Origin of the sequence: Thalassobellus citreus, from assembly GCF_044385915.1 — a bacterium.
Taxonomy (GTDB): Bacteria; Bacteroidota; Bacteroidia; order Flavobacteriales; family Flavobacteriaceae; genus Thalassobellus; species Thalassobellus citreus.
On sequence record NZ_JBISCC010000130.1, the window covers coordinates 230687 to 288357 of the forward strand.

Sequence of the window (57671 nt, forward strand, 5' to 3'; positions counted from 1 at the left end):
AATTGGGAAATTAAAATATCAAGTAAAACCATAGAAGAATTAGAAAAGTTTGCCTTAAAGAATATGATTGAAAACTTTAAATCATATCTATAAATATTATGTAAAATAGGATTTTAAAAAAGTTTAATTGGAATTCTAAATAGAACAAGTGTATAGAAATTTTAAAGCAAGGATTTGAGCAAAGGAAAATTTTATACTCTTGTGACAACTTTACGAGAATGTCGTAGAAAAAAATATAGAGCACAATTATTCAATTACGCTAAAATTTCAATAACATCTAAAAACTAGCTTTTTTTTGGCGTTGGCAAGCGGCGGTAAATTGTGTTTAAAAATAAATGTTATTGAAACATTTAAATTTTTAAAAAGCAATCGAGCGATTGGCAGCGGCAATTTTACATAACGGCAAATTATAGTACAGAAATAGAATTATTATGCTTCTTGAGAATCGCTTATTTAAAAATTGATTAAGGATTGTACAGAATATTAAAATTATACGAGAAGCAAAACGATAAAGTTTAATGACCCAAATATTAGTATTCTATTAAAATTAAAACTTTCTGGGATATTTTACATAATAGAGAATTATAGCTACACATCTAAATTGTTCAAACGAAGCCACAATTAGCTTAACATAATTACTATCGATATAAGTCTGGCAGCCATTATATCTGTAATTATGTCAAATATCGCCCAAAAGCGCTATTTCGCTAATTGTTGTGAAATGTACTATAATTTATATTATGTAAAATAGAATATTTTAAATCATTGAATCACAAGTACTTAGTTGTCAATGACTCATATAAAAAAACAACAAAATCATACGTTATCAAATTTGATAACAAATGAAATTCCAATTAACAAAGCGCTTACCGATTCATTAAGTTTAAAAATACCATTATCAGAGTGTCATGTTGTTGATAGTCGTCTTACTTCTTACACCTGCATTTACTATGCCAGTTTGGATCAAGTTGATTCGGAATTGCACCCACCTAAACCAATAATTATATCAAAATATGGAATTACGGTTCGTTTTTCTTTGGTTGAAATTCCTATTTTCGATGAAATAACAGAAAAAAAGATACCTACAAAATTTATCAATCTTACTGTTTCTTCAAAACTCCTCAAGCATAATTACTTTCAAGGCATCAATAAACAAACCGTTTTAACACTCTATAACGAATTCATGAATTTTGGTGTGTTTAGATGCTCTTACGAGACGTTTTTAAATGGTTATTGTTCAGATGTAGATATTTGTATTAATCACTACGTAGACAGCCCTCAAATCTTCCATGAGGTGCTAAAATATCTAATTGCAATGTCCGGTAATAAATCCAAACATTGTCATTTGATTGCAAAAGTGGATAATTTAGGGTTAGAGTTCAACAAACGAAACTTTGCAAAACCTAGTCTCCCTTACGTAAAGCTTTATTTTAAACATTGGGAATTACTCTCTAAATCCGCAGAATTTTTTAATACTTATTTGTTTCCAGACTACGCACATAAAATTGAAAATTTAGCGAGAATTGAAGCCACCATAAAAAACTACGACCACAAAAGGCGTTTAAATAAATTTAAAATACTTCCAAACTTTAAAACCTTAAAAGATTACTTAGAAATACCTCAAGAAAAATTAATCAATTTTGTTAAGTTTTCACTCAACTCATATTTAGAAAAACAGAAGCGTTTAAAAGCCCCCAACCTCTCCCCTACCGAACATATTATCTTTGAACTTATTCAAAATTGCATTCATAAAGGGCATGATTTAAGCACGTTGCTGCCTATCGTAGAAACTTTTCAAGGTAGTTCTCCTGAAACTACAAGGATGCAACGTTCACGCATGAGAGCCACTATAAAACGTTTATTTGACCTCAATACTAACAAAGATTTAGAATTACAACAAAAAGTATATGAAAACGAAAAAATCAACGAATATTTAAAACTATTAGGACTATGAAATTAGATAAAGAAAAGGCTTTATACGCATTCTATTTAGCTTTAATTTTTTACTTCCTGTGCGATATAAATCAATTAAAAAAAATGATAATTAGTATTCTAGATAAATTTAAAAATCAAGTTTAAACCTTAAAAAATAAAATCATGGCATTTACAGTTAGAAAACTTTCAGAAAAATCACAAAAAAAAGTATTAGAAATTATTGAAAATAATCCAAAAATCAACACCAAATCATCAGCAATAAATTACGCATTAGAGCGTCATGAATTTTACAAAAAGTACGAATATGATTTACAGGTAAAAAATAAGCAGATTTTAGCCTTAAAAAAGGAGCTTTTTGAGATTAAAAAAGCCTTGCAGTTTTTAAAATCTTTATAAATCTCAAAAAAGGCAAAACGCCGACTTATGATAGTCGGCGTCAGATTATCAAATTTGATAACGTTGCTCAAAAAAATATTACCTAAAAAAGAGCTAAAAAGCCCATAAATAAAGGGCTAACCAAAATCAACAATATTTTTTGCGCAACTTTTTAAAAAAACAGACTAAATATATATAAATTCTTACAGAAAATGACCCCAAAAAGATGCCAATTATGTACCCATCAAAAACACGTGGAATTACCCTCTCCATTTCATTTATTTTGTTCCAAATGGACGCAGGTAGTTTTACCAAATGAAACATGTTCAGAATTTAAAACCATTGTCAATCCAAATTATTAAAAATATGACTACACGTACCACCAAAAAAACCACAAACCCAACTTTAACCGCAAAAGAATTAGCAACTATTTTAAACGTTACTATATGCACCGCAAAAAAGTATATTTCAGATATGAAAGACTATTATAAACCTAAAAGTAACAAGGTTACATATATGCATTATGTAGATTATTTTGCAGTTCCTAAAGAAAAAAAGGTATAAAAAAGGTATAAAAAAGGGTGCATTTTTATCTGCACCCTCGTAATTGTGTTTAATTTGACTACACGAATAATAAAATTAACACATTACAAATTTATGGAAATTTACAATGCAACCGCTAAAACAAAGAGCGGAATTTTGCGAATTACAAAAAGTATTGGAGCATTTGTCTTCAATTCAGACCAATCATTTGTTGACTTAGCAAATGAAAAAATTACCTGCCATATAGAGCGTAGCAATGGCACAAATGAAGAAATAGCAACAAACATCTCTTTAGCTGCATTTATCGCTACTGCTGTTTTAGGCGAAGGTAAAATTATCGATGATGATGCTGGAGGTTCTTTTTCTGCTTTATGCGAATTAGGAAATTACGGCGCAATTCCTTTACAGGAAAATGAATCTATCGTTTTACAATTAACAGATTTAAAGTCTACAAAAACGTATCAAGTTAACGGGATTGAAATGCCTGTTCAAACCTTAGAGCGTTTGTTTATGACTGAAAAAGTCTTTTTATCAGGTCAAAAAAATAGAAGTTTTCAGGTTCTTGATTTTGATGAAGCTTTCATTATTGGAGATTTTGAAAAGTTAAGATTGACGTATCCAACTGATGAGGGTAGTCAAACCGTTGAGTATTCAAAACTTGAAATACGTGCTATATCTGCGGATTTAGGATTGCTTCGAGCAGGTTCATTTGAGCAACTTCAAAATACGGCTTTATCGCTAGTCGGGGTTTCAGACCTAGAAATATTTGCGAGCAATCAAGTAAATATAGTCTTAAGAGACATCAATAAATTATAATTATGGGGTTCTTTAAAAAACTATTTAAAAAGAAAAAAGGAGGTACATTTTTCGGTAACCTTATTCGAAAAGCTTCAAATGTTGCTACTGGTGGTATTTTAGGAAATGGCGAACAGTTAGCCAAACAAGACGCCAAATTCGAGCAACAAGAATACGATAGAGCAGTTTCCCAGCAACAAAAGCAATTATCTGCAAAAAGTATTGGTAACAAACTTGGACAGGCTTTAAAACCTACAGTAGATAAGGCTTTAAACAGTCAAACTGCTGATGATGTAAACAAAGCATTTACAAAGGCTTGGTTTAAAAAGAACATGGTAAAACTTATAGGCGGTTTAGTTGCTTTAATCGGTACTATAACCCTAGTCATGTGGTTATTTAAACGTAAAAAGAAAGGAACAAGATAATGGCTAGAACAACAAAAGTAGACGGAAAAAATTACACTAAAAAAAGTGGTGCTACTCATAGAACTTATATTCCTACGAGTTCTAAAAGTCCAAACAAAGGAAAAAACCAATATATCACAAACGGTTGGTTTCTTCGTAAAGGCGATTTAATGAATGTTAGTTGTGTTACAACAACTAAAAGTAGCGTAACACCTAAGGGGTGGATGGGTCATATTGCTTGTACTGTAATCAATAAAACCACAGGGGAGGAAACTTTTTTTTGGGGTTCTATGCAACAAAGCACTGGTAAGGTAGTCATAGAAAAATTATCTATGGTCTTAAGTCCTAAAGCACCTAACGGTGGTTATTGTGGTACGTTTATACGTTCAAATAACTAAACAACAAATTATATATATACATAAAAAAAGGAATGCCATGCTTAGTGCAAGCATTTCTTTTTTTTAAACCTTAAAAATTATCTAAATGAAATCAGTAATAAATATTTTTAAAATAGCTGTCAAATATGGCGCTGTAATTATGGCGGTTATTAATGTCTTTAAGTTTGCAATCGAACAATTCGAGGGCATTGATTTAAAAAAAGTAGAATCTAAAAAATAATAGAAAAATGTTATTAAAACTTAAAATTTGGTTACTACTATGGTTTTACAAAACCATAAACGGTTATTATACTGTAAGTACTAAGTTATTATTTGCGCAGGCATATCATGAAACAGGCAACTTTAAATCGGAAGTTTATAAGGAAAATAAAAATCTTTTTGGTATGCGTGAGGCAAAAGTCAGAAAAAAGACCGCTATCGGTACTAATAAAGGTCATGCAGTATATAAAAATCATCGCCAAAGTATTATCGATTATTTCTTACGTCAAAAAAACTTTAATATACCTAATTCATCTGATAACACATATATGTTAAATACGGTTGCAAGTAATTATGCGGAAGACCCTTTGTATTTACAAAAATGGCGTGCTTTAAAAACCAAAGTAAAAGTACCTTTTGTAGTTAATATTTTAGTTTATGGAGGACTTTTTTTTTTACTACTAATTATGTTTTTAATCTTACGGAAAACCTCAAAACAATAAATTGAAATGAAAAATATATTTGAAAACTTAAAAAAATGGTGGTGGGTTTTTCCGCTTTTAGCTCTGGTTATCTCTTTAACTTTAGTCATTTGGAAAAAACTAAAAAAGAAACCACAAGATGAAACTGCTAACGCAGATACATTAATGTCAAAAATAGGAGTGCCAACATTAAAAAGAGCAGTTTTAAATAAAAAAGCTATTGACCTAGCCCAATATTTAGGCACCTCTTATGATTGGTTTGACCCTCGCAGATGGTACGAAAAAGACAAAGAAGCTTTTGAAGTCATTAAAAACGTGTCTCAATCCGATTTTGATATTATAGCCAAATTATACTTTGAGATATACGCAAAAGGACACACATTATTAAGTGACCTCGCAAAATATCTAGACACAAAATATTACTCACAATTAAACTTTAAATAATGCAAGCTAAATTATTATATATCAATGAAAACCGTACTATCGTTGAATCGATAGGCGTTGAAGTTAATGATACTTTTGTCTTTAATTTTGAAGAAAAGAATTTTGTATTTGCGCTCTTCTTAGATGGCAAACGTGCTACAAGTTCAGAACTTACAACAATAGAGCAGTATGCATGTACAGTATCAGGCATACCATTTCAAACAGAATTAAAAGATTATTCTCAAACAGGTAGAGCATTAATTTTGCAAAAGGAACTTTTTACAATAGTTAAAGGCGAACAAATTGAATCTCCTGTTATTCAGTTTCCTGCACCTACAATACAGGAGCAGGCACAGGCTTTTATAGATTTAGAAATTCAGAAAGTTAAATTATTTAGCGGTTTAAATCCTGATTTTATGTATACCTATGAATCAAGGGAGTTATTTCGAACTGAAGCAAATATTCAAAACGGTGATGATGGTTTAATACATGGTTTGTATGGTTTCATTCATGATGCTCCTTATGATAATGTAAATGAAAGGACTTCTAATAATGCCTTTAAATCATCTAATCATATAGCAATTAATGGTTATCCTGTTCAATCTCTTTTAGGTGGTTTAGCTAACGCTTCCGTTAGATTATTTTTCACAGGTGTTATCGTAAAAGAATATGGAGGTTTACCAAATCCATAATGCAATCATTTTCTTTTGAAATTTCAACCTGGAGAAACGTACTCCAGTTTAAACTGCTATCAATCCCCTACTCTTTTTCGTTGGGGATTGTTTGCTTTGATACTCTTTTTGTGTAGTAACTTTTTTTTACATATATTTACGGTGCTCAAATTATTAAAATAATAAACATATGATACTACACAAAACTTGTATTCCAGCATCTGGGGTACGTTTCCCTTTTTACAGGATAAAGCGATTTTCAAATGCCCTTGAAAATCAAGACACTAAACCAACGAAGAAAATTAAATTTAATTTTCAAGGCGAAAGGACTGCCAGTATTGAGGTGCAGCCACCTCAGGTGCTACACCAGTAGTGTTTGATTCTTTACATAAAGAATAAATTAAATGCTTCCTTTTAAAAACATGAAACATCAACCCATAAAAAAACACTCATTATCGGTGCTCAAACCTAGAGTGTTTTATAATTTAAATAATAAACAGGTTCAAAGATATAAAAAATTCTCGTACTAATACCCATATTATGTAAAATAGAATATTTTAAACCTGCTACACTATTCTTAAAAAGCGATATAAAAAATTATTAATTTCAACTTTATAGAATACTTAATTATTATTAAAACTTCCGCATCTTTGCAAAAATTAAGTAAAGTGGATTTTAAAAACAAAGACCTTATAATTTTCGATTTTGATGGAACGCTAATAAACAGTATTCCAGACTTAACTTTGGCAGTAAATAATATGTTAGCGCATTATAATTTTCCGCCATTAACAATTAAGCAAGTAACACCATTTATTGGTAATGGCGCTAAACCTTTAGTAAAAAGAGCTTTAGAACATGCATTACAAAGTAAAAAACTAACAAGTTCTCTTTTAGAAGAAGCTTTAATCATTTATTTTAAAGCTTATAAAGATGTTACTTGTATTGATACATTTATGTATCCTGGTGTATTAGAAACATTACAGTATCTAGATAAAAAAGGTTATAAAATGGCCATTTGTACTAATAAACCTTTCGATTTTATAGAACCTATATTAGATACATTAGAAATTAAGCATTTCTTTAAATGTTGGATTGGTGAAGATTCCTTACCTGAGAAAAAACCAGAGGCTGCTCCCCTGTTATATTTAGCAAATAAAATGGATACCTTTATAAATAACAGCATAATGGTTGGAGACTCTAAAAATGATATTCTTGCAGCTCAAAATTCTAATATGGAAAGTATTGGAGTCAGTTACGGTTATAACTACAACGAAAATATATCAGATTATAATCCTACTGTTGTTGTCGATGATTTCGCTAGCCTAAAAGAACTATTCTAAACATGGATAAAATTTATAATGTTGGTGTTATAGGCGGAGGTGTTTCTGGAGTTGTTATAGCATTAGAGCTCACTAAATATGGTGTTGAAACTGTTTTGTTTGAACAAGAAGAAAGTGTTGTTAATGGTGGCCCTTTTTGTCATTTACATGCCGGTGGAAATTTATATCCAGACATATCTGATGAACAGTGTAAACTGCTCATGAAGCAATCTATAGATATGGCCAGATTATTCCCCGAATCTATTGACGAAAGACCAACATTTATAAGCATTCCTAAATCTGCAAAATACGACGTACATATCATTGAGAATCGTCTCAAAATGTTAGTCAATTATTACACTTCATTAATTGAAGACGATCCCCACAATGCCATTCTTGGTGCTCCAAAAGATTATTACAAAACATATACTAAAGACGATTTATTAACATTAAAGCAACAACCCGTTGTAAAGCATCCAAACACTTCAGATGAATGGATGTCTAATGCTATTAAATTAATTGATTGCGATACGTTAAAAACCCCCGTTATTTTGGTTCAAGAATACGGATGGAACCTTTTCAGATTAGGAGCTCAAGCACAATTGGCCTTAAATAAAACCGAAAAATGCCTTCTGAAATTAAATACTACTATTACCAGTATTAAAGATGTTAGAAATCAAAATTTAGAGTACAACTGGGAAATATGTACTAATGATGCGGTTTATAAAGTTAAATATTTAGTTAATTCATCTGGTTTTAAAACTGGAGAATTTGATGAGTCCTTACATTTAAAAAAGAAACGCTTAATAGAATTTAAAGCAGCTTATGTTTCAAAATGGCAACCTATTTCTGGCTTAATACCAGAACTCATTTTTCATGGTGAACGTGGTACACCAAATGGGATGGCGCAACTTACACCCTATAGCGATGATTATTATCAAATTCATGGCATGACAAAAGGGATTACCTTATTCGAAAACGGATTGGTAGAAACAAAAGGCAACGAAGCACAACCTGAATTTAATGACAACATCAAACAAAAATTACATCGTGGTTGGAAAGCCGAAGACATAAAAGAAAGAACAGAAAAGGCTATTGAATTTGTTTCTAAATATGTGCCTTCATTTAAATCTGCTTCTATTGGCGGACCGCCATTATACGGTGCTCAGCAAATACCAGGTAATGATCCCAACCTAAGGGTTGGCGAGGTTAGTTTTCCTTCTAAATTTTATGCACGCAGCGAAATAGTTAAGGCGTCTTCTGCTTTAACTGTAGCCCATCAAATTTTAGATAACATTCAGGAAGAAGACATTATTCCTTCAATTAATAAAGTAATAAACAAACATGAAGTACTTGATAGTGTTTCAAAAGATGATATTGATAAACTAGCTCGCGAATTTGCTGTTAATCGTGGTTACCCTGAAGCATTAGCACAATTACTTATTAAGAGCATATAAATAAAGCTTAATACGTTAAAGTTTTATCAAAATGAAACAGATAATATTAAACTCAAAAATTATACACTTATATTTGCGTGCCTAAAATTTATCAGTGAAAATGAAACCTAAATCAGATCCCAAATCTAAAGTTGGAAAATCTAAATTTCAACTACTACATCAATACTACTCTTATACAGGGTTTTATACTTTTGTATGGGACGCTGTAAAAAAAGCATTGCCATATATTATTGGTATAGTGGTTTTGGTGTATACGGTTAATCATTTTTTTAATATAAATGAAGCCTTAACACAACTAACCGAAATACTTCCTGTTTACGGTGTTTTAAGTTTCTTTTTTGTTTCCGAAACACTTTTAGGTCTTGTTCCTCCAGAAATATTCATTGCTTGGGCAGGAAAAATGTATAGTCCTTGGTTATATTTAGGAATTTTATCGGTTTTGTCTTATGGTGGCGGACTTCTTTCTTATTGGCTAGGGCGAACTATTACCAAAATTCCTTCGGTACATAAATACATTGAAGTTAAAATGGAAAAACAATTAAAAAACTCTAAAAAATGGGGTGGTTTTTTAATTATGGTAGGAGCTGTATTACCACTACCCTTTTCTATTGCTTGTATAGCCGCTGGTATTATTGAGTTTCCTTTTAAAAATGTGATGATTTACGGAGCCTTACGCTTTGTTCGTTTTGCTATCTATGGTCTTATCATTTTTAATGCCTTATAAATTCTAATTAATTTCTTTTAGGATTTATATACTTTAAATCAAGGTTATATTCTTTTTCTAGTTTATTTTTGTTTGAAAATTAATTTATGTTTTCATTACTTAATATTTTCAGAATTACGGCTCTTTTAGAAGGAATCTCTTATATTTTATTATTATTTATAGCAACGCCTATTAAATATTTTACAGGCGATCCTCAATATGTAAAACTACTAGGTTTGCCACATGGTATGCTTTTTATATTATACATTATTCTAGCTTTTTTAATTAAAAGTGAAATGAAATGGACAAATAAAACCTTTCTTTTTGTGCTATTAGCATCTATAATTCCTTTCGGAACCTTTTATGTAGAAAGAAAATATTTAAAAACTAAAGCGTAATGCAAACTGATACTATAACAGAAGTTATTGAAAATACTAAGTATTCACACCTATTGTATGATTATTTAGTGGATACCGTTCAATTAAGCGCACAATCTGCGAAGTATTTAAATATGCTAGCCTTATTGATTGCGTTACTTATTATTGTTTTTGTTGTAGACTTTGTCATCAGGAAACTATTATTAACAGCATTTACTCAATTTGCCGAAATTTCTAAATCAAATTTTGACGATTTATTAGTAAAAAATAAGGTGCCTCGTAATATTGCACATATTATCCCATTATTAATTGCTTTAGAGTTTATTGATATTGTTTTTATAGACTTCCCTCCTTTTGAAAACTTTGTAGAAAAAGGGTTAAAAGTGTTTGCCATTATATTAACACTTTGGATTGTTAGAAGCCTACTAAACACTGTAAAAGATTATTTAAAAACCTTACCCAATTTAAAAGATAAACCTATAGATAGTTATATTCAAGTATTCATGATTTTTGCATGGATAGCTGGATTTATGTCGGCTATAGCTATTGCTACAGATATTCCGTTTTTAAAGTTTGTTACAGGTCTTGGAGCTATTTCGGCAGTTATCATATTAGTATTTAAAGATACTATTATGGGCTTTGTTGCCAGTATTCAAGTGTCTATAAACGATATGGTACGCATTGGGGATTGGATAACTTTTGAAAAATATGGTGCCGATGGTGATGTTATTGAAATAAATTTAGCCACGGTAAAAGTTCAGAATTTCGATAAAACCATCACAACCATTCCAACCTATGCCCTTATTTCCGATTCGTTTAAAAACTGGCGAGGAATGACGAGTTCTGAAGGCAGACGAATAAAACGAGCTTTGTTTATTAAACAAGATGGTATTAAATATTTAACAGATACTGATGTTGAAAAACTAAAAAGCATTCAACTTTTAACCTCTTATTTAGAAGGCAGACAAGCAGATATTAAAACGTATAACGAAACAAATACAATTAATAAAGACTTATTATTAAACGGTAGAAACCTGACTAATATTGGTGTTTTTAGAAAATATATCGATTCGTATTTAAAGCATCATTCTGCTATTAATAAAGATATGATGATTATGGCGCGTCAATTAGCACCAACCACTCAAGGAATTCCTTTAGAAATTTATGCTTTTAGTAGCGATAAGCGTTGGGAAAATTACGAATATATTATGTCTGATATCTTCGATCATTTATTAGCAGCCCTTCCCTACTTTGAATTAGAGGTTTTTGAGTTGCCTAGTAACCTAAATTCCATTTAAGAAACTGCAAATATTAGTATTAAGATTAATATATATATTGCTATAACTCTATAATAATTTATAATAGAGTTTTAAAGCTTAGATAATTTGTTCTTTTTAGAGGATTTCAATTTGTAAACTAACATCAAACCTCCTCTATAAGGTAAAAACTCACCACTTTTATTATATTTTTTAGCACCATCTATACGATTGTTTGTAGAAAGCTTATAACCTTTATAATAACCTTGTTGATTACCTCCTCCTAGAAACAACTCTAAATTAAGCCTATCATTCCAATTGAATTGATACCCTATAGTTACACCATAAAACAAACTATACCCCTCTTGATAAGAATCTGTATTATAATTACTCCATTTTTGCAGTTTATATTTTGATCCTCCTATATGCACACCAGTAAAAAAACCATACCCACTTACTCTAGGATAAAATCTAAATTCAGGAAAAAGTGTAATAAATCTAATAGGATTTCCATTAATAGTCCAAAAAGAGGCAGCTACATCAAACTGAAAAGTTGTTTTCTCTCCCAATTTTGTTTCTATACCAAAATTTGGAATTCCAGCCAATCCTGATATGTTAGCTTTTATACTTGTTTCTTGAGCACAGATAAGTATAGGGGAAAGAATTAATAAACTAATTAACATGATTTTCTTCATAAACTTAATTTTAAACAAATTATAATTGATTTAGATGTAACAGCTCCCATATTATATAAATAAAAAAGGATTCAATAAATATACTGAATCCTCTTTCCTTATTTAAAAATAATTCCTTTATACTAGATATTAGCAGCTAACCAGTCACCAACTTCTTTAGTACCGTATGATTTTCCACCGTCAGCTAAATCTTCAGTAACAATTCCCCCAGCTAAGGCTTTATTAACAGCATCTCTAATAGCTTTACCTTCTTCTGGTAAGTTAAAAGCTGTTTCAAACATCATAGCTGCCGATAAAACAGTTGCCATAGGATTTGCAATATTTAATCCAGTTGCTTGTGGGTACGATCCGTGAATTGGTTCGAATAAAGCAATATCAGACCCCATAGATGCAGATGGCATAAGTCCCATAGATCCTGAAATTACAGAAGCCTCATCAGTTAAAATATCACCAAATAAGTTTTCAGTAATTAATACATCGTAGCTATTTGGCCATTGTACCAAACGCATCGCTACCGCATCAACAAACTCATAACTTACTTCAACCTCTGGATAATCTTTTTCCATAGCTTGAACCGTTTCTCTCCATAAACGAGACGTTTCTAATACGTTGGCTTTATCAACACAACATAATTTTTTAGAACGTGTCATTGCTAATTCAAAACCTTTTTTAGCTAAACGTTGTACTTCTTCTCTTGTATAAACACAGTTATCAAAAGCTGTTTCTCCACCATCTCTTCTACCCTTTTCGCCAAAGTAAATTCCACCAGTTAACTCACGTAAAAACACTAAATCAGTACCTTCAATACGCTCTTGTTTTAAAGGGGATTTATCTAATAAAGAAGGAAATGTAAATGTTGGACGTACATTGGCAAATAAGCCTAATTTTTTACGCATTTTTAATAAACCTTGCTCCGGACGTACAGGCGCAGAAGGATCATTATCAAATTTTGGGTGCCCAATAGCTCCAAATAAAACCGCATCAGCAGCAGCACAAACCTCATGTGTACTGTCTGGGTAAGGTTCTCCAACAGCATCAATAGCTGCAGCACCTGTTAAAGCTGGTTTCCAAGTTATTTCATGTCCAAATTTTGCAGCAACAGCATCACTCACTTTTACAGCTTGATCTATTACTTCTGGTCCTATGCCGTCTCCGGCTAAAAGAGCAATATTAAATTTCATCTATTTTGTTTTTAATCTTATTTTTAAATTTATTTTTTCTTGCGTTACCCTAAAAAGGGTCGGGCTTTCAGCTATATCTTTTTTGTTTTTAATAACAAAAAAGGATGCCGCATCAATCCCTAACGCGCTAACCATTTAGCCCTCTAACTAATAATAATGTTTAGCATTTTCTCAGTAGCTTTAATAGCAGATACTGTTTGATCTGAATCTAAACCACGAGTTTTAAATTCTCTATCAGCATTTTTCCAAGTAATAATGGTTTCACATAAAGCATCCGAATGACTTCCAGGAGGTATTCTCACCGCATAATCAATCAAATTAGCAAGTATCATATTTTTCTTTTTAAATACACTTCTAATAGCATTCATAAACGCATCAAACTGTCCATCACCTTGCGCATGCTCTTCAAAAGTCTCATTATTTATAGTAATTGATACCGTTGTTGAAGGTTTCAACCCTTTAGAATGTGTTAACACATAAGAGTTTACCTTTACCTTTTCTTCATAGGTTCTATCTAAAACATCCGAAATAATATAAGGTAAATCCTCTTTAGTAACCACTTGTTTTTTATCTCCTAACTCAATAATACGTTGCGTTACTTTTCGTAAATCGGCATCATTAAGCTGAAGTCCTAATTCTTGTAAATTCTTCTGTATATTAGCTTTTCCAGACGATTTTCCTAAAGCATATTGACGTGTTCTACCAAAACGCTCTGGCATCAACTCACTAAAATACAAGTTGTTTTTATTATCGCCATCAGCATGAATTCCAGCTGTTTGTGTAAATACATTAGCACCAACAACAGGTTTGTTAGACGGAATCATAACCCCCGAAAACGTTTCTATTAACTTACTAATAGTAAATAAAAAGGTTTCATTAACGCCAATTTCAATATTTGGCATAAAATCATTAATAACTGCAATAGTACTGGCCATTGGTGCATTTCCTGCACGCTCACCCATACCATTTATTGTTAAATGCAAACCATCGGCTCCTGCTTTTAAACCTTCCATAGCGTTAGATACGCCTAAATCGTAATCGTTATGCGTATGGAAATCAAAATGTAGATTAGGATATAAATCTTTAATCTCTTTAATATAAGTGTATGATTCTTCTGGTGTTAAAACACCTAAAGTATCTGGTAGCATAATACGCTTTACAGGTTGCGTTGCTAAAAAGGCTAAAAACTGAAAAACATAGTCTTTAGAATTTCGCATGCCATTGCTCCAATCTTCTAAATAAACATTCGTATCAATACCTTTTTCTTCCGCGAAAGCGATATTTTCTTCTATTTCTTTAAAATGCTGATTTGGAGTCTTTTTAAGCTGGTGTGTTAAATGATTTAATGAACCTTTAGTTAACAGGTTTTGAACCTTTGCACCTGCATCAATCATCCACTGTATAGACACACCATTATCAACAAAAGTTAATACTTCAACAGCATTTAAATAGTTGTTTTCAGAAGCCCATTGGGTAACATCTTTAACCGCTTGAAGTTCACCTTCAGACACACGTGCCGATGCTATTTCAATACGATCTACTTTTAATTCTTCTAGTAAAAGCTTTGCAATAGTAAGCTTCTCTGAAGCAGAAAACGACACGCTCGAGGTTTGTTCACCATCGCGCAATGTCGTATCCATTATTTCTATTTTCTTCAAACTCATTTAAAAAGGACGAGATTCTGCAAATGTTTCAATCTCACTTTTCATGTTTTGTAAATAGTCTATATCATCAAAACCATTTAGCATATTATCTTTTTTATATCCATTGATATCAAAAGACTCTTGTGTTCCAGAAGCTGGTAACGTAATAGTTTGAGCTTGTAAATCAATCACTAACTCTGTATTAGGATCGGCATAAATAGCTTCAAATATTTCATTTGAAAATTCTGGACTAATTTGTACTGGTAATACACCAATATTTAAACAGTTATTCTTAAAAATATCTGCAAAAAAACTAGATACTACACAACGAAAACCATAATCGTATACTGCCCAAGCAGCGTGCTCTCTAGAAGATCCTGAACCAAAGTTCTTACCTCCAACTAATATCTTTCCTTTATATATAGGATTGTTTAAAACAAAATCTTGTTTTGGTGTATCATCACCATTATATCTCCAGTCACGGAATAAATTATCTCCAAAACCATCACGCGTAGTCGCTTTTAAAAAACGAGCTGGTATAATTTGATCGGTGTCTACATTCTCAATTGGCAATGGAACTGCAGTACTTGTTAGTGTTGTAAATTTATCGTAAGCCATAATTTTAGTATTCAGTCTGCCAGTAATCAGTTGGCAGTATATTATATTTTTATTTAATTTTCATACATCAACAATATTATTCAGTTTTTAACTGAGAACTGCTGACTGTTAACTGCAAACTTATAAAAGCTCTCTTGGATCTGTAACAACGCCTGTAACTGCAGCGGCTGCAGCCACTAATGGACTTGCTAATAATGTTCTTGATCCTGGTCCTTGACGACCTTCAAAGTTTCTGTTAGAAGTACTTACAGCATATTTTCCTGCCGGTACTTTATCATCGTTCATTGCTAAACAAGCAGAACAACCTGGTTCTCTTAAAACAAATCCAGCTTCTTCAAAAATATCTAATAAGCCTTCTTCTTTTATTTTAGCTTCAACAATATGAGATCCTGGTACTAACCAAGCCGTAACATTATCGGCCTTTTGTCTTCCTTTTACAATAGAAGCGAAAGCACGGAAATCTTCAATACGTCCGTTAGTACAACTACCAATAAATACGTAATCGATTTTCTTACCAATCATTTGTTCATCTTCAGCGTAACCCATATAAGCTAAAGACTTATCGTAAGTTGCTTTACCTCCTTCAACAGATTCTGCAGAAGGAATATTTTTAGAAATCCCCATACCCATTCCTGGATTGGTTCCATAAGTAATCATTGGTTCTATATCTGCAGCATTAAAAACTAATTCTTTATCGAAAGTAGCGCCTTCATCTGTTTTTAAAGTTTCCCAGTATGCCATGGCTTTATCCCAATCTGCACCTTTAGGAGCCATAGGACGCCCTTTTACATACTCAAATGTTTTTTCATCTGGAGCAATCATTCCACCACGTGCACCCATCTCAATAGATAAGTTACAAACCGTCATACGACCTTCCATAGTCATGTTTTCAAAAACATCACCTGCATATTCTACAAAATAACCCGTAGCACCAGAAGTTGTTAATTGAGAAATAATATATAAACCAACATCTTTAGGCGTTACACCTTTGCTTAAAGGCCCGTTAATGCTAATACGCATTTTCTTTGGCTTAGGTTGCATGATACATTGTGTGGTTAAAACCATTTCAACCTCAGAAGTACCAATACCAAAAGCAATAGCACCAAATGCACCGTGAGTTGATGTATGTGAATCCCCACAAACAATAGTTGCTCCTGGAAGTGTAATACCGTTTTCTGGTCCTACAACGTGAACAATACCATTGTTTTGATGTCCTAATCCCCAGTGACTAATACCATATTCATTAGCATTATCTTCTAATGTTTTTAACTGATTTGCCGATAAAGGATCTTCAACTGGTAAATGTTGATTAATAGTTGGTGTATTATGATCTGCAACAGCAAACGTACGCTCTGGATACAATACACTTAAACCTCTACTTTTTAAACCAACAAAGGCTACAGGACTCGTAACTTCATGAATTAAATGACGGTCTATAAAAAACACATCTGGTCCATCTGCTATACTTCGCACTACATGCGAATCCCATACTTTATCAAACAATGATTTACTCATAATTCTATTTTATATTCTATTTATTTATATATTTATCATTACTAAAAATTAATTTCATTTTTAGCAAGTTGACAAATTTAAAAAAAACTAGTTTTTTTAATAGGTATTAGGCAACAATCTATATTACTTTTATAATATTATTAATGGAATAGAGAAAAAACGATTATAATTTAACAGAAAAGCAAAATTGATTATAAATTTTAAAGCCTAATTATTTTAATCTATCGTGCACATATTCTATTTGAGTTTTTCCATGTGGTTTAACCTTTCCATCTGATCCAATATTTACCATTACAATGTTTGAAATAGTTATAATTGTTTCGTGAGTCATTTTGTTTCTTACTTCACAACTTAATGTTAATGATGCACTCCCAAAATTAACCACTTCAATGCCTATTTCTATAATATCACCTTGTCGTGCCGAGGCTTTAAAATCTATTTCACTTATGTATTTTGTTACAACTTTTTGATTCTCTAATTGTATGATGGTATATAACGCAGCTTCTTCGTCTATCCATTCTAATAATCGGCCACCAAATAACGTTCCGTTAGCATTTAAATCTTCTGGTTTTACCCATTTTCTAGTATGAAATCTCATGTGTTTTTAATAAATTTTAATATTCGTATTTACATGTTTTAGGCAAAGTAAAATCTATATTTTTTGAACTGATTCTGCTTCGAAATTACATCTAAAACATATTTTTTTTTAAAGATAAAAATCTATTTTGTTAATAACCCAGTTAACAAGTATCGTTTTCAAAAATATTTTCAGGTTTAATAATTTATATTTTTATTAAAACTCTAAATCATGAATGAAAGACACTTAAATTTAAAAAGTATTCGTCCTACCATTGCCTCTGCAACAATTAATGATAATATGAGTAGTGATGAGCGTTTCCAGAATTTAGTATTGCGCCCTGTTATTAAACTTCAAAATGATTTGCTTATTGAAGTTTTTAAAAATTACATTGTTAAGCATAAATCTGTTTTTTATGGTTTAACACTTGAAAAACGGATAGATTATATTGAAAATACTATTCAGAAAGACATAAAATTTAGAAACTCCTTAAAAGGTATGATTATCGGGCAATTTACTGTTGAAGAATATTTAATTTATATTCAAAATTCATCAGCATTAAACAAGCGTATGATGAATATTGTAAAAGAACGTTTATTGAGTAATATTCAACTTTTTGAAAAACCTGAGTTGCTAGAAGCTGTTTAAAATAAGCGTTAGCAAAAGATATGCGATTTATCGCATGCTTTCGAAATGACAAAACTAAATTAACGACTCACCATTTAAATCGGTAGTAAGCACATCGCTCATATAATCAAAATATGGGCGAATAGCTTTAAATGCATTACTTATTTCATTTATAAAATTAGGGTCTAGCACTTCTTTATCGGTATATTTCTTAGTAAATATATACTGTTTCTTTTTTATTAAATCGATGGCTTTATGCTCTTTATTAAATCCGCGAGGTGCTGTTTTTACTTCATCACCCACAAATGTATTTCCCCAAATACTACTAAATTCCTCATTAGATAATATCTCTCTAATTTCAGAGTCGTCCATTTCAAATTCTTTACGAATACGCATTAAATCGGCTGGAGCAGGTTCCCAAAAACCAGTTGCAATAAAACTTTCATTGTTAGGTTGAAGATGCAAATAATAACCACCTCTTAAATGTGGCTTGGTTCTATGAAACGAACCTCCAAAATGTGTTTTGTAAGGTAATTTGTTTTTTGAAAAACGCACATCTCTATAGATTCTAAAAATTTTTAATTTATCAATAGAATCATGTGTGTTTAAGATTTCATAAATTGTATTATAAAATGCCTTAACGTCTTTTTCAATAGCTTTAAATTCCGGTTTGTTTTCGTTAAACCAATCGCGATTGTTATTTTTTTCTAATTTCTTGAAGAACGAAAACACGTCTTTTGACACTGTATGACTCATAATTGTTTAATTGAAAGATTAAAACTTATGTCGTTAATTGGTTGTCTAAATTACAAAACACCATTAACTATTCAAATTCAATACTATTAAGAATTAAACCCGAAGCAGGTGCAATATAATTCATTTTAATGTCGCTATCTGGCTTCAAACTGTTTTCTATCGTTTCTATAGTCAATTTACCTTTACCTAAATCGATGAGAGTCCCCATGATTAATCGAATTTGATTACGCATAAACCCTTTGCCTCTCACTTTTAATAAGTATGTTTTTTTAGGAAAATAATTAGCTGTATACACGGTGTTTTCTACCAATTCGCAACTTAGAATTTCACGATTATAGATGCCATTATCAGTAGGACGAAAACAGTAGGATTTAAAATAGTGCTCACCTTCAAAAAGTTTAGCACCTTTTTTCATGATATCTATATCTAAATCATCTAAAATAGTCGTCATTATTGGTGCACAAAACGGATGACATTTTTCACCGTAAGCAAACAAATAAATATATTCTTTAACTTTTGAATGCTGAATGATATTAAATTGAGCATCAACTTCTTTAATACCTAACGCTCGAATATCTTGTGGCAAATTATGATTAAACAACTCTAAAAAAGCAGTTTCATCTTCAATAGGTTCAAATAGAAACAATTCGAATGCAGCACTTTCAGCCGAAACCATTGCATCAGTTCTTCCAGAACCCAAACTTTTAAATCGTTTGCCTTCTAAAATAAAATTTAAGGTTCTATCAATCATCAAGTGAATCGTTTTTACATCAGGTTGTTTTTGCCAACCATGAAAACGATAGCCTAAATATTGAATGGTAATAACGTAGAAGTATTTTTTCATTTAAATTTTAAAAAGAGCTGGGAAAGTAAGTTAATTATTAATTATAACAAAAATTTTATAACTTGTATTGCTATTAACTAACTATAAATAAATTATTATGAATGCAACATTAACAAACAAGCCTCCTATCTGGTTTTGGATTGTGAGTATAATAGCTCTAATTTGGAATGGACTTGGAGTTAACGGATATTTAAGTCAAGCTTATAATACTGAGAGCTATAGAAACTCATATACACCTGAACAGCTTGAAATTGCTGCTAGTTTACCTTCTTGGACTATGGGTGCTTTTGCTATCGCAGTATTTTCAGCACTTATTGGAGCAATTTGTCTTTTATTGCGAAAAAAAATAGCATACAGTTTATTTTTAATATCATTATTGGCTGTTATTGCGCAAATGGGATATTCACTAACAAAAGGCTATACTGACAATATTGCAATGACTATTAGCATTATTGTTTTTGCTATTTTCTTAGTATGGTTTTCAAAAACATCAAAGTCAAAAGGTTGGATAGCTTAATATCAAATATTATGAAACAAAAAAGGTGTTAAGTTTAATCTAACACCTTTTTTGTTTCAATTAATTATTTATGCCTTCCTATTAATTCCTTTTCAATATCTTTTAAAGTAAACCCTTTGGCTTGTAACAACATTAGATAGTGAAACAATAAATCTGCCGACTCATAAAGAAACAACTCATCATTATTATCCATAGCCTCAATAACGGTTTCAACAGCCTCCTCGCCTACTTTCTGAGCTACTTTATTAATGCCTTTTGCAAATAAACTAGCTACATAAGATTTTTGAGTATCTTTATTTGCAACACGTTCAGTAATAACATCTTCTAAGGTTGAAAAGAAACCATAATTTGATTTATTTTCTTCTCCCCAACAATTGTCTGTTCCTTTATGACATGTTGGTCCAACTGGATTTACTTGAATAAGTAAAGAATCATTATCACAATCGTTCTTTATATCTACCAGATTTAAAAAGTTACCACTTTCTTCGCCTTTAGTCCATAAACGCTGTTTACTTCTACTAAAAAAAGTTACCTGTTTTGTATCTATTGTTTTTTTATAGGCTTCATCATTCATATACCCCAACATCAATACATTTTTTGTTGTAGCGTCTTGAATTATTGCTGGTACTAGTCCGTTTGAATCGTATTTAATTTCCATAATATTGTTATTCCTGTAAAGTCAGGAACCTTATTAATTTGACTTCAATTTATAATCGGTACTAAAATGACACTTCGACTGCGCTCAGTGTGACATTATTAGTGTAACAGAAGCTATAATCGTACTTCTATATTGTTTTCTTTTAATTCTTTTTTCAAATCTGGAATAGGGATTTCTCCAAAGTGAAATACACTTGCTGCTAATGCGGCGTCTGCTTTTCCTTCTTTAAAAGTATCTATAAAATGTTGAACATTTCCTGCACCTCCAGATGCTATTATTGGAATATTTAATTCCTCTGATAATTTAGCTAAAGCTTCATTAGCGAATCCGTTTTTAGTACCATCATGATTCATAGAAGTAAATAAAATTTCTCCTGCGCCACGTTCTTCAACTTCCTTAGCCCATTCAAATAAATCAATATCTGTTGGAATACTGCCGCCTGCTAAATGCACTTTCCAAGCACCATCAACTTGTTTTGCGTCAATAGCCACTACGACACATTGACTCCCGAATTTATTAGATAATTCGTTAACCAATTCAGGTCTTTTTACTGCAGAAGAATTAATAGAAACCTTATCTGCACCACATTGAAGCAATGTATCTACGTGTTCTACTGAAGAAATACCACCTCCTACTGTAAATGGAATATTGACTTGTTCAGCAACATGTAAAACCATTTCTAAAGTAGTTCCTCTGCCTTCTAATGTGGCAGAAATATCTAGAAAAACTAATTCGTCTGCTCCAAAATCAGCATATTGCTTTGCTAATTCTACCGGATCTCCTGCATCACGTAAATCGACAAAATTAACGCCTTTTACAGTACGTCCGTTTTTAATATCTAAACAAGGAATAATTCGTTTTGTTAACATTTATACAAATTTCTCTAATTGTTTTAAACTTATTCTGTTTTCATAAATAGCTTTCCCAATAATAACACCTTCACAGCCTATTTCTTTTAAAATTGGTAATTCATCAATATGTGAAATACCTCCTGAAGCTATTAAGCTTACAGATTGCGCATTGCTACTATTAGAACATTCTGATATAATTTGTTTATATAATTCTACCGACGGCCCTTGTAACATACCATCTTTAGAAATATCAGTACAAATAACATATTTAATTCTCTTTTTCTGATATGCCTTTATAAACGGAATAACATCTTCTTTACTCTGCTCCATCCAGCCACCAATCGATATTTTTCCATTGTCACTATCGGCACCCAAAATGATTTTTTCAGCACCATATTTAGACAACCAACCTTCAAAAGTTTCTGGGTCTTTAACAGCAATACTGCCACCAGTTATTTGTTTTGCTCCAGAATTAAAGGCGATATGTAAATCTTCATTTGTTTTTAAACCACCACCAAAATCTATTTTAAGATTCGTTTTAGATGTGATTTGTTCCAACACTTTATAATTTACAATATGCTGCGCTTTGGCACCATCTAAATCGACTAAATGCAAATATTCAATACCTGAATCTTCAAACATTTTTGCAACTTCAAGTGGGTTTTCGTTATAAACTTTTTTTGTTTCGTAATCTCCTTTGGTTAAACGAACACATTTTCCGTCTATAATATCTATGGCTGGTATTATTCTCATTTTTATAAATCTAAAAAATTCTTCAAAATTTGTTCTCCTGCTAAACTACTCTTTTCTGGGTGAAATTGAACACCATAAAAATTATTATGCTGTAAAGCAGATGCGTAATTAATATCGTAATCTGTTGCAGCTATGGTTTCTTTACAATGTTCGGCGTAATAACTATGAATTAAGTACATATATTCATTTTCTTTTATGCCTTTAAATAAATCTGATTTTAGATCTTTTATAACATTCCAGCCCATTTGCGGTACTTTCACATTGTCAGCAAAACGTTTAACATCTGTTTGAAAAATGCCTAACCCTTTGGTGTTTCCTTCCTCTGTCGATTTACAAAGTAATTGCATCCCTAAACAAATTCCTAAAACGGGTTGTTTTAAAGTTGGAATCAATTTATCTAACCCACTTTCTCGCAACATTTTCATAGCACTACTCGCTTCTCCTACGCCTGGGAAAATAATTTTGTCGGCAGCCATAATTTCATCAGGATCATTTGACAAAATAGCATTAACACCTAAACGTTTAAAAGCAAATTGTATGCTTTTTATATTTCCTGCTCCGTAATTTATTATAACTACAGTTGCCCCATCTAGCTTCCCCGAAGGGGAAGAACTCTCATTCTTTTCTATAAATTCACTCATATTTTTAGTAATCTTTAACTCCTTCCCTTTGGGAAGGTTGGGATGGGCTTTTATAGCATTCCTTTAGTACTTGGTAAAAACATTTTGTTTGAGTCTCTTTTCACTGCCATTTTCATAGCTTTTGCGAAGGCTTTAAAAATGCCTTCTATTTTGTGATGTTCGTTTACGCCTTCTGCTTTAACATTTAAATTACATTTGGCGCCATCTGTAAACGATTTAAATAAGTGAAAAAACATTTCTGTTGGCATATCACCAATTTTTTCACGCTTAAACTCTGCATCCCATTCTAACCAGTTTCTGCCTCCAAAATCGACAGCTACTTGCGCTAAGCAATCATCCATTGGTAAACAGAATCCGTAACGCTCTATGCCTAATTTATTACCGAGTGCCTTATTGAATAATTCGCCCAAAGCAATCATGGTATCTTCAATGGTGTGGTGTTCATCAACATTTAAATCTCCATCAACTTTAACCGTTAAATCCATAGCGCCATGACGCCCAATTTGATCTAACATATGATCGAAGAAAGACAAACCGGTATCTATATCATTTTTACCAGATCCATCTAAGTTTAGTTTTATATAAATCTTAGTTTCATTGGTGTTTCGCGTAATTTCTTCTACACGATCTTCAAGTTTTAAAAACTCATATATTTCAGACCAATCTGTACTTGTTAAAGCAATACAATCTAAAATACTTTGTTTAGATGTTTCTATTTCATCGGCTCCTAACTCTGGATCTTCAGATAAATAAATACCTTTGGCTCCTAAGTTTTTAGCTAATTCCATATCGGTAATTCTATCACCTAATACGAAAGAGTTTGCTAAATCGTAGTCTTCAGAAAAATATTTAGTCAATAAACCTGTTCTTGGTTTGCGTGTTTCTGCATTTTCATGAGGAAAGGTTTTATCAATACACACTTCTGAAAACACAACACCTTCTTTTGCAAACGCATCAATGACTTTATTTTGAGCTGGCCAAAAGGTGTCTTCAGGAAAAGAATCTGTTCCTAATCCATCTTGATTTGTTACCATAACCAATTCGTAATCCAACTCACTAGCAATTTTTGCCATGTATTGAAATACTTTTGGATAGAATTCTAGTTTTTCTAAACTATCTAGTTGGTAATCTACTGGTGGTTCTAATACTAATGTGCCATCTCTGTCTATGAATAATACTTTTTTCATGCTTAATTTATTAAGCAACCCTGAATTCATTTCAGGGTCTTATTAATATCTAATGTTTCTAGTTTTGGATTGGCTTCTTTTAACAGATTCCATTTCCATTCTTTACGCCAATTCTTTAATTGTCTTTCACGAGATTTGGCTTTTTTTATTTCATTGAAAGTTTCAAAATATACTAAATCTGTTACATTATATTTTTTAGTAAATAATGCTCCGTTTCCTTTTTTATGTTCTAATAACCTTCTTTTCAAATTATCAGTATATCCAATATATAATACTGTTCTATTCTTATTTGATAATATGTAACAATAAAAATTAGTCATTGTTTCATAAGTTCCTGAAACAAGTTCAGGATTTCGAAATTAATTGAAGGGTCTCAATTAATTTCTTATTCTCATCTTGAGTTCCAACCGTAAACCTTAAAGTGTTTTCACACCCAGGTTGCGTGGTTCTATTTCTTATTACAATCCCTTTTTTAATTAATTGATTGTAGCGTTTTGTAGCGTCATCAACTTTAGCAAGTACAAAATTGGCATCCGATGGATATATTTTTGAAACAAAATCAACAGTATTCAATTCTGAAATCAACACGTCTCGTTCTTTTAAAATAGTTTTAATTTGATTTTTTGCTAAATCTTTGATATTTAATTGTTCAATCGCTTTTACTTGAGTTAATTCATTAACATTATACGGCGGTTTAATCGTGTTTAAAACAGCTATAATTTCCGCGGAAGCGTAACAAATACCTAAACGAATTCCTGCCATTCCATACGCTTTTGATAGCGTTTGCGTGACAATTAAATTAGGAAACTCTTCCAGTCTATGAATCCAACTTTCTTCTTTTGAAAAATCGATATATGCTTCATCAATAACAACAATGCCTTGAAATTTATTTAATAACGCCTCCATTTCAGAAGTGTTAAAACTATTTCCTGTTGGATTGTTTGGCGAACATAAAAACAAAATTTTACTTTTTGCATTTGCTGCATTTAGAATTTTATCAACTTGTGGCTGAAAATCTTCAGACAGCAACACTTCTTGTATCCCAATAGCGTTGATATTAGCTAAAACACTATACATACCGTATGTTGGCGGCAAGGTGATGATATTATCAACATTAGGTTCGCAAAATGCTCTAAACACTAAATCTAAAACTTCATCGCTTCCATTTCCTAAAAGGATGTTTTTTGTTGATACGCCTTTTATTTCTGATAAAACCGCTTTCAATTTTCCCTGTTGAGGGTCTGGATAACGATTCACGCCATTTTCAAACGGATTTTCATTCGCATCTAAAAACACCATATCGTCTGTAACTCCCTGAAATTCATCTCTTGCAGACGAATACGGCTTTAAGGCTTTTATAGTCGGTCGTATTAAATCTTGGATATTCATGATTTCAATGCTTTTAATCGGATAGAAACAGCGTTTTTATGCGCTTGTAAACCTTCAGCCTCTGCCATTAACTCAATGGTTTCTCCAATATTTAAAAGGCCTTCTTTAGATATTTTTTGAAACGTCATATTCTTTAAAAAGCTATCTAAATTCACTCCTGAATATGCTTTTGTAAAGCCATTTGTTGGTAAAGTATGATTGGTACCTGATGCATAATCGCCTGCACTTTCTGGCGTGTAATCACCTATAAACACGGAACCTGCATTAAGAATACCAACTACATAAAAATCTTCATTTTTCGTGCAAATTATAAAATGCTCTGGACCGTATTCATTAATCATTTCTAAAGCTAAAGCATCGTTTTCTACGTAAATTAATTTAGAATTAGCAATAGCTTGTTCTGCAATAGCTTTACGCGGAAGTACTGCCAATTGTGATTCAATTTCATTAGAAACAGAATTCAATATCTCTTTTGATGTAGACACCAAAATCACTTGACTATCAGTACCATGTTCTGCTTGACTTAATAAATCTGATGCTATAAAACTAGCATTCGCTGTTTCATCTGCAACCACCAACAATTCACTTGGTCCTGCTGGCATATCAATAGCAACACCGTGTTTTGTTGATAGTTGCTTAGCTACGGTTACAAACTGATTTCCCGGGCCGAAAATTTTATAAACTTGCGGAATTGTTTCTGTTCCAAACGTTAAACCAGCAATCGCTTGAATACCTCCAACTTTTATAATTTTTGTAACACCGCATAAATTGGCAGCATACATGATTTCTGGAGCTATGTCTCCTTTTTCATTTGGAGGCGTACATAATACAATATCTTTACAACCGGCTATATTAGCTGGAATTGCTAACATTAACACGGTAGAAAACAAAGGCGCTGTGCCTCCTGGAATATATAATCCTACTTTTTGAATAGGACGCTTTTCTTGCCAACATTTCACACCTTGAGTCGTTTCTATTTCAACTCGTGCTGTTTTTTGTACGGCATGAAAGGCTTCAATATTATCTTTTGCTGCTTTTATAGCATTTTGAAGCTCTGGTGATACTATTTTTTTTGAATTAGCCAACTCCTCTTGAGTCACTACATTAGATTCTAATGCAACACCATCAAATTTTGTTGTGTATTTTTTTATAGCCTCGTCTCCATTGGTTTTAACATCATTAAAAACCTCGGTTACAATAGCTTCAATATCATTCACAGTTTGTGTTGGGCGTTCTAAAATAGATAGCCACTCACTTCTTTCTGGATTGTTTATTATTTTCATAATATTTTACAAATAAAATCATGAGATTCCCGCCTACGCGAGAATGACAAAATTATAGCACCATTTTTTCAATAGGACACACTAAAATACCTTGAGCGCCATTATCTTTCAACGCATCAATAACATCCCAAAATTCGTTTTTACTAATTACAGAGTGTACCGAACTCCATCCTTCTTGTGCTAATGGTAAAACCGTTGGGCTTTTCATTCCTGGAAGCACATTTATAATGTCGTCTATTTTATCATTAGGCGCATTTAATAAAATATATTTTGATTGTCTGCCTTTTAAAACCGATTGAATTCTAAATTGAATTTTATCTAAAATAGCTTGTTTTTCATCACTTAAAACAGGAGATACTGCTAAAACAGCTTCCGATTTTAAAATGGTATCAACTTCTTTTAAGTTATTCTTAAACAAAGTACTTCCACTAGAAACAATATCTACAATAGCATCTGCCAACCCAATATTTGGAGCAATTTCAACCGATCCATTAATAATATGAAGGTTCGCTTTTACTTCATTTTTATCTAGAAAACTTTGTACAGTATTTGGATACGAGGTTGCAATACGCTTCCCTTCTAAATCTTGAATACTAGAATACTCGGCAGATTTTGGTACCGCAATACAAACTCTACAGGTTGAAAAACCTAATTTTTCTATAACGTTAATACCTTCTCCTTTTTCAATTAAAACATTCTCACCAATAATAGCTGCATCTACAACGCCATCTTTAAGGTATTGTGGAATATCACCATTTCTTAAATAAAAAACTTCTACAGGAAAATTTCTAGCTGAAGCTTTTAATTGGTCTTTTCCGTTATCGATAGAAATTCCGATATCTTTTAAGATTCTCATTGAGTCATCATTTAAACGACCTGATTTCTGTACTGCAATTCTTAATTTACTCATTATCTTGTTTTTATGAGTTTGAAACAATCTAGTTGGACTTAAAATTAAAAAACCCGCTTGATTGTCTCAAACGGGTTTAAAATATGTTGATTTTATTCAATACATTTTCACTTCGCTTGAGAGCAAATATGAAAATGATGATGTATTTGAATAAAAGTCATGTTCTTTTTTTGTTTCTACAAATATCAAAATATTTATTTATAATTCTACATATAAATCAATAAATTTTAATTGATTTAACATATTTCTAATAATACCTAGTTTAGATTTGTATCTAATCAATAAAATAAAACATTAACTGTAAATTATGAAATTTAAAAATTGCTTTATTTATTTCTAAACTTCTTATATGTTTTAACAATGTTTTTTTAATAAAATTCTTTTAATATGTTTCATATCTCATTCGTGTAGTTGATATAAAAATATGAATACTATCAATTGCCAATACTATAATAGCTCAATATTTCAAAAAACTGTTAAATCCATCACAATAAAAAAATAGACGATAACCTTTTATATATAATATATATTTTTGTTTTCTATAATTTTTAACCTTAAGTATATTATTTCTACATGAAAAAAATGTTAATTACCTGTTTGATCCTTGTCTTTGGATTTGGGACACAAGCACAAGAATCAAAAAAATCCTCTTACGATCCTCACGCTTTATTTAGCCCACTATTTTATAGTCATAATGGCAACCAATTTCGATCAGCAAATGGATCTCCAGGACCAAAATACTGGCAAAATAGAGCTGACTATAATTTAAAAGCAGAGTTATTCCCTGAAAGTAACACCATAAAAGGTAGTGTTACTATAAAATACACTAATAATAGCCCAGATAATTTAAATTACTTATGGCTACAATTAGATCAGAACTTATTTAAGTCTGATTCCCGTGGACAAGTCATGATTTCTGGTGATAGCAGATATGGAAACCGTGGCGAAAAAATTAGCGGTGGTTATAACCTAACAAATATTGCTGTTTCTAACTCTGAATTCACTTATATTATTGAAGATACACGTATGCAAATACGTCTTAAAAAACCAGTTTCTAAAAATGGCGGTAAAACAGAGATTAGCATGAATTTCGAATTTAAAATCCCTGTAAATGGTTCTGATAGAATGGGACATTTAAAAACGGAAAATGGCGAAATATATACCATAGCACAATGGTACCCTAGAATGGCAGTTTATGATGATGTTTTAGGATGGAACACCAAACCGTATTTAGGTGCTGGTGAATTTTATTGCGAATATGGAGATGTAGATTTAACAATAACAGCTCCTGAAAATCAATTTGTATTGGCTTCTGGCGAATTAAAAAACGCCAAAAAAGTGCTTTCAAAAAAGGTTTACACCCGTTGGGAAGCAGCTAAAAAATCAGATGCTATAACTGAAATTATAAAAGAAAGTGAAGTTGCTGAAATAGCAAATTCAAATTCTAAAAGCACAAAGACTTGGAATTACCACATGGATACTACTCGCGATGTAGCTTGGGCAGCATCTAAAGCCTTTGTTATAGATGGTTCTAAAATTAATTTACCTAGCGGAAAGAAAAGCTTTGCTATTTCTGCTCAACCTGTAGAGAGTAATGGACAAGATAGTTATGGACGTGGCTGCGAATACACTAAAACAAGTATAGAATACTACTCAAACTTATTATATGAATACCCTTATCCAATGGCTATTAATGTTGCAGCTAATGTAGGCGGTATGGAATATCCAGGTATCGTTTTTTGTGGTTGGAAAGCTAAAAACGTATCGGCTTGGGGTGTTATAGATCATGAATTTGGACACAATTGGTTCCCAATGTTAGTTGGCTCTAACGAACGAAACTTTGGCTGGATGGATGAAGGTTTTAATACCTATATTAACGATCTATCAATTAAGCACTTTAATAACGGAGAATACAACAAGGCTACTAGATTACCTATTGCAAAATTAGGAAATGTTTTTGCTGACGCATCTAAGGAATACATCATGCTTCCTCCTGATGGTTTAAAAGAAAAAAATATTGGTTTGCAAGTATATTATAAACCTGCAGCTGGTCTTAAAATACTACGAAACGTAGTTATTGGAAAAGATCGTTTTGATTATGCTTTTAAAGAATACGTAAAACATTGGGCTTTTAAACATCCTACTCCAGACGATTTTTATCGCAGTATAGAAAATGCAGCTGGTGAAGATTTATCTTGGTTCTGGCGCGGTTGGTTTATTAACAACTATAGCCTAGACCAAGCAATTTCTAATGTAGAAAAAACTAAAGGTGGTTACAATGTAACAGTGGAAAATTTAGGTTCATTTGCTTTACCTATATTTATAACTGCTGAAACGACTAATGGAAAGAAAATAGAGCACAATCAAGGTGTAGATGTTTGGATGCGTAATAAATCGTTTAAATTCTTCATACCTACTACTGAAACAGTTACTAGAATAACACTAGATGCTAATAGACAGCTTCCTGATATTGATAGAAGTAACAATACATGGATTGAAAAATAGTACTATTTTTTAGTAATAACTAATAAAAACAAAAGAGGCTGTCCTTATTAAAGACAGCCTCTTTTTTGTTTTTCAACTATTTAAAAAAGTATATTAAATATGCTTTTATTGATTTCCTAAAATAATAGGCATTCCACTATCACCAGAACCAATAACAATAACTTTACTATTTGGTGATTCTGATAATTTAACAGTAGCTTCAATTCCTTTATCCTGAAGAATTTTATCTGTTAAAGAAGCACTTAAAATTCTATTTGATTCAGCTTTACCTTTAGCTTCTATAATTACTTTTTCAGCTTCTTTTTCAGCTGTTACTAATCTAAACTCATATTCTAAAGATTCTTGTTCTTGTTTTAATTTACGCTCAATTGCATCTTTAATTGTTGGAGGTAAAGTTACATCTCTTACTAATACTTCATTCAATTGAACATATTGCTTGTCAAGTATCTTCTTAGTTTCTTCAAAAATTTCAACTTGAATAGCGTCACGTTTAGTCGAATACAAATCGTCTGGAGTATAACGTCCAATAACACTTCTTGCTGCACTACGAATAGCTGGCTGAATAACACGTTGTAAATAACCTTGACCAAGAGATTGATGTAAATTACCTAAATCTTTATATACAGGCTCGTACCACGCCGAAGCATCTATTTGAATCTCTAATCCGTTAGACGACAATACTTTCATTTTTTCAAAAAGCTCTTGTTGTCTTACTTCATAAACATATACCTTATTCCAAGGTGCAACAATATGAAACCCTTCTCCCATTGGTGGTTCATCGGTAACAACTCCATCTCCAAAGGTTTTAAACAGTACTCCTGCTTCACCTGAATCTATGGTTACTGCTGATTTTGATAATAATACTATAAAAATAACTACTGCTATAATTATAGGAAATGCAATTTTTGGTAATTTTTCCATTACTTATTTTAGTTTAAATTAATCCGTTATATTTTCTTAAAAACCACTCTACTGCTAAGCTTACTGCTATAATAGCGAGTAGATATTTCCAATCTATCAAAGGTAGACTATTTTTATTGCTTTTCTGAATGGAAACATACCTATTATCGGCTAATAAATCGTTAATTAAACCATCTGCTTTATCAATAAAATAAGCACTTCCTTTACTGTTAGTAGCTAATTGCTCCAACTTTGTTACATTAGCATTTAAAAATTGTTGTTCTACATTATATTCTAAAATTTCAAACTGACCAGATTTAGAAATATTTTGATTAGCTGCACGGACTGTGAAACTATATTTAGAAGGTGGCAAACTACTTAAATCTACCTGATAATTGTTATTATTTAAAATTAATGGAAGTGTTTTTGTAGTTTTCAATAATTCATCGACAATAATAATTGATAGAGATTCTCTAGTATCAATCTCATAATTTTTATCGAAGTATTGTGCTTTTATAACAATATTTGTACTTCCGTTATAAAAAGAATCATATTCTAAATTTAATCGATGCCTTCTTTTGTTTGAAGCTAAATATTGAATCAGTTTTCCTAAAAAATCATCAAATTGATTAAATGACTTTGAATTTATGAAACTTTGAGCTCGCCATTGCCAAATGTTTTCTCCAAACAATACAGCTTCTCGCCTACCATTTGTTTCAAAAGTCACTAATAAAGGTTCGTTTGTCGTTACTCCTCGTATACTTTTATTTAATATAGATTCAAACGGTATTGAAAAATTTACATAACCATAATTTGATGTAAGTGGCGGAAATGATTCAAAATTAATATCATCAATTATAAATGGCGTATAATTACTATTTAACTCTGCTTGATACACTTCGGTTTGCTGAGTAACTTCGTGTTGGTAATTTTTATTTATGCTATTTAAAAAATTAAGATCTGTTTTAGAGCCTTCAATAACAAACAAATTTTTATTTTCTTTATTTAAAGCATCAAACAAACTCTTAAATTTTCTGTTTGGCTGATATAGCATAATTAACTGAAAATCATTTATTTGAGTTTCAATTTGATTTGGACTTAAAAAAGTTACAGACCGCTGTTCATTACTTTCAATACTCTTTTTTAATACACCTAAATCTGGATGTAAAAAATCATGAACAATAGCTATTTTAGTCTTTTGGTCGATGACTTCAACTGCAAAATTCTTAGAATTATTTACTGTATTTTTTTCGTTTTTAATTGGAATAAGTGTTGCTTTATAACTATTAACTCCAACAGTTGATGCAGGCAAAGTAAAACTAACTAACTTTGAATTATTGTTTTTAGAGAAACTTACCACTTCAGAATACACAGTGGTATTGACTCGTTTAACTATAAAATTTGATTCTACTTGAGCATTACCGTTGTAAACTACAATAGATTCCACAGGGAATTTATTTTTTAGATAAGCATACTTATTAACGTTAAGTTGTTTAATTTTTAAATCGGTGTGAACAACTGTATCTCCCAGAATAATAGGATAAATAGGTTGTTTGTAGTCTAAGTACGAAAATTCATAATCATTTCCATAAGTTTGATTTCCATCAGTAATTAATATTGTTGGAGCTACTGTTTGCTTGTATATTTCTGAAAGTTTATTAAACGCTTCATCAATATTAGTTTGTTTTTCTATAAACGTTAACGAATCTAGACTTTGAAGCGACTCTCCAAACGTATAGAAGTTCACATTAAATTTATTATTTATTTCTTTATTTTTTGATACAGTTTCTATTAAAGACTTTACTTTTTCATCTTGTTTTAGAAAAGATGTTGAATTTGAATTATCAATAGCTACAACCAAATTAGGCTTTTCAATCGAAAGTTTAATTTGATTAAACTTAGGATTAATTAGTAATAACAAAACTGAAAAAATAGTAAGAAACCTTAAAAAAGAAAAAAGCATGTTCAATTTAGACATGCTTTTTTCTTTTTTATAATACTGAAAAAGCGCTAATAATAACGCAACAATTCCAGCAAGTATGATATAAATTATAGTTTCTGAAGACATGGTCTATGTTAACATTCCACCATCAACATTTAATGTTTGCCCTGTAATGTAAGCAGACATATCGCTTGCTAAAAACACACACACATTAGCAATATCATCTGGAGTCCCTCCTCTTTTTAAAGGAATTCCTGCGCGCCACCCTTTAACTACCTCTTCATCAAGTTTAGCTGTCATCTCTGTTTCAATAAAACCTGGAGCAACTACGTTGCTTCTAATATTACGAGATCCTAACTCTAATGCTACAGATTTAGAAAACCCAATAATTCCAGCCTTTGATGCAGCATAATTAGTTTGTCCTGCATTTCCTTTAACACCAACTACAGAGCTCATATTAATAATAGAACCTTTACGCTGTTTAAGCATCGTACGTTGTACAGCCTTCGTCATGTTAAAAACAGACTTTAAATTTACCTCAATAACAGTATCAAAATCTTCTTCGCTAATACGCATTAATAAGTTATCTTTTGTAATACCTGCATTGTTTACTAAAATATCAATGCTTCCAAACTCTTTAACAACTTCATCTGCTAATGCTTGAGCTTCAGAAAAACTAGCCGCATTACTTTTATATCCTTTTGCTTTAACACCTAAAGCATTTAATTCTTTTTCTAATTCATTAGCTGCATCAACAGATGAACTATAGGTAAAAGCTACATTAGCTCCTTGTTTAGCAAATACTTGAGCAATTCCTTTTCCTATACCTCTACTAGCTCCTGTAACAATTGCCGTTTTTCCTTCTAATAATTTCATTTATTATAATTTTAATTTAAGCAAAAATACACTTATTATATAATTGTATTTTGCTTTAAGTTGGTTAATAGTTAGAAATTCAAATATAGGAATATCATATAAAAAATGATAATTAAAAAATACTTATTACTAAAGCTTTCTTCTTTAATAACATTAATTACATACTAAGAATAGCAAGGTTTTGCATTTGAAGATTTTACAAATAAAAAATTAAAGCAACCAATAGGCATTACCCTTTTGATTTAAGGTTATTTTATATAACGATAATTAATCGTTATTCTTTTTTTTGATATTTTGAACTGCAACCCTCTGTACATATTGGACCACTAGTTGGTGTTAGAATAAAGTAATTAGAGAAAAAATCTAACTTATATGTTATAAAGCCTTCTTTGTTTTCATTTCCTGTGCTAAACTCAACACAGTTATATTTTAAAAGTAATTTATTTTCTTCTATTGAAAAAGCCCCAATGCTACATTCATTATATCTATTTGAAGAAAAGGTTCCATTTTCAAAAAACTCGATTTCTTCCCCGTTTTCAACATCTATCCAATATTGAGGTCCACCTGCACTAATATATGCGTTAGTTTTTTTCCATTTTCCTGCAATTAAATATTTATCAACAGAGATTGGTTCATCTGTGTTATCACAAGCGATAAGAATCAATAAAATAGGCAATACATAATATTTAAATGTCATTTTGCTTTTTTATTAAAGATGCGAATTTTCTTTAAAGGTTGCGTGTAATTTTATTATTCTTTTTTTTGAACAATATTTAAAAAATTCTCATTAAAATATAATATTAGTTATTAGGAACAAATTTCACATCAACAATACCAATATAAAATTGTTCAGAAAAAGCAAAAGGTAGAACCTGTTCTGTTCCCAAATTAGATGACGCCCCAGTAATTAATATATCTCCGGACTCAACAGGAAACAACCCTTCTTCTGGACTAGAAAATTGATAATAATCATTAGTATTTATAGAAACATAATAATTAGTTCCAGAATCTACATTTACATCATCTATATCTTCAAAAGACAGCAAGCCAGAACTTGAAGTAATGTGTTTTGTTATTAGTATTTCTTCTGTATCTACATTCCACAAAGTTACTCTGTATATACCATTATTAGGAACACGAATTCCTAAAGCTGTTATTTTTCCATTTTTAAAAGATTTGAATTTATATCCAAATTCAAAAGTGTCAGGTTCATTTACTTTTTCATATGTTACCTGCATATATCCGCTTTCTATTAGTGCCTTCATTGGGTATTGTGGCATAAATACATCATCTATTTCTTCATTATCATCTTTAGAGCAGCTACTAAAAGTTAATAGTGTAATTATTAATTTGAATATAATTTTTTGAGTATTCATGATTTCTAGTTTTTTGTTTTATATCTATATATCAACTCATACTCATTTTTGTTACCCTTGTTTTTAATTTTATTTATATATACTTCTATTTTAAGCAAAAAAAATCCGTTAACTAAAAAGTTAACGGATTTATATTTTAAAGAATTATTAAGTTTACCCTAATACTTCTGCTATTTTCTTACCAATTTCAGCAGGAGAATCTACAACGTGTATTCCACATGCTCTCATAATTGCTTTTTTAGCTTGTGCTGTATCATCGCTTCCTCCAACAATTGCACCTGCGTGGCCCATTGTACGTCCTGCAGGAGCAGTTTCTCCAGCAATAAAACCAACAACTGGTTTTGTACTTCCACTAGATTTATACCAGTTTGCAGCATCAGCTTCTAATTGACCTCCAATTTCACCAATCATAACAACAGCTTCAGTTTCTGGATCGTTTATTAATAACTCAACTGCTTCTTTTGTAGTAGTTCCAATAATTGGATCACCTCCAATACCAATTGCTGTAGTAATTCCTAAACCTTGTTTTACAACTTGATCTGCAGCTTCATAAGTTAATGTTCCTGATTTAGAAACAATACCAACTTTTCCTTTTTTGAAAACAAAACCTGGCATAATACCAACTTTAGCTTCTCCTGGCGTAATAACACCTGGACAGTTAGGACCGATTAAACGACAATCTTTATTTTTTATATAACTAGAAGCAGTAATCATATCTGCAACTGGAATACCTTCTGTAATAGTAATAATAACTTTAATACCAGCATCAGCAGCTTCCATAATAGCATCAGCAGCAAAAGCTGGCGGTACAAAAATGATAGTAGTATCTGCTCCAACTTCTTTTACAGCATCTGCAACAGTATTAAAAACAGGTCTTTCTAAATGTGTTTGACCTCCTTTACCAGGTGTTACACCACCAACGACATTTGTACCGTATTCTATCATTTGGCTGGCGTGAAATGTTCCTTCACTACCTGTAAAACCTTGAACTATTATTTTTGAATCTTTATTTACTAAAACACTCATAGGAGATTATTTTTCTTTATTAATTTTTTATAGAAGCAAATGTAATTTTTTGAATTAAAATTTTAAAGCAAAAACCAACATTTATTTTTTTACTCTTTATTATCTTGATTATTTAATTTCTCTAATATTTCAGGAATTTTTCTAACATAAGCCATTTCTTTAAATTTTTCTCTAGCTTCAGAAGCAGGCGAACCAAAATAAGCTTTATTTTCTATTGTTGAATGCCCTAAACCAGATTGCGCATAAAGCTCAGTGCCTTTAGCTATTGTAATGCCACTTTTAACACCTACTTGCCCCCAAATAGTAACATTATCTTCAACAACAACACAACCAGCTATTCCTGTTTGAGAAGCAATAAGACATTTTTTACCAATAATAGTATCATGCCCTATTTGTATTTGATTATCTAGCTTTGAGCCTTCACCAATTAAGGTATCAGCAGTAACACCTCTATCAATAGTACAGGCTGCACCAATATCAACATGATCTTGTATTACTACACGTCCTCCAGATTTTAACCTATCATAGCCTTCTGGTCTTTTTTTATAATAAAAAGCATTTGCTCCTAAAACAGTACCTGCATGAATGGTTACATTGTTACCAATAATTGTATCATCATAAATGCTAACATTTGAATGAATTAAACAATTATCACCAATAATAACATTATTTCCAATAAAACAATTTGGTTGAATTATTGTACCTTTTCCTACAATAGCAGAACTTGATATTTGCTTAGAAGAAGATTTAAAAGGCTTAAAATAATTTGTAAGTTTATTGAAATCTCTAAAAGGGTCGTCGCTAATTAATAATGCTTTACCTGCAGGACATTCAACTTCTTTATTAATTAAAATAATGGTAGCAGCAGAATTTAAAGCTTTATCATAGTATTTAGGATGATCTACAAATACAATGTCACCTGATTCAACAACATGAATTTCATTGATTCCTAATACTTGAAATGCTTCTTCTCCAACAAAATCACAATCAATTAATTGAGCAATTTGTTTTAAAGTATGTGGGTTTGGAAATTTCAAAAAAAACTATTCTTTAACACGTTCTTTATACGTTCCCTTATCTGTTTCAACTTTAATTTTATCACCTTCATTAATAAACAAAGGTACATTTACTGTTGCTCCTGTTTCCACAGTAGCAGGTTTTGTAGCATTTGTAGCTGTATTTCCTTTAACTCCAGGTTCTGTAGCAGTAACTTCTAAAATAACACTAGCTGGTAAATCTACAGATAATGGCATACTATCTTCAGTATTAATTAAAACAGTAACTACCTCTCCTTCTTTCATTAATCCTGGATTATCTAAAGCAGATTCCATTAATTGAATTTGAGAATAATCTTCTGTATTCATAAAATGATAATATTCACCATCATTATATAAAAATTGAAACTTATGTGTTTCTACACGTACATCTTCTAATTTATGTCCTGCTGAAAATGTATTATCTAATACTTTTCCGCTAGTAACACTTTTCATTTTTGTTCTTACAAACGCAGGTCCTTTTCCAGGTTTTACATGTAAGAATTCTATAATTTTATAAATATCGTTGTTATACTTAATGCATAATCCATTTCTAATATCACTTGTAGTTGCCATAAATTTAGTTTGATTTAAAATATCCTTTCATAATACCACGATGCGAATTCTTAATAAATTGAAGCACTTCATCGCGTTCTGGAGTTGCTTCCATTTCTGCCTCAATAATTTCTGAAGCTTGTGTATTATTATAATTTTTTTGATAGAGAATTCTGTAAATATTTTGAATTTCTCTAATTTTTTCTGTTGAATAACCGCGTCTTCTTAATCCTACGGAATTTATTCCCACATAAGACAATGGTTCTCTTGCTGCTTTTACATAAGGCGGTACATCTTTTCTAACTAAAGATCCACCTGTAACAAACGCATGACTTCCTACGGAAACAAATTGATGAACAGCTGCCATACCCGCTAAAACAACATAGTCTCCAATGGTTATATGTCCTGCAAGTGTACTGTTATTTGAAAAAATACAATTCCTACCTACAATACAGTCATGAGCAACATGGCAATATGCCATAATTAAACAATTATCACCAATAACTGTTTTCATTCTATCGGCGGTACCTCTATTAATTGTAACACATTCTCTTATAGTAACGTTATCACCTATTTCTACTGTAGTATCTTCATCATTGTATTTCAAATCTTGAGGTACAGCTGAAATAACTGATCCTGGGAAAATATTACAATTTTTACCAATACGTGCACCTTCCATAATAGTGACATTACTTCCTATCCATGTACCTTCTCCAATTATTACATTGTTATGAATAGTTGTAAAAGGCTCAATAACCACATTTTTTGCGATTTTTGCACCTGGATGCACATATGCTAATGGTTGATTCATATATATTATTTTACTTTTGAAATTTGCGCCATTAATTCTGCTTCTGCACAAAGCTTACCGTTCGCATAAGCATAACCTTGCATGTGGCAAATACCTCGACGTATTGGTGTAATTAACGAACATTTAAATATTAACGTATCTCCTGGAACGACTTTTTGTTTAAACTTAACATTATCCATTTTCATAAAGAACGTTAAATAATTTTCAGGATCAGGAACCGTATTTAAAACCAAAACACCTCCAGTTTGTGCCATAGCTTCTACTATTAAAACCCCTGGCATTACTGGTGCTCCAGGAAAATGACCTTTAAAAAACTCTTCGTTCATGGTTACATTTTTCTGAGCAATTACATGACTATCAGAAAGTTCAAATACTTTATCTATTAACAAAAACGGCTGTCTATGCGGTAACATTGCCATAATTTGAGTAACATCCATTAAAGGTGTTTGATTCAAATCAATTGAAGGCACATTATTGCGTCTTTCGTTTTTTATAAGCTTAGACATTTTTTTAGCAAACTGTGTGTTTACAAAATGTCCTGGTTTATTTGCTATAACTTTACCTCTTATTCTTGTGCCAATTAAAGCAAGGTCTCCTAATACATCTAACAATTTATGTCTTGCAGCTTCATTAGGATGATGCAATGTTAAGTTATCTAAAATACCATTTGGTTTAACAGCGATGCTATCTTTTTTAAAGGCAATTCTTAACTTCTCCATAGTTTCAGGCGATAATGCTTTATCAACATAAACAATAGCATTATTTAAATCGCCACCTTTTATAAGACCATGCTCTAGAAGCATTTCAATTTCATGTAAAAAACTAAATGTACGTGAATCTGAAATATCCTTTTTAAAATCTGAAATCTGATTTAAAGTAGCATTTTGTGTTCCTAAAACCTTGGTGCCAAAATCTACCATAGTGGTGATTTGGTATTCCTTAGAAGGCATCAATAAAATTTCGCTACCTGTTTCTTCATCTGTATAGGAAACAATATCTGTAACAACATATTCTTCTCTAAAAGCATCAAGTTCTGTAATACCAGCCTTTTCTATAGCTTCAACAAAAAACTTTGAAGACCCATCCATAATTGGAGGTTCAGAAGCATCTAATTGAATTATAGCATTATCTATATCTAAACCTACCAAAGCAGCAAGTACATGCTCTGATGTTTGAATGGTTACCCCATTTTTTTCTAAACACGTTCCTCTTTGTGTATTAGTTACATAATTAGCATCAGCTTTTATTGTAGGTGTTCCTTCTAAATCTACACGTTGAAAAGTAAAACCTGAATTTGCAATTGCAGGTTTAAATGTTAAGGTTACGTTTTTACCAGTATGTAAACCAACTCCTGTTAAGGATATTTCTTTTTGGATGGTTTTTTGCTTGTTTTCTGTATTAACTATTCCCATTCACTTTTTTTTCTAAATCATTAATATTTTTCACAATTTTAGGCAAATTTTTAAAATGTACATACGACTTATTATAGTCACTTAATGTAATAGCAGGAGAACCTTGAATCATTTCGTTGTCTTTTATATTTCTAGCAATACCAGATTGGGCTTGAATTCTAACATTATTACCAATAGTAATATGTCCTGCAATTCCAACTTGACCACCTATTTGACAGTGTTCTCCAACTTTTGTAGATCCTGCAACACCTGTTTGAGCTGCTATTACTGTATTTTTACCAATTTCAACATTATGTCCTATTTGAATTTGATTATCTAACTTGGCGCCTGATCGTATTATAGTTGAGCCCAATGTAGCTCTATCTATTGTAGTAACGGCACCAATATCAACAAAATCTTCAATAATTACATTTCCTGTTTGTGGTATTTTATTATACCCACCTTCTTCATTAGGAGCAAAACCAAATCCGTCGGCACCTATTACCGCTCCAGAATTAATAACACAATTTTTTCCAATAATGGTTTCTGAATAAATTTTAGCTCCAGAAAAAATAATTGAATTATCTCCTATTTCTGTATTATCACCTATATATGCATTTGAAAATATTTTTACGTTATCTCCAATAGCTACATTCTCTCCAATATATGAAAATGCGCCAGCATAAAAATCTTTACCATATTTAGATGATTCTGAAATAAATGATGGTTGCTCTATACCTACTTTATTAAGCTTAACTGAATTATAATATTCTAATATTTTTGAAAAGGCTAAATACGCATCGTCTACCTTAATAAGCGTAGTTTTTATATCATTTTCAGCTTCAAAAGTTTTATTTACAATAGTTATTGATGCCTCTGTGGTATATATATAAGGTTTGTATTTAGGATTGGCTAAAAAAGTTAATGAACCTTCAAAACCTTCCTCAATTTTAGAAAGCTTCGATACTTCTGCTTCAGGGTTTCCTACTACATCTCCTTCTAAAATACCTGCTATTTGTTGTGCTGTAAACTTCACACTAAATTTTTAATTGTTTTTTGTTTGATTCCCGCAAAAATAGGAAAAATGTACTAAAGTTTAACTTTGGGGTAACATATATAATATTTAGTTACTGGTTTTGATAGCGCTTTTAAATTTAACTGGTCTGAAGCCTTTACTATATCTTGTATCTTACCAGACTTATGCAATATATTTATACTCTGATGTTTTAGTTGATAAGCTTGATTTGAAATACTACCTGTAAACACAAAATATTCTGCTTCAGACTTGGTTATTTTGTGTTCTAAAACTAATGCTTCTATATGCTTTTCTAAGCTTTCCTTTTTAATTGGTTTGTTTTTAAGCTTAATTTTTAATAAAACTCTATTAATAATCATTTCGCATAAATGACTAAGCACAAAATCATCATGATGCTGCCACTCTTTCATTGCTGAAATAATATCATAATCATCTAATTGAGAAAACACATGAAGTGTTTTTTTATTAAAATCTTCTATTGAAATTTCATTTTGTAAAAAAAACTGAAGCGCCTTACTTCCGTTAAGCACCTCCCCTTTTATAGTTAATTCTTTAGCCCGCTTCAAAACCCTGATTAACAATTGTTCTGCTACCAATCCTGTTTTATGCAAATACACTTGCCAATACATTAAACGGCGTGCTATTATAAATTTTTCAACACTATATATACCTTTTTCTTCTACGACTAATTCATCATTAACTACATTAAGCATCGTAATTAATCGTTCGCTATTTATATTACCTTCAGCAACTCCTGTATAGAAACTATCACGTTTTAAATAATCGGCCCTATCCATATCAAATTGACCTGAAATAAGCTGACACATAAAGTTTCTATGGTATTCTCCTTTGAAGATTTGAATGGCAAGCGTTAAACTTCCGTTAAATTCTTCATTTAATTGCTCCATAAAAAGCAATGAAATTTGCTCGTGAGACACATTATTAACTATACTATGTTCCATAGCATGAGAGAAAGGACCATGACCAATATCGTGCAATAAAATAGCTGCATACAATGCATCTTCTTCATCTTTAGAAATTGCAACACCTTTAAAACGAAGCACATTGACAGATTGTTGCATTAAATGCACACAACCAATAGCATGATGAAAACGTGTATGATGTGCTCCTGGATACACCATATACGACATACCCATTTGTGTAATTCTTCTTAACCTTTGGAAATACTTATGTTGTATTAAATCAAAAATAAGAGAATTTGGAATGGTAATAAATCCGTAAATTGGGTCGTTTAATATTTTAAGTTTGTTCAAACTTTAAAAGTTATAGTTTAATAGACACAAATATAATTATATGAAGTCTAAAAAAAGACTTAAAATTAATTCAAACACTATAAAAATCTAAATTGCATTTAAATGAATACAATAAAAATACTTTGGGTAGATGATGAAATTGATTTATTGAAACCTCATATTTTGTTTCTTGAAAAGAAAAATTATAAGGTAACTACATGTAAGAGTGGTTCTGAAGCTATTGATATAATAGATGAAGAAAATTTTGATATTGTTTTTTTAGATGAAAATATGCCAGGACTTACTGGTTTAGAGACGTTGAATGAAATAAAAGAAAAACAAAGTAATCTTCCTGTTGTTATGATAACTAAGAGTGAAGAAGAATATATTATGGAAGAAGCTATTGGTAATAAAATAGCAGACTACTTAATAAAGCCTGTAAACCCCAATCAAATACTATTAAGTTTAAAAAAGAATTTAGATCATTCTAGATTAGTTTCTGAAAAAACAACATCAAACTACCAACAAGAGTTTAGAAAAATCTCAATGGATTTATCTATGGTAAATTCTTATGAAGAATGGGTAGCTTTATACCAAAAGCTTATTTATTGGGAATTACAACTTGAAGATATTGAAGACATTGGTATGTTTGAGATTTTAGAATCCCAAAAAAATGAAGCAAATACGCAATTCGGGAAATTTATAGAAAAAGAATATGAAGATTGGTTTAAACCACATACAGAATCTCCTGTAATGTCTCATACCCTTTTTAAAGAAAAAATAGCTCCAGAATTAAATAAAGAGCAACCTACTTTATTGGTGGTTATTGATAATTTAAGATATGACCAATGGAAAGTTTTTGAACCTGTTATTAATAATTTTTATAAAAAAGAAAAAGAAGAAGCGTTTTTTAGCATTTTACCTACTGCCACTCAATATGCAAGGAATGCCATTTTCTCTGGTTTAATGCCTAGTGATATGGAAAAACTATTTCCTGAATATTGGAAAAATGATACAGATGAAGGAGGTAAAAATCTTTTTGAAGCTGAATTTTTAGAATCACAAATGAAACGTTTGAGCTTAACAAACTTAACTTGTGAATATCATAAGATTACAAATTTAAAAGCTGGAAAAAAATTAGCTTACAATTTTAATTCTTTAAAAAACAATGACTTAACTGTTGTTGTGTATAACTTTGTTGATATGCTATCACACGCTAAAACAGAAATGGAAGTTATTAAAGAATTAGCATCTAACGATAAAGCATACAGATCGTTAACACATAGCTGGTTTAAAAACTCTCCTTTATTAGAAATGATACAACAAGCTCAACAATTAGGGTTTAAACTCATATTAACTACAGATCACGGAACTATTAACGTTAAAAATCCTTCTAAAGTTATTGGAGACAGAGATACTAGTTTGAATTTAAGATACAAAACCGGTAAAAGCTTAACTTATGACAAAAAAGATGTTTTAGCTTCAAAAAGTCCAAAAGACATCCATTTACCATCTCTTTCAATGAATAGTTCATATATATTTGCAAAAAACGATTTGTTCTTTGCGTATCCAAATAACTTCAACCATTATGTGAGTTATTTTAGAAACACTTACCAACATGGAGGTGTTTCTTTAGAAGAAATGATAATTCCTTTTATTGTTTTTAACCCTAAATAACCCTTTAAAAGCAAAAAACATCGTTAAAACGCATTTTTTGCTAGTTTTTTAGAGGTTTTATTGTTATATTTACATATAAATTTTTTTTAAGTTGAAAATTAATTATAGATTAGAAGAAGTAGATAATGTAGCAAAAAAGCTAATTATGAATATTAATTCTAAAACGCTTTTACTATATGGAGATATGGGGGTTGGAAAAACAACACTAATTAAAGCCTTAGTAAAAGCATTAGGAAGTTATGATGACGTTAGTAGCCCAACATTTTCTATTGTTAATGAATATAAATTAAAAGATAGTCGTATCTATCATTTTGATTTATATAGAATAAATGATATTGAAGAAGCATATAATTTTGGTATTGAAGATTATTTGTATTCTAATAATTGGTGCATTATAGAATGGCCAGATATTATTAAAGATATTTTACCAAATGGTTTTAATAAAATAGGTTTGACATTAAATGATGACAAAACAAGAACATTAAAACTTAATATTAACAAGATAAATAATAACTAATTGTTTGATAAACATGAATAAATAATATTAAAACACTTCCGCAGCTGAAGATTTACGGTTAAGCCACAACGGGAATTTTTAAAATCACTGTTTTTAACATAATTTTAACGTTTAACCAATTTTCACAGCATATTTAGTAATTATTTTTGAGGTATTAATTAATTAAAATCCCTTAAATTATGAAAACTAAAAATTATTTAATGGCATTTGCCATTATTGGAGGCTTAATGTTTACAGCTTTTAATACTAAAAATGAAGAAAGTACAAAAATCGACAGAACACCTAGAAAAATCGTTGCATTCAACATCATCGACAGAACACCTAGAAAAATCGTTGCTTAAGAAAGATAAAAACACTAATAAAAGGCTAGTAGCTGGGAGTATAATTGCCACATTAATTGCTTTAACTCCATATTTATTTTCCTTATACGAAAGTGTCCCACAAACGCAAATTTGGGACACTTTTTTATTTACATATGACAGTAAACTTTGGCTTGATGCAAATTATGCTATGTGGGTTCTTTCTAGTAAAGCCATACCATTAATGCTATTATTTGTTTGGTTTTTTACTTGTCGACATTGGTGGTACCACGCTTTATTGGTACCTATTGTAATGTATATTTTTCAAATAGGTGTAGTTCTATTCAGTGACATAAATATAGATGAATTTCAATTAATCTATATGATTCCAGTGATGACATTTATAATACCTACTATTTATTTAATTAGAGCGCGTATATTTAATAAAATTAATGAAGCTACAAAAACAATGCAAGAATTAGAGGATGAGCTTAAAATGTCTCCCAAAGGCGTATGGGGAAAGGTTAAGCAATATTTTTAAAATAATAATAATAATAATAATAATAATATATTTTAGAAGAATGGTTTTAATTAGAAGATAACCGTTCTCGTTCTTCTAAATCAATATTTTTTTGATTATTTTTCAAATTAAAGTTTCCAAACTTATAATTAAAACCAAACACAAACATCCTGTTTTCAAATCTAATTTTTGATAAAATGTTTTGATTTAAATAACGCGATGAGGTTTCAAAATTCTGTGTATTAAAAACGTCTGTAATACCAATATTTATTGAAGCTCTATCTTTAAAAAGTTTTTTTCTCAAGTTAATATCCAAACCAGCAATTGTACTTGTATTTGATGGCCCATCATTTGTAGGAGTCATAAGTGTGTAAGCAATATTTGCAGTTAAACTATTGTCTTTTAAAAAAGAAAAATAATTTACTGCCTCTAAATAAACAGACCATTTATCAGCAGTATATAATAAATCAGAGTTTCCTATAGGAAAAAAATTATTTTTATAATAAAAAACTGAGGATAAAATATACAAATCCCAATTTGGTACAATTTGTTTGTATGTTGAAAAATCTAATCCGTAAGAAATAGACATATCTGTATTCGTAAATTTATAAATTAATTTTTTATCAGCATTATCTTGATAAACATATTGTATAGCAGGATTATCCTCATTGCGATAATATAATTCAAATGTGTAGTCCTTTTTAAATGTATATCCTAAAATGAGCAAATCATCAATTCTAGGTTTTAAATTTGGATCACCTGTTATATAAGTATTGTCATTTAAGAAAAACTTAAATGGATTCAACTGCTTATAACTAGGTCGACGAATTCGCTTATTATATTTTAAATATAATTCATCATTATCGTTTATTTCATTTGAGATACTAATAGAAGGGAAAAACTTCAAAAAACTAGTATTGTTTTCTTGATTAGTAGATAATGAATTCCCCACTAAATCTGTATATTCAAATCGCACTCCTGTATTCAAACTCCAATTATTCCAGTTTTTAGAGTAACTACTATAAACGGCATAATTGGTTTCATCATATATAAAAGTATTAGAATTTTTAATATCTTCTTCTCTTTCTCCTTCTTCAAAAATAAATTGATTTAAAACACTTTCAGAACTAATATTAGAAATTTTAGCACCAGCTTCAAATTGCTCGCTATCTTTAATTGGTAATTCGTAATCTATTTGTCCTGTATATATTTTAATTTTTTGGCTTGCAAATGTTTGAAACATATTATCTCGAAATGATTCATTAATATTTTGCAAGAAATACCCAGTATTAACGTCTTGGAAGCTAGAAAAATCATAGTTTGTATGATGTATATTTGCTGTAAGCAACTCTCCATCATGTTTAAACTTATGCTTATAATCTATATTAAAAGCTAGATTAAATTTCTCTTCTACTCTAAGATTTGTTGATTGAAATATCGAATCTAAAACATTAATAGCATTAAATACTTCTGTAATAGAGTTAGATTTCATTTTAGAATTCTCACGCGGAGATATTAACATATTTGTAGAAAAACTAAGACTATTATTATTATTTAACTCATAATCTATATTTGCATTTATATTTTGGTTAGAAGTTTTACGAGTTCTTTTAAAATCTGTTTCCCAACTAGATCCGTTTTGATTATCGTTTTGAAAAGATAAATACTCATTATTATGCATATAATCTTTTCTTGGAGTAATGTTAAAACTTATATAAGTATTAAGCTTTTCTCCCTTAAAAAAATGACTAGTACCTATTGAATATTTTGGATATTCAGAGCCCTGTTTAAAATTACCAAAAATACTTCCGTTATAACCTGCTATAATATTTTTACTGGTTATAATATTCAATACAGCTCCACCTTCAGCATCATATTTTGCTGGCGGGTTAGTAATAACCTCGACAGACTTTATGTTAGTAGCCGATGTACCCTCTAATAATTGGAGTATTTCCTCAGAAGATAAATACACTCTCCTATTATTAATATATACTGTAGGCGGTGTGTTTTTAATTGTTATAACTCGATTATTTACAAAAACACCTGGCGCATGTTTTAAAACATCTAAAACATTACTATTTGAAAGTGTGGAGTTTTCAACATTAAAAACTAAACGATCAAGCATTCTCTTAACTGTTGGCCGTTTTGCTACAACAGTAACGCCTCCTAATTCCTGTGCAGTTTCTTTAATTTTTATTACTTCAAAATCAATATCTCGATCTAGCTCAATTCTAGTTGTGTACTCTTTAAAACCTAAAAAACTAATTTTAAAAATATAATCACCTGGCTTTAAATTTTCAAGTGTAAAATTTCCTGCTTCATTAGTAATGGTTCCTTTTATAATATTTATATCATCCAAATCAACCAAAACAGCATTAGCAAAAGCTATAGGCTTACCACTTTCATCTTGTAAAGTTCCTTGGATGTTATAGGTTTGCGAATAACAAAGTGTAGAAAAAAAAAGTAAAATTAAATAGGGTAGTTTTGTAATTCTCATATATAAAATCTTACCACAAATTTAATTTATTTTAATTTAAATACGGTAATGTTATTCCATATAATCTGTGAAACAATATCTTACAAAAGAGAACATAAATATTATAAATTACTTTCTATTTTTATAAAATCAAAAAAAATATTCGTAATTTGAATTTTAATAAAAAAACGAAGCATGTCAAAACCACTTTCTCCTTTTACAAAGCAACAACTCTTACCACAAGAAGAAACTCTTGAGATTTATAAGCGAAAAGGAGAGCTTTTTATTGGAATCCCAAAAGAGACAGCATATCAAGAAAAACGAGTTTGTTTAACTCCTGATGCCGTTTCAGCACTTGTTAGCAATGGGCATAGAGTTTTATTAGAATCTGGTGCTGGTGAAGGAGCAAGATTTAGTGATAAAGATTATAGTGAAGCTGGTGCTGAAATAACGAAGGACACAGCAAAAGTTTTTGCTTGTCCTATGGTGCTTAAAGTTGAACCTCCAACTATGGAGCAAATAAAAATGCTTAATCCGCAAGCTATATTAATTTCTGCTTTGCAAATAAAAACTCAAAATAAAAAATATTTTGAAGCATTAGCTTCTAAACGCATTACGGCACTTGCTTTTGAATTTATTAGAGATGCAGACGGCACATATCCTGCAGTAAAATCATTAAGTGAAATTGCTGGAACAGCTTCGGTTTTAGTGGCTGCTGAATTACTATCGGACAATAAAGATGGTAACGGACTCATGTTTGGAAACATAAGTGGCGTCCCTCCTATTGAAGTTGTTATTCTAGGTGCTGGTACCGTTGGTGAGTTTGCTGCAAGAAGCTCTATGGGCTTAGGCGCTAACGTAAAAGTGTTTGATAATTCTATAACAAAACTAAGACGTATTCAAACGAATTTGGGTAGACCATTTTTTACATCAACCATACAACCAAAAAACTTAACAAAGGCTTTAAAACGTTGTGATGTGGTTATTGGCGCAGTTAGAGGCACTAATAGGTCTCCTGTTATTGTATCAGATGATATGGTGCAAAACATGAAAAAAGGCGCTATTATAATTGATGTTAGTATAGATATGGGCGGTTGCTTTGAAACTAGCGAAGTTACCACACATAAGCAACCTACTTTTGTAAAACACGATGTTATTCATTATTGTGTACCAAATATTCCTGCAAGGTATTCAAGAACGGCATCGGTTTCTATTAGTAATATTTTTACACCTTATCTATTAAAAATTGCAGAAGATGGTGGTATAGAAAATTCTCTTAGATTTGATAGAGGTTTAAAAAATGGGTTGTATTTTTACCACGGAATTTTAACAAGCAAATCTGTTGGTGAATGGTTCGATTTAAATTATAGCGATATTAATCTTCTTATTTTTTAATTAAAAATCTAAAAATCACCACATCTTTCCAAATTTTTCATAAATGACATTAATACAACGAATTGGTTATTATTTAGGTGGTTTTTCTATAGGACTAGTAATTTTAGCATTTTTTTTAAACGGAAAAAAAACCTCTTGTAGTTATGGGCCAGATGCCAGAGTTTTAAAAAACATAAACTCGAAAAAAATTGATTTTAGCGATAATGTGAAATCACACCTTTCTAACAATACAAGTGATTCTACTAAAATAAATTATGTTCTAAAAAAGGGTGATATTAATTTTTCTGAAAGCAAAACAAGACAAGAACCATGTGGTATTTATATTGTTGAAGGTAATTACGAAGAAGAAGAAATAACTTTAACAGTAGAAAATTGCGATAGTATAGCAACCATAACTAATATTAAAGTTGAAAAACAACAATGATAAAACGTAGTTTTGATATTGTTTTCTCTATAATTACATTACTCCTACTCTTTCCTTTTTTATTACTAATCGCTTTATTAATTAAACTAGATTCTAAAGGCCCTGTATTATTCATACAAGGTCGTGTTGGCAAGCACAATAAGGATTTTAATATTCTTAAATTTAGAACCATGTACATGCAATCTCAAAACAAAGGGTTGCTTACGTTAGGAAATCACGATTCTAGAATCACAAAAATTGGTTATTTTCTGAGACGTTATAAAATAGATGAATTCCCGCAACTTATAAATATTTTAAAAGGCGATATGAGCTTTGTTGGTCCTAGACCAGAACTACGTTATTATGTAAATTTTTACAATGAAGACGACTTAAAAATATTTAAGATAAAACCAGGAATTACAGGACTTGCTTCTTTAAAATACAGAAATGAAGTAGAACTTTTAAAAACAGCTAAAAATCCTGAAGCGTTTTATATAAACACTATTATTCCTGATAAATTAAAATACAATAAGGAATACATAAAAAAACGAAGTTTTTTTTTCGACTTAAAACTCATTTTTATTACCATAATTAAGGTAATAACTAGATAAATTCATAGTACACCTTATTTTCGTCTTTTTTTCTCTCTACTTAAAAGTGTTAGTTCTCGCCCTGTTTGTCCTGCTACCGAAGTGTTTTCTTCTGCCCTTCTTATTAAATAAGGCATCACATCTTTTACAGGGCCAAATGGCATGTATTTAGCAACATTATAACCTTTATCAGCCAAATTATAACTTATATGATCACTCATTCCATATAATTGTCCAAACCAAATACGTTGGTCATTATTAGCAATATGTTTTTCATTCATCAATTGCATAAGTAAATAAGAGCTCTCTTCATTATGTGTTCCTGCAAATAAAGACATACAATCTAAGTTATCAAGCATATACTTCACAGCTTCATTAAAATTGATGTCGGTTTCAGCTTTTGTTTTACAAATAGGTGTAGCATAACCTTTCTCTTCAGCCCTTTCATTTTCTTTTTCTAAATAAGCGCCTCTAACCAATTTGTAACCTAAATAATACTTCCCTTGTTTTGCTTCAATATGCTGGTTTTTTAAAAAAGCTAATCTATCATGTCTATACATTTGCAAAGTATTAAACACAATAGGCTTTTCTTTATTATACTTTTTCATCATTGCTGTTACCAAATCATCAGCAGCATCTTGCATCCAACTTTCTTCTGCATCAATTAAAACAGCAACATCATGGTCTTTTCCTTTTTTACAAACAGCATCAAATCTTTCAACAACTTTATTCCATTCTTCTTGTTCTTCATTACTTAACGTTTCATTATTGCCCATTTTTTCGAATAACGATAAACGCCCAAATCCTGATGGTTTAAAAACAGCAATAGGAATAGCATCAATTTCTTTAGCAAAATCAATGATTTTAAGAACCTTTTCCATGGCAGCATCAAATTCATTTTCATTTTCTTTTCCTTCAACCGAATAATCTAAAACAGAACTTACTCCTTTTTGATACATTTTATCAATTACAGGCAAACAATCTTCTTCATTTACACCGCCACAAAAATGATCAAACACAGTTGAACGAATGAGTCCTTCAATTGGTAAATGGGCTTTTATTGCAAAATTGGTTGCAGCTGTACCTATTCTAACCAAAGGTTCTATAGATATCATTTTAAACAAAAAATAGGCGCGTTCTAATTCGGAATCGCTTTTTAAAGAAAATGCTATTTCTGTATTATCAAATATTCGGTTTGTACTCATTTTTAAAAATTTTCGCAAAGATAATTATTGCTAAGCTATCATTTTATATAAAATCTCCTTAATTTCACGACCTCAAAAAAGATTAATTATTTTATGGATTCTATTACCACAAATAACTGTACAATTCATTTTAATGAGAACTGTTATCATTCACTAAACAAACACCTTAACGATAGAAATTTTTCTAAAATCTTTATTTTAGTTGATGAAAATACGCATGAGCATTGTTTGCCTTTATTTTTAAAAAATATGAAAACTAATGTTTCTATTGAAATTATTGAAATTGAAGCTGGTGAAATACATAAAACTATTGATACTTGTGTAGGTGTTTGGAACACACTTTCTGACTTAAATGCAGATAGAAAAAGTTTATTAATAAATATTGGTGGTGGTGTTATTACAGATTTAGGAGGATTTGTGGCATGTACATTTAAACGTGGTATTTCTTATATTAACGTACCAACATCATTACTATCAATGGTTGATGCATCAGTTGGTGGTAAAACTGGTGTAGATTTAGGTCATTTAAAAAATCAGGTTGGTGTTATAAGTAACCCTGATTTAGTATTAATTGATACTAATTTTTTAGATACTTTACCTAAAAACCAAATGCGTTCTGGTCTTGCAGAAATGCTTAAACACGGATTAATTACTGGGGAATCCTATTGGAATAATTTTAAAAACTTATCTAACCTATCTTTAGATGATTTAGATAGACTTATTTACGAATCTGTAATAATAAAAAGAAATGTTGTTGAGGAAGACCCTTATGAAAATGGATTAAGAAAAACCTTAAATTTTGGTCATACACTTGGACACGCAATTGAATCTTACTTTTTAAGTAGTCCCAATAAAACCACATTATTACACGGCGAAGCTATTGCTGTAGGCATGATTTTAGCATGTTATATTTCAACTGAATTAGCAGGTTTTCCTAAAGAAACTACTTTAGAAATTAAAGATTTATTAATTAACTATTATGGTAAAGTAGATATTAACGAAGATGAATACGCTACAATAATTGACCTTCTTAAATATGACAAGAAAAATAATCATGGTAATATTAACTTTGTTTTATTAGAAAACATTGGTATTACAAAAATTGATTGTTTAGTAGATGATAAAATTATAATTGATTCCTTTAAATTTTATACCGTTTAGTTGTTGCAGATAGGCTTATATTTGTAATATGATTAATTTTTTTACAAAAAAATATTTTTTAAAAGATTTACTAGAGGATTTTGTAGATATACATAACCATATACTTCCTGGTATAGATGATGGTGCTAAAACAGTTGAAGAATCTTTAAATTTAATTTGTAAACTGAAAGATTTAGGTGTTAAAGAATTTATACCAACACCGCATATCATGCAAGATTTCTATCCCAATACAGATGAAACTATTGGGAATGCATATCAAAATTTACTTGAAAACTTAAACACGAAAGCACTAAGCTCTACACCTATAAACCCTGCTGCAGAATATATGCTTGATAATAATTTTGAAAAATTATTAGAAACGGAAAACTTATTTACACTTAAAAAAAAATATGTTTTGGTCGAATTGTCATATTTTCAACCACCAATTAATTTAGAAGATATTATTTTCAAAATTAAAACTAAAGGCTATGTACCAGTTTTAGCTCACCCTGAACGCTATTCTTTTTATCATAATAATTTAGATTATTATATAAGACTAAAACATTTGGGATGTTTATTTCAGCTTAATTTATTATCGCTTTCTGATCACTATGGAAAAAATGTAAAAAGAGCAGCGTATTATTTAATTGAAAACAATTTAATTGATTTCTCAGGGACTGATGTACACAAAGACTATCATATTAAAAAATTAGCAAATTTATTAGTTAAAAAAAGTCAAATTAAAAATTTGACTTTAATAGTAACAAAAACAAATAACACGTTTTCAGTAACTTAATATTTTATCCTAAAAAAACTTTTCTTTTCAGGTGTAGCATAATACCCATACTTTGAACCATATCCAAAATTAGACTTTTTGACATCATTAACAACTAGCATCATATTATTAAGCTTGTTTTCAGAATGTAAACCTTTAGTGAAGTTTAAAACTCGCTTTTCTGTATAATCTGCTCTAGTTAAGTATATTGTATGACCTGCATATTGACTAATTAATAAAGTATCTGTAACAGGCATTGTAGGAGCCGTATCTACTATAACCATGTCATATTTATTAGATACATAATCAAACAAATCTTTAACCCTACCACTCATCAATAACTCAGCTGGATTTGGAGGGATTTTACCTGAAAGTAATATATCAATTTCTATATCATTAATGTTGTAAGTATTTATAGTTTCACCTACTAATATTGATTTGTCAGCCAAATATTCTGTGAAACCTAATTTTGAAGTTTCTGCTTTAACTTTACCATTAAGTACTGCATGAATTTGCGGGTTTCTAATATCTGCTCCGATTAATAATACTCTTTTATTAGTGTTTGCAATTGTTAATGCCGTATTTAGACTAAAGAATGATTTCCCTTCTCCTTTTATTGTTGAAGTAACGAATACCACATTCTCATAATTCTTAATATTTCTTCCTCTTCTTAAATAATCAAAATTTGTTCTTATAATTCTAAAAGACTCAGATAAAATTGATCTATCATTCTTTTCAATTACCCCTTTGTCTTTTTTAGAACTCTCTTTTAGTTTAGGGATTTCTCCTAATATAGAAATATTTTTAATTTCCTTTTCTAGATCTTCTTTATTATGGATTTTAGTATCTAATAAATCCATAACATATATAATTAAAAAAGGAATAAGCAAACCAATAAAACAAGCTGCTATAAAAATCAGCTTCTTATTTGGAAATACTGGTGTAGGGTTGCCATATGCATCATCAATAACAACAGCATTAGGAGAGGTAGCCGTTAAGGATATTGCAGCCTCTTCTTTTTTTGTGAGTAAATAAACGTAAAGATCTTCCATTGTTCCTTGTTCACGCTCAATATCTCTTAATACACGTGTTTGTCCTGGGACTGCGTAAATTTTTGAATTAATTTTATTTAATTGGTTTTCAAAATTTTGAATCTTGATACTTACAGTTCTAGATAAATTATTTAAACTTTGTCTTAAACTACTCCTTAAAGCATTTAACTCTTGATCTAAATTTACTATTATTGGATTTTTTTCACTTGAGCTTTTTAAACGAGCTTGTCTAACACTTAACAACTCGTTATACTTAGAAACAGTAGCACCAATAGAAGCATCAGATAATCCAACATTTGAAGGAATAGGCTGAAATGTACTATTTTCACTACCAACTTGGTTTTTTAAATAGTTAATAATATTTAATTCATTTCTACTAACACTTAATTCCTGCTCATTCTGAGTGCTAAAATTAATATACGAATCTGCTTCAGAAGTTATATTTGTTAACTTATTGCCTGTTTTGAAGTTTTGAACATTATTATCAATACCCGCTAAATTACTAGCTACCAACTCAATACGATCAGAAATAAATTTAGATGTGTTTTTTGATTTAATATTTTTTTCTTCAAGAGAACTCTTATTATATTCATCTATTAAAGTATTAATAACATCAACTGCTTTAGATTTAACTTTATCTCTTAAAGCAATACCTATAATTCTTGATTGTTTTTCAACTTGATATATATTAATGCTATATTTATAATACTGTACTAAATTATCTATAGATGAAATTCTAACCTTAATAGTTTTTCCTATTAAATCTTTAAAATCTGTTTTTTTTGGAGTGACAACCATTCCTCCAAAATGAGTTGAAATATTTTCACCGAAAGCACTTTTCTTAAAAACATCATCTTCATTAATTTTATAAGCAAAATCAACTTCAGATAAAACTTCTATATAAAAACTGAAATTAACTTTATCTATTATTGAATCAGAAGCAATAAAATTAATATTAAAAGGAATATTATCATATAATTCAGTTTCATGAATTCTCCCTTGTAAAAAATATTGAATATTTAAATTTAATTTCTTAATTACATTATTTAAAATGTATCTAGATTTAGCAACTTCTATTTCATCTTGAACGCTTGCGTATTCTTTTTCTGCAAAAAAAGATAAATCATTAAAAGCAGCTCCGACAGAATTCGCTTCAGAATCATTTAAAAGCTTAATTTGAGCATAAGCTTGATATTCAGGCGCTGTATATCTAACATAAAAAAACGCAATACCTATAGCTAATAATAAACTTAACGCAAACCATTTCCATTGCTTTGTATAGGTTGATATTATTTTTTTAAAATTAAAAACTTCAGAAATATTTTGTGAAGCTATTTCTTTTTGATTTAAATTCATACTAAATTCTAGTAATTAAAAGAGCTATTCCTAGTGCAAATGAAGATATAGATATAATAGTACCTAACCTATTATCTCCTGAAGCACCACTGACTCCTGATTTATTCTGTTCAACATAAACAACATCATTTTGTGTTAAAAAATAAACCGGAGAATTAAAAAGCTCTTTATTTGTTAAATCAATTCTAGTAGATGTTTTAACACCATTAAAATCTCTAATAACTAATACATTATCTCTTCTCCCTTTAATATTTAGGTCTCCTGCCAATCCTAATGCTTTTAAAAGACTTATCCTTTCTCCAGTCACTGGATATGTTCCAGGTCGGTTTACTGCTCCTAAAATAGTTATTTGAAAATTTAAAATTCTAATATTAACTATCGGGTCTTTAAGATATTGTGCTAATTTTTCTTTTAATAGTGCTTTACCCTCTTCTAATGTTAAACCCAACAATTTTATCTTTCCTAAAACAGGATAATCAATATTGCCATCAACATCTATAATATACCCAGTGGCTCCAACTTGGCTAATATTTCCTCCAGTGGTTCCAACTTGGCTACCTTGAAGATCAAGGTTAAATGGTTTAGCGGATTCTAAATCAAATGTAGAAATAAATATGCTTACATTATCATTAATCTTAAATTTTGGTTGAAAAGTATCCGTATCAACAATAGTCTCAAAATTTTTTGTGTTTTGAAAATACACAACATCTTTTCTATTAGCACAAGAAGTTAAAAAATAAAGACATATAATACATATTAACTTATACTTAAGTATAAATTTAGAAAACATTTTATTCATTGGTAATATTATTTGGGGGGTGAAATTAATAAAATTTTTAATCAATTATAAATTGTTTTTATAAGTTTTATTAGATTCATTATTTAAAACACCTTTTACTTTTTTATAAATTTGTACTTTTTTATCAAATCTTTCATAATCAGAATTATTAGATTTATACTCAGGTATTAAACGTTTCATTTTCATAACAATGTTATTATTTTGAAAACGGTTAGTAATGCATAACTCTTCAATTTCAGATTTAATGCTTTTATAATCAAGCTCTCTTGTTTTACTAATCATTATCTTTTTATGATATGTAGATAATGTATTTTCACCATTAGCTAATAATTCTTCATAAAGTTTTTCTCCTGGACGTAAACCTGTAATATTAATATCAATATCATCTGGGAAATTTAAACCAGAAAGTTTTATCATATTTTTTGCTAGATCATATATTTTAACAGATTCACCCATGTCAAAAATAAATATCTCACCTCCCTTACCCATTGTACCTGCTTCTAAAACTAACTGAGAAGCTTCAGGAATAGTCATAAAATATCTAGTAATATCTTTATGTGTCAATGTCAATGGACCTCCATTTTCAATTTGCTTTTTGAACAAAGGAATTACAGAGCCATTAGACCCTAAAACATTTCCAAATCTTGTAGTAATAAACTTTGTTTTGCTTTCTTTTTGTAAGCAGCTAATATACATTTCTGCCATTCTTTTTGTTGCCCCCATCACACTAGTAGGGTTAACAGCTTTATCTGTAGATACAAAAACAAACTTCTTAACATTA

Annotated in this window: 61 protein-coding genes (2 of these 61 running past the window's edge); 27 read left to right on the forward strand and 34 right to left on the reverse strand. The window is 30.4% G+C overall.

Features of this window, described 5'->3' with window-relative positions:
* The 16 genes from ACH5TX_RS18730 to ACH5TX_RS18805 form a co-directional block, all read left to right on the forward strand.
* Window positions 1-93, forward strand: the end of a protein-coding gene (locus ACH5TX_RS18730) for a hypothetical protein (protein WP_439341021.1). Its footprint begins 339 nt before the window's first position; 93 of the gene's 432 nt are visible here — the last part of the coding sequence; its start codon lies off the left edge, out of view; its stop codon occupies window positions 91-93.
* Between the two features lie 697 nt (window positions 94-790).
* On the forward strand, window positions 791-1954 hold the full coding sequence (locus ACH5TX_RS18735; protein ID WP_439341022.1) for a hypothetical protein: 1164 nt from the start codon (window positions 791-793) through the stop codon (window positions 1952-1954).
* Between the two features lie 143 nt (window positions 1955-2097).
* Window positions 2098-2331, forward strand: coding sequence for a hypothetical protein (locus tag ACH5TX_RS18740; RefSeq protein WP_439341023.1), 234 nt, complete (start codon window positions 2098-2100; stop codon window positions 2329-2331).
* A gap of 345 nt (window positions 2332-2676) precedes the next feature.
* Window positions 2677-2874 carry a hypothetical protein gene (locus ACH5TX_RS18745; protein WP_439341024.1) on the forward strand — a complete coding sequence of 66 codons (198 nt, stop codon included), beginning with the start codon at window positions 2677-2679 and terminating at the stop codon, window positions 2872-2874.
* A 135-nt stretch (window positions 2875-3009) separates the two neighbouring features.
* Window positions 3010-3669, forward strand: a complete 660-nt coding sequence (locus tag ACH5TX_RS18750) for a hypothetical protein (RefSeq protein ID WP_439341025.1) — start codon at window positions 3010-3012, stop codon at window positions 3667-3669.
* A gap of 2 nt (window positions 3670-3671) precedes the next feature.
* Complete coding sequence (locus ACH5TX_RS18755) at window positions 3672-4073, forward strand: hypothetical protein (protein WP_439341026.1); 402 nt, start codon at window positions 3672-3674, stop codon at window positions 4071-4073.
* Window positions 4073-4450, forward strand: coding sequence for a hypothetical protein (locus tag ACH5TX_RS18760; protein ID WP_439341027.1), 378 nt, complete (start codon window positions 4073-4075; stop codon window positions 4448-4450). Before ACH5TX_RS18755 ends, ACH5TX_RS18760 begins: the two co-directional genes overlap by 1 nt.
* 85 nt (window positions 4451-4535) lie before the next feature.
* A complete protein-coding gene (locus ACH5TX_RS18765; RefSeq protein ID WP_439341028.1) occupies window positions 4536-4670 on the forward strand; it encodes a hypothetical protein in 135 nt (44 codons plus the stop codon).
* A 7-nt stretch (window positions 4671-4677) separates the two neighbouring features.
* Window positions 4678-5151, forward strand: coding sequence for a glucosaminidase domain-containing protein (locus ACH5TX_RS18770; protein WP_439341029.1), 474 nt, complete (start codon window positions 4678-4680; stop codon window positions 5149-5151).
* 6 nt (window positions 5152-5157) lie between these two features.
* Entirely contained in the window at window positions 5158-5574 is a 417-nt protein-coding gene (locus ACH5TX_RS18775; RefSeq protein WP_439341030.1) for a hypothetical protein, read from the forward strand.
* On the forward strand, window positions 5574-6245 hold the full coding sequence (locus ACH5TX_RS18780; RefSeq protein WP_439341031.1) for a hypothetical protein: 672 nt from the start codon (window positions 5574-5576) through the stop codon (window positions 6243-6245). The genes ACH5TX_RS18775 and ACH5TX_RS18780 overlap by 1 nt, the downstream gene beginning before the upstream one ends.
* A gap of 629 nt (window positions 6246-6874) precedes the next feature.
* Window positions 6875-7564 (forward strand): phosphoglycolate phosphatase, encoded by a 690-nt coding sequence (locus tag ACH5TX_RS18785; protein WP_439341032.1) that lies wholly within the window; start codon window positions 6875-6877, stop codon window positions 7562-7564.
* 2 nt (window positions 7565-7566) lie between these two features.
* Window positions 7567-9000: a hypothetical protein gene (locus ACH5TX_RS18790; protein WP_439341033.1), complete on the forward strand. Its 1434-nt coding sequence runs from the start codon at window positions 7567-7569 to the stop codon at window positions 8998-9000.
* A gap of 100 nt (window positions 9001-9100) precedes the next feature.
* On the forward strand, window positions 9101-9724 hold the full coding sequence (locus tag ACH5TX_RS18795) for a YqaA family protein (RefSeq protein WP_439341034.1): 624 nt from the start codon (window positions 9101-9103) through the stop codon (window positions 9722-9724).
* Between the two features lie 86 nt (window positions 9725-9810).
* On the forward strand, window positions 9811-10101 hold the full coding sequence (locus tag ACH5TX_RS18800; protein ID WP_439341035.1) for a DUF3817 domain-containing protein: 291 nt from the start codon (window positions 9811-9813) through the stop codon (window positions 10099-10101).
* A complete protein-coding gene (locus ACH5TX_RS18805) occupies window positions 10101-11378 on the forward strand; it encodes a mechanosensitive ion channel family protein (protein WP_439341036.1) in 1278 nt (425 codons plus the stop codon). The genes ACH5TX_RS18800 and ACH5TX_RS18805 overlap by 1 nt, the downstream gene beginning before the upstream one ends.
* Window positions 11379-11449: 71 nt before the next feature.
* On the opposite strand, the gene ACH5TX_RS18810 is transcribed toward ACH5TX_RS18805, so the two are convergent.
* From ACH5TX_RS18810 to ACH5TX_RS18835, 6 genes are all read right to left on the reverse strand, one after another.
* Complete coding sequence (locus tag ACH5TX_RS18810; protein WP_439341037.1) at window positions 11450-12031, reverse strand: DUF3575 domain-containing protein; 582 nt, start codon at window positions 12029-12031, stop codon at window positions 11450-11452.
* A 122-nt stretch (window positions 12032-12153) separates the two neighbouring features.
* Window positions 12154-13212 (reverse strand): 3-isopropylmalate dehydrogenase, encoded by a 1059-nt coding sequence (leuB, locus tag ACH5TX_RS18815; protein ID WP_439341038.1) that lies wholly within the window; start codon window positions 13210-13212, stop codon window positions 12154-12156.
* A 143-nt stretch (window positions 13213-13355) separates the two neighbouring features.
* Window positions 13356-14876 (reverse strand): hydroxymethylglutaryl-CoA lyase-like TIM-barrel protein, encoded by a 1521-nt coding sequence (locus ACH5TX_RS18820; protein WP_439341039.1) that lies wholly within the window; start codon window positions 14874-14876, stop codon window positions 13356-13358.
* A complete protein-coding gene (leuD, locus tag ACH5TX_RS18825) occupies window positions 14877-15473 on the reverse strand; it encodes a 3-isopropylmalate dehydratase small subunit (RefSeq protein WP_439335572.1) in 597 nt (198 codons plus the stop codon). It lies immediately after the preceding gene.
* 120 nt (window positions 15474-15593) lie between these two features.
* Entirely contained in the window at window positions 15594-16988 is a 1395-nt protein-coding gene (gene leuC / locus ACH5TX_RS18830) for a 3-isopropylmalate dehydratase large subunit (RefSeq protein WP_439335571.1), read from the reverse strand.
* A 211-nt stretch (window positions 16989-17199) separates the two neighbouring features.
* The gene (locus ACH5TX_RS18835; RefSeq protein WP_439341040.1) at window positions 17200-17586 is read right to left on the reverse strand and encodes an acyl-CoA thioesterase; all 387 of its coding nucleotides are present in this window, start codon (window positions 17584-17586) and stop codon (window positions 17200-17202) included.
* A gap of 210 nt (window positions 17587-17796) precedes the next feature.
* Here ACH5TX_RS18835 and ACH5TX_RS18840 point away from each other — a divergent pair, with 210 nt between their 5' ends.
* Window positions 17797-18213, forward strand: a complete 417-nt coding sequence (locus tag ACH5TX_RS18840; protein ID WP_439341041.1) for a glyoxalase — start codon at window positions 17797-17799, stop codon at window positions 18211-18213.
* Window positions 18214-18267: 54 nt separating this feature from the next.
* Here the strand turns inward: ACH5TX_RS18840 and ACH5TX_RS18845 are convergent, their stop codons facing one another.
* Window positions 18268-18948: a DUF2461 domain-containing protein gene (locus ACH5TX_RS18845; RefSeq protein ID WP_439341042.1), complete on the reverse strand. Its 681-nt coding sequence runs from the start codon at window positions 18946-18948 to the stop codon at window positions 18268-18270.
* A 67-nt stretch (window positions 18949-19015) separates the two neighbouring features.
* Window positions 19016-19792 (reverse strand): tRNA pseudouridine synthase A, encoded by a 777-nt coding sequence (locus ACH5TX_RS18850; protein WP_439341043.1) that lies wholly within the window; start codon window positions 19790-19792, stop codon window positions 19016-19018.
* 97 nt (window positions 19793-19889) lie between these two features.
* On the opposite strand from ACH5TX_RS18850, the gene ACH5TX_RS18855 reads away from it, so the two are divergent.
* Window positions 19890-20309: a hypothetical protein gene (locus tag ACH5TX_RS18855; protein WP_439341044.1), complete on the forward strand. Its 420-nt coding sequence runs from the start codon at window positions 19890-19892 to the stop codon at window positions 20307-20309.
* A 64-nt stretch (window positions 20310-20373) separates the two neighbouring features.
* Here ACH5TX_RS18855 and hisIE read toward each other — a convergent pair whose 3' ends face one another.
* The 9 genes from hisIE to hisG form a co-directional block, all read right to left on the reverse strand.
* On the reverse strand, window positions 20374-20967 hold the full coding sequence (gene hisIE / locus ACH5TX_RS18860) for a bifunctional phosphoribosyl-AMP cyclohydrolase/phosphoribosyl-ATP diphosphatase HisIE (RefSeq protein WP_439341045.1): 594 nt from the start codon (window positions 20965-20967) through the stop codon (window positions 20374-20376).
* A gap of 113 nt (window positions 20968-21080) precedes the next feature.
* A complete protein-coding gene (hisF, locus tag ACH5TX_RS18865) occupies window positions 21081-21836 on the reverse strand; it encodes an imidazole glycerol phosphate synthase subunit HisF (RefSeq protein ID WP_439341046.1) in 756 nt (251 codons plus the stop codon).
* Complete coding sequence (hisA, locus tag ACH5TX_RS18870) at window positions 21837-22571, reverse strand: 1-(5-phosphoribosyl)-5-[(5-phosphoribosylamino)methylideneamino]imidazole-4-carboxamide isomerase (protein ID WP_439341047.1); 735 nt, start codon at window positions 22569-22571, stop codon at window positions 21837-21839.
* 2 nt (window positions 22572-22573) lie between these two features.
* Window positions 22574-23212, reverse strand: a complete 639-nt coding sequence (gene hisH / locus ACH5TX_RS18875) for an imidazole glycerol phosphate synthase subunit HisH (RefSeq protein ID WP_439341048.1) — start codon at window positions 23210-23212, stop codon at window positions 22574-22576.
* Between the two features lie 50 nt (window positions 23213-23262).
* A complete protein-coding gene (gene hisB / locus ACH5TX_RS18880) occupies window positions 23263-24399 on the reverse strand; it encodes a bifunctional histidinol-phosphatase/imidazoleglycerol-phosphate dehydratase HisB (RefSeq protein WP_439341049.1) in 1137 nt (378 codons plus the stop codon).
* Between the two features lie 26 nt (window positions 24400-24425).
* Window positions 24426-24719: a GIY-YIG nuclease family protein gene (locus ACH5TX_RS18885; protein ID WP_439341050.1), complete on the reverse strand. Its 294-nt coding sequence runs from the start codon at window positions 24717-24719 to the stop codon at window positions 24426-24428.
* A gap of 25 nt (window positions 24720-24744) precedes the next feature.
* Window positions 24745-25788: a histidinol-phosphate transaminase gene (hisC, locus tag ACH5TX_RS18890; RefSeq protein WP_439341051.1), complete on the reverse strand. Its 1044-nt coding sequence runs from the start codon at window positions 25786-25788 to the stop codon at window positions 24745-24747.
* On the reverse strand, window positions 25785-27071 hold the full coding sequence (gene hisD / locus ACH5TX_RS18895) for a histidinol dehydrogenase (RefSeq protein WP_439341052.1): 1287 nt from the start codon (window positions 27069-27071) through the stop codon (window positions 25785-25787). The genes hisC and hisD overlap by 4 nt, the downstream gene beginning before the upstream one ends.
* A 52-nt stretch (window positions 27072-27123) precedes the next feature.
* Window positions 27124-27981, reverse strand: a complete 858-nt coding sequence (hisG, locus tag ACH5TX_RS18900) for an ATP phosphoribosyltransferase (protein ID WP_439341053.1) — start codon at window positions 27979-27981, stop codon at window positions 27124-27126.
* Between the two features lie 573 nt (window positions 27982-28554).
* On the opposite strand from hisG, the gene ACH5TX_RS18905 reads away from it, so the two are divergent.
* On the forward strand, window positions 28555-30486 hold the full coding sequence (locus ACH5TX_RS18905; RefSeq protein WP_439341054.1) for a M1 family metallopeptidase: 1932 nt from the start codon (window positions 28555-28557) through the stop codon (window positions 30484-30486).
* A gap of 105 nt (window positions 30487-30591) precedes the next feature.
* Here ACH5TX_RS18905 and ACH5TX_RS18910 read toward each other — a convergent pair whose 3' ends face one another.
* The 12 genes from ACH5TX_RS18910 to ACH5TX_RS18965 all read right to left on the reverse strand — a co-directional run bounded on the left by ACH5TX_RS18910 (window position 30592) and on the right by ACH5TX_RS18965 (window position 42707).
* A complete protein-coding gene (locus ACH5TX_RS18910) occupies window positions 30592-31407 on the reverse strand; it encodes a prohibitin family protein (protein ID WP_439341055.1) in 816 nt (271 codons plus the stop codon).
* Between the two features lie 13 nt (window positions 31408-31420).
* Window positions 31421-33454, reverse strand: a complete 2034-nt coding sequence (locus ACH5TX_RS18915) for a vWA domain-containing protein (protein ID WP_439341056.1) — start codon at window positions 33452-33454, stop codon at window positions 31421-31423.
* A 3-nt stretch (window positions 33455-33457) separates the two neighbouring features.
* A complete protein-coding gene (gene fabG, locus ACH5TX_RS18920) occupies window positions 33458-34204 on the reverse strand; it encodes a 3-oxoacyl-[acyl-carrier-protein] reductase (protein WP_439341057.1) in 747 nt (248 codons plus the stop codon).
* 274 nt (window positions 34205-34478) lie between these two features.
* A complete protein-coding gene (locus ACH5TX_RS18925) occupies window positions 34479-34901 on the reverse strand; it encodes a hypothetical protein (RefSeq protein ID WP_439341058.1) in 423 nt (140 codons plus the stop codon).
* 103 nt (window positions 34902-35004) lie between these two features.
* Window positions 35005-35580, reverse strand: coding sequence for a hypothetical protein (locus tag ACH5TX_RS18930; RefSeq protein ID WP_439341059.1), 576 nt, complete (start codon window positions 35578-35580; stop codon window positions 35005-35007).
* 153 nt (window positions 35581-35733) lie between these two features.
* On the reverse strand, window positions 35734-36606 hold the full coding sequence (gene sucD / locus ACH5TX_RS18935) for a succinate--CoA ligase subunit alpha (protein WP_439341060.1): 873 nt from the start codon (window positions 36604-36606) through the stop codon (window positions 35734-35736).
* Between the two features lie 89 nt (window positions 36607-36695).
* Window positions 36696-37643 carry a UDP-3-O-(3-hydroxymyristoyl)glucosamine N-acyltransferase gene (locus ACH5TX_RS18940; RefSeq protein ID WP_439341061.1) on the reverse strand — a complete coding sequence of 316 codons (948 nt, stop codon included), beginning with the start codon at window positions 37641-37643 and terminating at the stop codon, window positions 36696-36698.
* Window positions 37644-37649: 6 nt separating this feature from the next.
* A complete protein-coding gene (efp, locus tag ACH5TX_RS18945; RefSeq protein ID WP_439335551.1) occupies window positions 37650-38216 on the reverse strand; it encodes an elongation factor P in 567 nt (188 codons plus the stop codon).
* 4 nt (window positions 38217-38220) lie between these two features.
* Window positions 38221-39006: an acyl-ACP--UDP-N-acetylglucosamine O-acyltransferase gene (lpxA, locus tag ACH5TX_RS18950; protein ID WP_439341062.1), complete on the reverse strand. Its 786-nt coding sequence runs from the start codon at window positions 39004-39006 to the stop codon at window positions 38221-38223.
* 5 nt (window positions 39007-39011) lie between these two features.
* A complete protein-coding gene (locus ACH5TX_RS18955) occupies window positions 39012-40418 on the reverse strand; it encodes a bifunctional UDP-3-O-[3-hydroxymyristoyl] N-acetylglucosamine deacetylase/3-hydroxyacyl-ACP dehydratase (protein ID WP_439341063.1) in 1407 nt (468 codons plus the stop codon).
* Window positions 40405-41433 (reverse strand): UDP-3-O-(3-hydroxymyristoyl)glucosamine N-acyltransferase, encoded by a 1029-nt coding sequence (gene lpxD / locus ACH5TX_RS18960; protein ID WP_439341064.1) that lies wholly within the window; start codon window positions 41431-41433, stop codon window positions 40405-40407. The genes ACH5TX_RS18955 and lpxD overlap by 14 nt, the downstream gene beginning before the upstream one ends.
* Before the next feature lie 53 nt (window positions 41434-41486).
* Window positions 41487-42707, reverse strand: a complete 1221-nt coding sequence (locus tag ACH5TX_RS18965) for an HD domain-containing protein (protein ID WP_439341065.1) — start codon at window positions 42705-42707, stop codon at window positions 41487-41489.
* Window positions 42708-42809: 102 nt separating this feature from the next.
* Here ACH5TX_RS18965 and porX point away from each other — a divergent pair, with 102 nt between their 5' ends.
* The 3 genes from porX to ACH5TX_RS18980 all read left to right on the forward strand — a co-directional run bounded on the left by porX (window position 42810) and on the right by ACH5TX_RS18980 (window position 45720).
* Entirely contained in the window at window positions 42810-44363 is a 1554-nt protein-coding gene (gene porX, locus ACH5TX_RS18970; RefSeq protein ID WP_439341066.1) for a T9SS response regulator signal transducer PorX, read from the forward strand.
* Between the two features lie 91 nt (window positions 44364-44454).
* Window positions 44455-44880, forward strand: a complete 426-nt coding sequence (gene tsaE / locus ACH5TX_RS18975; RefSeq protein WP_439341067.1) for a tRNA (adenosine(37)-N6)-threonylcarbamoyltransferase complex ATPase subunit type 1 TsaE — start codon at window positions 44455-44457, stop codon at window positions 44878-44880.
* Between the two features lie 252 nt (window positions 44881-45132).
* Window positions 45133-45720 carry a hypothetical protein gene (locus ACH5TX_RS18980; protein ID WP_439341068.1) on the forward strand — a complete coding sequence of 196 codons (588 nt, stop codon included), beginning with the start codon at window positions 45133-45135 and terminating at the stop codon, window positions 45718-45720.
* 46 nt (window positions 45721-45766) lie between these two features.
* Here ACH5TX_RS18980 and ACH5TX_RS18985 read toward each other — a convergent pair whose 3' ends face one another.
* Window positions 45767-48196 carry an outer membrane beta-barrel protein gene (locus ACH5TX_RS18985; RefSeq protein ID WP_439341069.1) on the reverse strand — a complete coding sequence of 810 codons (2430 nt, stop codon included), beginning with the start codon at window positions 48194-48196 and terminating at the stop codon, window positions 45767-45769.
* Window positions 48197-48370: 174 nt separating this feature from the next.
* Here ACH5TX_RS18985 and ACH5TX_RS18990 point away from each other — a divergent pair, with 174 nt between their 5' ends.
* From ACH5TX_RS18990 to ACH5TX_RS19000, 3 genes are read left to right on the forward strand one after another with little or no spacing between them, the layout of a single operon-like run.
* Window positions 48371-49570, forward strand: coding sequence for an alanine dehydrogenase (locus tag ACH5TX_RS18990; RefSeq protein WP_439341070.1), 1200 nt, complete (start codon window positions 48371-48373; stop codon window positions 49568-49570).
* A gap of 43 nt (window positions 49571-49613) precedes the next feature.
* Window positions 49614-49994 carry a hypothetical protein gene (locus ACH5TX_RS18995; protein ID WP_439341071.1) on the forward strand — a complete coding sequence of 127 codons (381 nt, stop codon included), beginning with the start codon at window positions 49614-49616 and terminating at the stop codon, window positions 49992-49994.
* Window positions 49991-50584, forward strand: a complete 594-nt coding sequence (locus ACH5TX_RS19000) for a sugar transferase (RefSeq protein WP_439341072.1) — start codon at window positions 49991-49993, stop codon at window positions 50582-50584. The genes ACH5TX_RS18995 and ACH5TX_RS19000 overlap by 4 nt, the downstream gene beginning before the upstream one ends.
* Before the next feature lie 14 nt (window positions 50585-50598).
* Here the strand turns inward: ACH5TX_RS19000 and ACH5TX_RS19005 are convergent, their stop codons facing one another.
* A complete protein-coding gene (locus ACH5TX_RS19005) occupies window positions 50599-51768 on the reverse strand; it encodes a proline dehydrogenase family protein (RefSeq protein ID WP_439341073.1) in 1170 nt (389 codons plus the stop codon).
* 93 nt (window positions 51769-51861) lie between these two features.
* On the opposite strand from ACH5TX_RS19005, the gene aroB reads away from it, so the two are divergent.
* Entirely contained in the window at window positions 51862-52929 is a 1068-nt protein-coding gene (gene aroB / locus ACH5TX_RS19010; protein WP_439341074.1) for a 3-dehydroquinate synthase, read from the forward strand.
* Window positions 52930-52957: 28 nt separating this feature from the next.
* Complete coding sequence (locus ACH5TX_RS19015) at window positions 52958-53704, forward strand: tyrosine-protein phosphatase (RefSeq protein ID WP_439341075.1); 747 nt, start codon at window positions 52958-52960, stop codon at window positions 53702-53704.
* Here the strand turns inward: ACH5TX_RS19015 and ACH5TX_RS19020 are convergent.
* The 3 genes in view from ACH5TX_RS19020 to ACH5TX_RS19030 are tightly spaced (at most 45 nt apart) and all read right to left on the reverse strand, a layout consistent with a single transcriptional unit that may run on beyond the window.
* Window positions 53701-56091 carry a GumC family protein gene (locus ACH5TX_RS19020; RefSeq protein ID WP_439341076.1) on the reverse strand — a complete coding sequence of 797 codons (2391 nt, stop codon included), beginning with the start codon at window positions 56089-56091 and terminating at the stop codon, window positions 53701-53703. The two genes, ACH5TX_RS19015 and ACH5TX_RS19020, sit on opposite strands and share 4 nt — an antisense overlap.
* Window position 56092: 1 nt before the next feature.
* Window positions 56093-56890, reverse strand: coding sequence for a polysaccharide biosynthesis/export family protein (locus ACH5TX_RS19025; RefSeq protein WP_439341077.1), 798 nt, complete (start codon window positions 56888-56890; stop codon window positions 56093-56095).
* A gap of 45 nt (window positions 56891-56935) precedes the next feature.
* Window positions 56936-57671, reverse strand: partial view of a polysaccharide biosynthesis protein gene (locus ACH5TX_RS19030; protein ID WP_439341078.1) — the end only. The gene runs 1208 nt beyond the window's last position; the window shows 736 of its 1944 coding nt (coding positions 1209-1944); the start codon falls outside the window, past its right edge — the gene reads right to left on this strand; the stop codon is at window positions 56936-56938.

Coding starts and splice junctions, on each gene's coding strand:
- ACH5TX_RS18735 (WP_439341022.1), top strand. CDS start 791: ATGACTCATATAAAAAAACAACAAAATCATACGTTATCAAATTTGATA.
- ACH5TX_RS18740 (WP_439341023.1), top strand. CDS start 2,098: ATGGCATTTACAGTTAGAAAACTTTCAGAAAAATCACAAAAAAAAGTA.
- ACH5TX_RS18745 (WP_439341024.1), top strand. CDS start 2,677: ATGACTACACGTACCACCAAAAAAACCACAAACCCAACTTTAACCGCA.
- ACH5TX_RS18755 (WP_439341026.1), top strand. CDS start 3,672: ATGGGGTTCTTTAAAAAACTATTTAAAAAGAAAAAAGGAGGTACATTT.
- ACH5TX_RS18760 (WP_439341027.1), top strand. CDS start 4,073: ATGGCTAGAACAACAAAAGTAGACGGAAAAAATTACACTAAAAAAAGT.
- ACH5TX_RS18765 (WP_439341028.1), top strand. CDS start 4,536: ATGAAATCAGTAATAAATATTTTTAAAATAGCTGTCAAATATGGCGCT.
- ACH5TX_RS18770 (WP_439341029.1), top strand. CDS start 4,678: ATGTTATTAAAACTTAAAATTTGGTTACTACTATGGTTTTACAAAACC.
- ACH5TX_RS18775 (WP_439341030.1), top strand. CDS start 5,158: ATGAAAAATATATTTGAAAACTTAAAAAAATGGTGGTGGGTTTTTCCG.
- ACH5TX_RS18780 (WP_439341031.1), top strand. CDS start 5,574: ATGCAAGCTAAATTATTATATATCAATGAAAACCGTACTATCGTTGAA.
- ACH5TX_RS18790 (WP_439341033.1), top strand. CDS start 7,567: ATGGATAAAATTTATAATGTTGGTGTTATAGGCGGAGGTGTTTCTGGA.
- ACH5TX_RS18795 (WP_439341034.1), top strand. CDS start 9,101: ATGAAACCTAAATCAGATCCCAAATCTAAAGTTGGAAAATCTAAATTT.
- ACH5TX_RS18800 (WP_439341035.1), top strand. CDS start 9,811: ATGTTTTCATTACTTAATATTTTCAGAATTACGGCTCTTTTAGAAGGA.
- ACH5TX_RS18805 (WP_439341036.1), top strand. CDS start 10,101: ATGCAAACTGATACTATAACAGAAGTTATTGAAAATACTAAGTATTCA.
- ACH5TX_RS18810 (WP_439341037.1), bottom strand. CDS start 12,031: ATGAAGAAAATCATGTTAATTAGTTTATTAATTCTTTCCCCTATACTT.
- leuB (WP_439341038.1), bottom strand. CDS start 13,212: ATGAAATTTAATATTGCTCTTTTAGCCGGAGACGGCATAGGACCAGAA.
- ACH5TX_RS18820 (WP_439341039.1), bottom strand. CDS start 14,876: ATGAGTTTGAAGAAAATAGAAATAATGGATACGACATTGCGCGATGGT.
- leuD (WP_439335572.1), bottom strand. CDS start 15,473: ATGGCTTACGATAAATTTACAACACTAACAAGTACTGCAGTTCCATTG.
- leuC (WP_439335571.1), bottom strand. CDS start 16,988: ATGAGTAAATCATTGTTTGATAAAGTATGGGATTCGCATGTAGTGCGA.
- ACH5TX_RS18835 (WP_439341040.1), bottom strand. CDS start 17,586: ATGAGATTTCATACTAGAAAATGGGTAAAACCAGAAGATTTAAATGCT.
- ACH5TX_RS18840 (WP_439341041.1), top strand. CDS start 17,797: ATGAATGAAAGACACTTAAATTTAAAAAGTATTCGTCCTACCATTGCC.
- ACH5TX_RS18845 (WP_439341042.1), bottom strand. CDS start 18,948: ATGAGTCATACAGTGTCAAAAGACGTGTTTTCGTTCTTCAAGAAATTA.
- ACH5TX_RS18850 (WP_439341043.1), bottom strand. CDS start 19,792: ATGAAAAAATACTTCTACGTTATTACCATTCAATATTTAGGCTATCGT.
- ACH5TX_RS18855 (WP_439341044.1), top strand. CDS start 19,890: ATGAATGCAACATTAACAAACAAGCCTCCTATCTGGTTTTGGATTGTG.
- hisIE (WP_439341045.1), bottom strand. CDS start 20,967: ATGGAAATTAAATACGATTCAAACGGACTAGTACCAGCAATAATTCAA.
- hisF (WP_439341046.1), bottom strand. CDS start 21,836: ATGTTAACAAAACGAATTATTCCTTGTTTAGATATTAAAAACGGACGT.
- hisA (WP_439341047.1), bottom strand. CDS start 22,571: ATGAGAATAATACCAGCCATAGATATTATAGACGGAAAATGTGTTCGT.
- hisH (WP_439341048.1), bottom strand. CDS start 23,212: ATGAGTGAATTTATAGAAAAGAATGAGAGTTCTTCCCCTTCGGGGAAG.
- hisB (WP_439341049.1), bottom strand. CDS start 24,399: ATGAAAAAAGTATTATTCATAGACAGAGATGGCACATTAGTATTAGAA.
- ACH5TX_RS18885 (WP_439341050.1), bottom strand. CDS start 24,719: ATGACTAATTTTTATTGTTACATATTATCAAATAAGAATAGAACAGTA.
- hisC (WP_439341051.1), bottom strand. CDS start 25,788: ATGAATATCCAAGATTTAATACGACCGACTATAAAAGCCTTAAAGCCG.
- hisD (WP_439341052.1), bottom strand. CDS start 27,071: ATGAAAATAATAAACAATCCAGAAAGAAGTGAGTGGCTATCTATTTTA.
- hisG (WP_439341053.1), bottom strand. CDS start 27,981: ATGAGTAAATTAAGAATTGCAGTACAGAAATCAGGTCGTTTAAATGAT.
- ACH5TX_RS18905 (WP_439341054.1), top strand. CDS start 28,555: ATGAAAAAAATGTTAATTACCTGTTTGATCCTTGTCTTTGGATTTGGG.
- ACH5TX_RS18910 (WP_439341055.1), bottom strand. CDS start 31,407: ATGGAAAAATTACCAAAAATTGCATTTCCTATAATTATAGCAGTAGTT.
- ACH5TX_RS18915 (WP_439341056.1), bottom strand. CDS start 33,454: ATGTCTTCAGAAACTATAATTTATATCATACTTGCTGGAATTGTTGCG.
- fabG (WP_439341057.1), bottom strand. CDS start 34,204: ATGAAATTATTAGAAGGAAAAACGGCAATTGTTACAGGAGCTAGTAGA.
- ACH5TX_RS18925 (WP_439341058.1), bottom strand. CDS start 34,901: ATGACATTTAAATATTATGTATTGCCTATTTTATTGATTCTTATCGCT.
- ACH5TX_RS18930 (WP_439341059.1), bottom strand. CDS start 35,580: ATGAATACTCAAAAAATTATATTCAAATTAATAATTACACTATTAACT.
- sucD (WP_439341060.1), bottom strand. CDS start 36,606: ATGAGTGTTTTAGTAAATAAAGATTCAAAAATAATAGTTCAAGGTTTT.
- efp (WP_439335551.1), bottom strand. CDS start 38,216: ATGGCAACTACAAGTGATATTAGAAATGGATTATGCATTAAGTATAAC.
- lpxA (WP_439341062.1), bottom strand. CDS start 39,006: ATGAATCAACCATTAGCATATGTGCATCCAGGTGCAAAAATCGCAAAA.
- ACH5TX_RS18955 (WP_439341063.1), bottom strand. CDS start 40,418: ATGGGAATAGTTAATACAGAAAACAAGCAAAAAACCATCCAAAAAGAA.
- porX (WP_439341066.1), top strand. CDS start 42,810: ATGAATACAATAAAAATACTTTGGGTAGATGATGAAATTGATTTATTG.
- ACH5TX_RS18980 (WP_439341068.1), top strand. CDS start 45,133: ATGAAGAAAGTACAAAAATCGACAGAACACCTAGAAAAATCGTTGCAT.
- ACH5TX_RS18985 (WP_439341069.1), bottom strand. CDS start 48,196: ATGAGAATTACAAAACTACCCTATTTAATTTTACTTTTTTTTTCTACA.
- ACH5TX_RS18990 (WP_439341070.1), top strand. CDS start 48,371: ATGTCAAAACCACTTTCTCCTTTTACAAAGCAACAACTCTTACCACAA.
- ACH5TX_RS18995 (WP_439341071.1), top strand. CDS start 49,614: ATGACATTAATACAACGAATTGGTTATTATTTAGGTGGTTTTTCTATA.
- ACH5TX_RS19000 (WP_439341072.1), top strand. CDS start 49,991: ATGATAAAACGTAGTTTTGATATTGTTTTCTCTATAATTACATTACTC.
- ACH5TX_RS19005 (WP_439341073.1), bottom strand. CDS start 51,768: ATGAGTACAAACCGAATATTTGATAATACAGAAATAGCATTTTCTTTA.
- aroB (WP_439341074.1), top strand. CDS start 51,862: ATGGATTCTATTACCACAAATAACTGTACAATTCATTTTAATGAGAAC.
- ACH5TX_RS19015 (WP_439341075.1), top strand. CDS start 52,958: ATGATTAATTTTTTTACAAAAAAATATTTTTTAAAAGATTTACTAGAG.
- ACH5TX_RS19020 (WP_439341076.1), bottom strand. CDS start 56,091: ATGAATTTAAATCAAAAAGAAATAGCTTCACAAAATATTTCTGAAGTT.
- ACH5TX_RS19025 (WP_439341077.1), bottom strand. CDS start 56,890: ATGAATAAAATGTTTTCTAAATTTATACTTAAGTATAAGTTAATATGT.